Here is a 57,671-nt window from a genome sequence, read left to right as displayed (position 1 = left end):
GGGCATGCAGAGATCTAGGGTTCAATTTATTCGGAATAAATTAAAAATTCAAGAAAAGATCGGGGGATTGTGTGATGGAGCGGAAATCCTTTCAATTAGGCGATATTGTACAAATGAAGAAAAACCATCCTTGCGGGAGCAACGAAATGGAAATTATCCGGATGGGCATGGATATCCGCATTAAATGTATCGGCTGCAAACACAGCGTGTTGGTGCCTCGGGCGAAGTTCGAGAAGAATATGCGCAAAGTGCTCCGGTCGGCGGCTCTAGCACCAGAAAATACGGCGTCGGACGGGCAATCACCACCTGGAGAATAAGTAATTTATGGGATGAAGGGTACTCTCTATTGCAATCGGAATGAATTCATGGTACAATCATTCTTGCTGTGGAGAGGTACCCAAGAGGCCCAAGGGGGTTGACTCGAAATCAACTAGGCGTCGCAAGGCGTGCGTGGGTTCGAATCCCACCCTCTCCGCCATCATCTAAATATTGCCTAGAGACGAACTCTTACGTATGCGTAGGAGTTTTTTTGTTTTATGTATAAACTTATGCAAAAGCAAGAAGGACCCTTTCGGGTCCTTCCTGTGGTTGACGGCGAACTTTATTGGAAATTCTCTTCTCAGCGACAAACAGAAACATTCGATGTTTGCCTTAGCAAGCACGAATTAGGGAAGAGGGGTCTTCACTAACTCGTGATCTGACGCTTCTACAAGTCGTGAACAAGATCTCCTTGCGGTTTGTTTCTCGCGGAACCCTTTAACTGGACCAACGGAACCACACCTCTCTTGCTCGCCGTCGATTGTATTATGTGCAGGATTCGCGGTTTTATACACGCCCAGTAAAACGGAATGAATTGGTTAATGGACGCGGGCTTTCTCTTCTTTTTTCCACTTGCGGTTCTTGTTGGACGTCTCAGGGAATTTATCGCCCTTCTTCAACTTAATCCGCTTTGGATTTTGAATTTGCGTATGAAAGCTCCGCGCCTCACCAACCTCCACATATACCCCTGGGTTTGGAGCGCGCATGCCTTCTTCATATTCTGTTTGTTCACCCATACAGCGTTCCTCCTTTCGAACTTTAGCTTGGAATCCATGCTTATTGTTTGTCGAAGGGATGGAATCATGTACGGCAGGGGCCCGATAATTATTGACAAGCATAAATGAAATGAAGCCGATTTTGGGGCTTAGAGGAAACCGTACGAACGGATGAAAAGGGAAAGGCATATCAAACCCGCAGTTACAGAAAAGATTGGCTGCTTGCACACCCACGTCCAATTTGATATACTACTATGGTGCGAGTTTACTCTCGCTCCTTGCTCCTGAACGGAATACGTATTGGGGGCCATAGTCCAAGAGGAGGTGAATCAGAATGCGCAAATACGAAGTGATGTACATTATTCGTCCTGACGTTGAACAAGAAGCTGTTCAAGCTACAGTCGAAAAATTCCAAGGCATCATCCAAAACGGTGGTGAAATTACCAAACATGAAGTTTTGGGCAAACGCCGGCTTGCGTATGAGATTAACAAGGTTCGTGATGGAATTTACGTTCTCGTGAATTTCACCGCTGCTCCAGAAGTTGTTGCTGAGCTGGAACGCATCTTGAAGATTTCCGACGAGGTTATCCGTTATCTCATTACGAAAGACGTAGCCTAATTCAAGTTTGAGTAACCATTGCCCGAAGGAGGGGATTTGATTGTTGAACCGTGTCATTCTCATCGGACGTCTTACCCGGGATCCGGAGCTACGATATACGCCAGCTGGCGTAGCGGTAACTCAGTTTACGCTTGCTGTGGACAGACCGTTCACCTCGCAAGGGGGCGAACGTGAGGCGGATTTCATCCCGGTTGTCACCTGGAGACAGCTTGCCGAGACTTGCGCTAACTATTTGCGTAAAGGGCGGTTAACGGCTGTTGAAGGACGTATTCAAGTACGGAACTACGAAAATAACGAAGGCAAGCGTGTATACGTAACCGAAGTTATTGCCGATAATGTCCGTTTCTTGGAATCGAACCGCGAGGGCGGTGCAGGTGGCGGCGGTACGCGGGAAGAGTCACCGTTCGGAGGCGGCAGCAGCCGTGGCGGCGGATTCTCGCGCAGCAATCAGAACGATCCTTTCTCCGACGACGGGAAACCGATCGATATATCGGATGACGATTTGCCATTTTAACAACGGAAAGGACTGAAAAGCATGAGCTTCAAGCAAAGAGAAGGCGGAGACGACAAAAGACCGGCTCGCCGCGGCGGCCGCAACAAACGTCGTAAAGTGTGCTACTTCACTGTGAATAAAATTACTCACATTGACTATAAAGATACGGAGCTGTTGAAGAAATTCATCAGCGAACGCGGCAAAATTTTGCCTCGCCGTGTAACTGGCACCAGCGCGAAATACCAACGCCTTTTGACGATTGCAATCAAACGCTCCCGTCAAATCGCATTGCTTCCATACACAACGGAATAAGCGTAATCTGTTAGAGCGACAACCGAACCCATTAGGTTCGGTTGTTTTTTTGTTTCTATACGAAAAGGACTTAAGTCATGGAGATTAGTGCGCTTACGACAAATTCCAAGTAAACCGATAAAGAATAAAGTCGACATATGGCGAGAAAGAGAGAATAAACTCGAAAATTGTTAACACTAACAGTAAAGTGTGAGTAAGAAAAATTAACATTCAACTTTTTGCAAACGCTTCATATTAATAAATTCTATAAAATATTAGTAATTGAAGGGTGAAAAAGGGCCGATAAACAATTAAAAAATTATTGACGTAAGATATTTTCACATGTATTATGATCAATAATTGAACTGGTGCATATCCCCTGATAGGGACCGGCTTAAGACACTTATTAACCGATGGTTTATATCAAACCTATGTCACACTTTGTTACAAACGGCTGACGTTGTGTCTCTGTTTTTAGGGTATGTAGTCATGGGGAGATAGAACCATAGGGAGCGTAAGTAAGTTGTTTTATCCAGGATTAAGCACTGTGAGAAGCAACTAGAGAGTGATGAAGGGGGAGGTCGGAAGGAACATCCTGGCAAGAGGAAAGCAAGACGAACTGCACGTTCTCAACAATTAACAAGGAGGAGTCAACTCACATGGTGGCAAAGAAGAGAAGATTATGGTCCATCTTACTTATTTTATCCCTCGTAGGTATTTTGTTTGCAGGCTGCAGTACCAATAACACAGCTTCCAACACGCCGACTCCGACAGAGAACAACACAACTCCAGAGAATACAACGGAACCGGAAACAGAACCAACGGCAGATGAGCCGGTGGATGGTGGTACGATTGTGCTTTCAACATTTTCGGATATTGTTACTTTAAATCCTATTTTTATTGGTGATACTTCTTCCGGAGATGTGGAGCAGTTCCTTTTCGCCAAGCTGTACGATATTGACCGTGAAGGGAATGTGGTTGTTGAGCCTTGGTCTTTGGCCGCCGAGCCACCGCAAATTTCTGAGGACGGTTTAACGTATACCGTGAAACTGAAGGATACCGCAAAATGGAATGACGGGCAGCCGGTAACGGCCGACGACATCGTATTTACATTTGATACGATTCGTAACCCAGAAACGGGTTCCCCAGCGATCAGCTCCTTCGATAAGGTAGAGAGCGTTACAAAAGTGGATGATTTGACCGTCAACATTAAGTTGCAATCCGTTTACGCTCCGTTCTTATATACGCTGGTTACCGATTTGGTCCCTTACCATGTGTTGAAGGATGTTCCTGTGAAGGAGCTTCAACAACATCCATATGGTACAGATCCATCGAAAACCGTAACGAACGGGCCATGGAAGTGGACAGAATGGAAACAAGGCGAAAGCCACACGTTGGATCTCGATCCAAACTACTGGGGTACGCAGAAGCCGCATATTCATCAAGTCATCTATAAAATTTATGCCGACCAAAACACCCAAGTTCAAGCCTTGTTGAAAGGTGATGCAGACCATATCAGCGCCATTCCGGTGACACAGGTTGAAGCTGTTAAATCGAATAAGGATATTAACGTCATCCAAAAACCGGGTCCGACTTACGAATACGTCGGGTTTAACTTCGATCCGAAGAACTTCCCGGACAACTACGGTTTGTTCCAAAGTCAAAAGACAAGACAGGCGATTGCCTACGCGATTAACCGTCAAGGGATGGTTGACAATGTCTTGAAAGGCGTCGGTGCGCTGATGAACGCTCCGTTCCTGCCGGACACTTGGGCAGATCCGAAGGATGCCGCTGTCAATTATAACTATGACACTGAGAAAGCAAAACAATTACTGGCAGAAGACGGTTGGGTTCCAGGCAAAGACGGGATCCTCGAGAAAGATGGTCACCGCTTCTCCTTCGAACTGCAATATAACGCCGGCAACAGCCGCCGTGAACAAGTGGCTGCGATTATCCAACAAAACTTGAGTGATGTTGGTATCGAAGTCACGCCAAAAGGCATCGACTTTGCTGCATGGATCGATCAGAACGTAAACCCAGGTAAATATCAAGCCATTTTGTTGGCATGGTCCCTGAACAATCCGGATCCGGATGCAGAAAGCATTTATTCCTCGAAGTACTTCCCGCCGGCAGGGCAAAACACCGGCTGGTACAAGAACGAAAAGCTCGACCAATTGTGGGTAGACGGCTACTCCACGGTCGATCAAACGGAACGTCAAGCGATCTATAAGGAACTGGCGAAGGAAATTTCTACAGACTTGCCATATGTATTCCTTTATCAATATGGTAACGCCATCGGTACCGGTCCGAGAGTTCATTGGAAAGAAGAAGACCGTCCGGAGCCATCGTTGGGATACGGATACTACTTCCATCTGATCAACTGGTGGGTAACGGAATAAGGAGAAGAGCGGATACAGGAAATAGAACCGCAGGAGGGGAAAGGGAGTATTCTCTTTCTCCTTCTCCCTTTCAAGATAAATTTTTGATCCTGCGGATCTATACCTATCTAATCTTAGGAGGATAAAAGATGACAGAATATCTGATCCGTCGCTTGTTGCAATCGGTCTTGGTAATTTTCTTGATTACCGTCGTGACGTTTTTGCTGATCCATGCCGCTCCGGGGGGACCGACCCAAATGATGCTTGCACCGGGGTTATCTCCGGAGGCATTCGAGCAGCAAAGACAGAATCTCGGTCTGGATAAACCCTTGCCGGTTCAATATCTCCGGTGGGTTGGGGACTTGCTGCAGGGTGACTTAGGGTACACATTCAAAAACCATTTGCCAGTTGGGGATTTGCTGTGGCCCCGCATCGGAAATACGTTCATTTTAATGGGCTCTGCTTGGTTGTTAACCTTGATTATCGCGCTCCCTTGGGGCATTTATAACAGTACGAAAGAATATGGATTATCTGATCAGACGGCATCCTTTATTTCTTATTTAGGTTTTGCTATGCCAACCTTCTGGTTCGGTATTCTTTTGCAACAATGGTTCTCGTTGGGCCTCGATTGGCTGCCTCTATCGGACATGCACTCTAGGGGGAAAGAAGACAGTCTTGTCGACCTATTCATGCATCTGGTGCTTCCGGTCACCGTATTGTCGTTAGGTTTCCTTGCTTCTTATATTAAATATGCCCGCGCAAGTATGTTGGAGGTCCTCGAAATGGATTACATCCGCACGGCTCGGGCGAAGGGTGTTAAGGAAAGAAAGGTCGTGTTCCGACACGCTTTACGTAATGCGCTTATTCCGATCATCACCATTTTAGGACTGGATTTACCGCTGCTCGTCGGCGGCGCTGCTCTTACGGAGAACGTATTTAACTGGCCGGGGATGGGGCGCCTCTATGTCGAGATGGCTACGGCGCGGGAATACTCCGTTCTAATGGCGATTACGATCGTTACTTCGGTTATGGTTATCCTCGGAAGCTTACTCGCGGATATTCTGTATGCGATCGTAGACCCGCGGGTTAAATTGGGTGGAAAGGGGACGAAAGCAGCATGAGTGATCTAAAGGTGACGATATCGCCAGGAGCGTCTCCCAACGTGCCAACTCCTGAGCCAAATCATGCGCTGGACCCCCGAAACGCGGTAGATGCACTTTCTGCCAAGAAGCCGCTTGGTCCTTGGGGGTTATTATGGAGAAAGTTTTCGCATAATCCCTACGCAATGACGGGATTAGTGTTGTTACTGATCTTTATTTTGGCTGCGATTTTTGCGCCTTGGCTTACCAAGTATGATCCGGCAAAGATCGATTTGATGTACCCGAATCTGCCGGCAGGGACCGATGGGCATCTGTTGGGCACGGATGAATTAGGTCGTGACGTTTTCACAAGGCTGCTGTACAGTGCAAGAATTTCCTTAATCATTGGTTTTTCCGTCGCTTTGGCTTCGGTTGTGATCGGGTCGATTATCGGCGCGCTATCCGGCTATTTCGGCGGATGGGTCGATACGGTCTTCATGCGGATCGTCGACGTGATGAACTCGGTACCTACGTTGTTCCTGAACATCTTGGTACTCGCGATTTTCGGATCAGACATGAAATATATGATTATGATATTGGCCTTCACCAGCTGGATGAGTATCGCACGGTTGGTGCGCGGGAACTTCCTTCAATTACGGGAAATGCAGTATGTTGAAGCCGCGCGTGCTATCGGGGTATCCAATACAGGCATTATTTTCCGTCATTTATTGCGAAACTCTACGTTTCCGATTATCGTGAACGCTACCTTGATGGTCGGTTCGGCGATTTTGAGCGAATCGGCGCTGTCTTACCTTGGCTTAGGCATCCAGCCGCCGGCGACAAGCTGGGGATTGATGTTAAGCAATGCGCAAGAATTTATGCTCGTTGATAAAATGCAGGCAGTTTATCCCGGCTTATGCATCTTGATCGTCGTTCTTGCGGTGAATTTCATCGGGGACGGCATCCGCGATGCGCTGGATCCAAGACAGAATCTGAATAAATCCCGGAGGAGGCTGGCAAAATGGCGGAGAAACTTCTCGAAATCCGGAAACTGACGGCGGGCTTCTTAACGGAAAATGGGGTCGTCAAAGCGACGGACCGGATCTCGTTATCCATAGACAAGGGACAGACGGTTTGCTTGGTTGGTGAATCGGGAAGCGGAAAGAGCGTCACCTCGCTCGCCATCATGCGGCTGATCGATTACGCCGGCGGAACGATCATGGAGGGCAGCATTAAGTTTCGCGGCCAGGACTTAGCCGCTAAGAAACAGGAAGAGATGCGGCAGATTCGCGGCAACCAAATTGCGATGATCTTTCAGGACCCTATGTCAGCGTTAAACCCGGTATTTACGGTAGGGGACCAGATTGCCGAAAGCTTGCGGCTGCATCAGAACAAGAACGCCGATGAGGCTTGGAGCATGGCCGTTAACCTGCTGAAGCTCGTGGGGATTCCTGCCCCGGAAATTCGCGCTAAGCAATACCCGCACGAATTGTCGGGCGGGATGTGCCAACGGGTCGTCATTGCCATCGCCTTAGCCTGCAATCCGGAGCTGCTGATTGCCGACGAACCAACCACTGCGCTGGATGTGACGGTACAGGCGCAAATTCTTGATTTGTTGCGGAAGCTGCAGGCCGAACTTGGCATGTCCATTCTGCTAATTACCCATGACATGGGCGTAGCTGCAGAAATGGCAGATCGGGTCGCTGTCATGTATGCGGGGGCGATCGTCGAGGAGGGGCCGGTGGAGGATATCTTTAATCAGCCTAGCCACCCGTACACTTCGGGGCTGCTTCAATCGATCCCGGGATTTGAAGGGGAACGGGGAGGCGAGCTGTACACGATCCAAGGGACGATACCGCCGATCGGTCAACTGCCTTCCGGCTGCCGGTTTCACCCCCGCTGCCCGCATGCGACGGAAGTTTGCCGGCAGAAGGAACCGCCAGAGTTTATGGTCGGAGCAGATCATCGCGCGTCCTGCTGGCTTTATGAGGATAAGCCAGTAAGCAAGAGCGATGACCACAGCAGCAGAGATGAGGTGAAACTCGCATGACGACGGAAACGGTAAATGTTGAGGTCAAGCAACCGGGCGGTTTGAAGTCCGAAGAGGTTTTAGTAGATATCCGCGGGATTAAGAAGTATTTTCCGATTCATAAAGGCCTGCTCAGCCGGGTCGTTGGTCAAGTGAAAGCGGTGGATGATGTATCCTTAGCGATTCGCCAAGGAGAAACCTTCGGGCTCGTCGGCGAATCCGGCTGCGGCAAATCGACGTTGGGGCGCGTTATTCTTCGCTTGCAAGGCGCCACGGAAGGGGAAGTCATCTACCAGGGGCGGGATATTCATTCTTTGCGGGGGCAAGAGCTCCGGAAGCTTCGGGAAGAGATGCAGATTATTTTCCAGGATCCGTTTGGTTCCTTAAACCCTCGTTTTCTAGTGAAGGATATCATCGGCGAGCCTTTACGTGTCCACCGCAACCTCACTGCCAAGCAAGTGGATGCTAGAGTTGTTGAACTGATGGAGCTGGTAGGGCTGGACGCCAGCCGGCGCAATCGCTATCCGCATGAATTTTCCGGCGGTCAGCGGCAACGGATCGGTATTGCCCGGGCAATAGCGCTGAACCCGAAGTTTATCGTAGCGGATGAGGCGGTATCGGCGTTGGACGTGTCCGTGCAATCACAGGTAATTAACCTGTTGATGAAGCTGCAGCGTGAGCTAGGATTGACGTTCCTCTTTATCGCCCACGGCCTGAACGTCGTTCGGCACATCTCCGATCGGGTCGGAGTCATGTATTTGGGTAAGCTGGTAGAGGTCGGAGAGACGGAGACGTTATTCGCTTCGCCGCTGCATCCGTATACAGCCGCTTTATTGTCGGCCATTCCAAAGCCGACGCCAGGTCGGAAGCGGGAACGGATCGTGCTGCAGGGGGATGTTCCTTCTCCCGCAAATCCGCCTTCCGGATGCCGCTTCCACACCCGCTGTCCGTTTGCCCAGGAGCAATGCGCCAAGGTGGAACCGCCATTGATTGAGGCAGCTCCCGGACGCCAAGTGGCTTGCCACTTCCCGTTGCAACCGGAGACCGTGTTGGCTTAAACAGACGCCTTCTCGCAAAAAACAGGCTGGTTCATGACGGTAGAGGTCCGATCTCCGGTAGGAGCGGGCCTCCCTTCTTTTTTCGCCCAAGCTTCATTGGTTAGTTGACCAGCATCTACATATCTCGCATTGTTGTACCCGATTTCCTCGATGTGTTATAGTACAAAGCGGTAGAGTTGTTTTGAAAAATGATAGATAAGTTAAGTCAAGGATGAGCAAAAACGTAGTGATATGGCAGATAGAGAAGGAAATCAACCAGAATGGCGATGGAGGCGTAAAAAACCATGATCGAACGTCGTAACAGAAAGAAGATGAAATCGAAGAATAAACGCAAGAAAATCGCGTGGATTGTACTCATAGTTCTGTTGGTGGCGGGGGCCGGGGGATATTTGTTCCGCAAGCCGCTTGCTGTGATGGCCTTTGACTTGTTCTTGTCAGGCAAAGTCGAGGAGACGTTGGAACGCTCGTATGCCCCGCTGGAAGGGGAAGAGACCCGTCCGGTGGAGCCGGCGGAAGAGAAGATGAAGCCGTTCAGCACCCTGCTGCTGGGCGTGGATCAACGGAATAACGAGCCTGCCCGTTCCGATACGATGATCTATGCGGTGGTGCGCCCGGAGGATGCCAAGGTGTTGTTGATTTCTATTCCGCGCGATACCTACACCGAGATCGTTGGCAAGGGTGATGAAGACAAGATTAATCATGCGTATGCTTTTGGCGGGGAGAAGATGGCCAAGGATACGGTGGAGAATTTCATCGGCTATCCGGTTGATTACTATGCGGCTGTTAACTTCCAAGGGGTGCGTGACATTGTGGACGCGCTGGGCGGCGTAGAGCTGCCGATTACAAAGGATATTGTCAATAAACAAGCGGATCATGAGAAGTTTACGATTAAAGCAAATAAACCGTTGTACGACGGTACGGAGGCGCTCAACTTCGTCCGTTATCGGGAAGACAGTGATTTTAACCGGACAAAACGACATCAGGTGTTCCTGAACGCCATGGTGAACCGGATGTTAAAGCTGAACCAAGTGACAAAAATCCCTGAATTAATCAACCTGATGGGGGATAATTTTAAAACCGACTTGCCGCCAAGCCAAATCATCGAATTGTCCAAGAAGGTCTTGTTGGGAGATACTTCTCCGCAAATTAGCGGCTTTACGATTTTAGGCAAAGGCATTCGGATCAACGGGGTTTATTATGATAAAGCGAATGAAGAGGATGTTGATTTCGCCAAAGAGATGATCGACAATTGGCTGAACCCGGATACGGAGGCGTCCGATTTGATTCTGCCGGAATCCCGTGATGCAGAGAAGACAGATGCGGGGCAAAACGGCGCGCAAGGAACGGCGGCAAATACGAGCAAGAATGAGTAATCGTGGGGCATCATACCTTAGATTATAATGTGAATATACCCTGATTTCAGACAACGGCAGTCCGGAGTTCCGGCTGCCGCTTTCATGCCGCCGGTTCTGGAACAACTTCGGTTTCGAAACGTATCAAATAGGGGAGTCTGAATGAAAGGATGAGGAGGATTTCGTTCTCATGAACATAGCGTTTTTTCTGCTTCCGAAAAATGACGTGGTCACCATGACATTGGAGTCCACGTTACGGCAGACGCTGGAGCGTATGGAGTATCACCGTTATACGGCCGTGCCGATCATCGATCACGATGGGGTGTATGTCGGTACAGTCACGGAAGGCGATTTATTATGGCACATGAAAAATTCGAGCGGCAAGATTACTTTTGAGACCGCTTCAAAATTTCTCCTGAAGGACGTGCCGCTGAAGATGGACATCAAGCCGGTACGAATCGATGCCGATATGGAGGATTTGATTAATCTGGCGAAGGTGCAGAACTTCGTGCCGGTTGTCGATGACCGGTGCCGGTTTATTGGGATCGTGCGGCGCAGTCAGATCATCGAATATTGCGAGAAGTTCGTGACCCGCAATACGGCACAAACCCAATAAATCCTAAAGGTTTGCGTCTTTTGTGGCGTTTGCTATATGCTATAATGAAGAATAAAGCTTTTTTCGGGGAGGGTCGAAGCTGTCCGCGATGCAAAGGGAAATGGATGTAGCCAAACGTGCCAAAGTGATTGAATGGCTCAAAACGGAAGTAGTCGATCACGTATCCCGTTTGTTTAAAGCATTATGGGAAGGCAGCACGACACGGGTAACGGACAGTCTTGCCAGCCTGATCGTCAGCAGTTATATTTTGGGGCGGAGACTAGGTGTTTCCTATCGGGATATGGATGACAGCATCTTGGAGAAACTGAGAAAACATAAGCAGGAGGGTCACCAGCTCGAGGATTGGTATCAAGATATTTCTACCCTGGAAGAACATATGTCTAAGAGGTGAACCCATTTGAAGTTACGCTGGACATCGGTGGCCTGGAGCGCCGCATATTTGCTGCTTCTGTTGTCACTTGCAACTCCGCTGACCGTGATCACGATGTTTTTTCTGATCGTGCCGGGCATTTTGCTGTATACGACCTTGTCAACAAGAGTGTTTCTTGTGCACGTGGCGGCGGTCTGGCTGGCGTTTGCGTTGATCTTCGGCCCGCTGAGCTTGCTGCAGGCCGTCTATTTTATTATTCCTTCGATCGTGATGGGCTATTTATATAAGAAAAGAAGCCCGGCGTTCCGCACGGTCATGGCGGGAGCCGGCACCATTTTGCTGGAATTTTTGCTGGTTCTGCTGATCAGCACAGTCTTCTTCGACTTTAATCTGGCTAACGCGATTGAGGACCTGGTGAATGCGGCCATGGCTCCGTTCACGAATGTCGCCGATAGCTCGCTGACCGGCACCATTGTCTGGTCGCCGGAGATGAGCCAGCAATTCTCCAGCCTGACGGTGCGGATGATTCCCTTTACGATGATCGTCTGCTCGTTGCTTATGGCTGCGGTAGCCCATGCGATCTCCCGGCCTACGTTGTCCAGCTTGGGTCATGCGGTGCCGAAGCTGCCGCCGATCCGCGATTGGCGGCTGCCGCGTTCGCTGATTTGGTACTATTTGATCGGCGTGTTGCTGCAGTGGTTTGGCGGAGACGCGGTAAGCCAAGGATTCCTGGGCACGATTGTGCTGAATCTGATGCCGCTGCTGCAATTTCTCTTTATGGTGCAAACGGCAAGCTTCTTCTTCTTTGCCGCCTATCATCGCAAGTGGAATCCGGTGATTCCGATTCTGCTCATTGTAGCGCTGTTGTTTATTCCGCCGCTTCGAATCGTGGGGATTTTGGACATTGCATTCCCGCTGCGGGATATGATTACGAGACCAAGACGATAGGGTGAGAAGGCATGCCAAATGTTTTGCAAAAACGTTGGTACGGTTACCAGACCGTATGGATGTTCATGCTTCAGTTGCTGCTCGTCATCTTCGTCTCCTACTTCAACTGGATCTTGGGGCTGGTGAGCTTATGCCTCGTGGGTGTGCTGACCTACAGCATGCTGCGGGCGGAGCGGCAGTTCCGCCAAGAGCTGATTCGATACGTGACCGATTTAAACTACCGGATCAAGCGGGTGGAAGGTGAGGCGATCAGTAAGCTTCCGTTTGGTTTGATCCTGTACAGCGAAGAACGGACGGTCGAATGGCATAATCATTTCGTGGCTGGCATGTACGGCAAAGATTCCGTCGTGGGCCAGCCGCTGTCCGAGCTGCTGCCGCAGCTCCCCTTACCAAGCCGCGATAAGAAGGATGGGGCGGGGGCTCGGACGACGGTCGAAGTGATGGTTGGGGATCGTTACTATGAGCTTACCATCGATGCGAACGAGCGGATTATTTATCTCCATGACATGACGGAGCTGGCGGTGCTGCGCAGACGGTATGAAGACGAACGGGCCGCGCTGGGCATCGTGCTGCTGGACAATCTGGATGAAGCCACCCAGGGCATGGACGACCAGCAGCGGACCGCCTTGATCGCCCGCGTGGCGACGGCGATTACGGAATGGGCCAAACAGTACCGCGTGTACCTGCGGCGACTGTCCTCCGAGCGATATCTGATGATTCTGAATCAGAAATCGCTGGACGAACTCGAGCAGAGCCGGTTCGTCATTCTGGACGAGGTCCGCGAAATGACCGCGGACCTGAAGGTGCCGATTACGCTCAGCATCGGCCTCGCTTTTGGCGCCGAGCGCTTCAGTGAGCTGGGCGAACTCGCCCAGTCCAGCTTGGATATGGCGCTCGGCCGTGGGGGCGACCAGGCCGCTGTCAAGGCCGGTCAGCGGCTCTCTTTCTATGGCGGCAAATCCGGCGCCATAGAGAAGCGGACGCGCGTCCGCGCCCGCGTCATCGCGCATGCTTTGCGCGATTTGATGCAGGAGAGCGACCGCGTCATCATCATGGGCCATCGCGTACCGGACCTCGACGTGATTGGCGCCTCCATCGGCGTGCTGAAGGCCGCCGATATGTACAAGGTCGAGGCCCACATCGTGCTGGATGGCCCGAACCCGGCGATTGAGCGCCTGATGGAGCGCATCAACAAAGAAGAAGCCTTGCTCCGGCGGTTTATCTCGCCGGAGCAGGCCATGCATTTGATGACCGAGCACACGCTGCTCGTGCTCGTTGATACGCATAAGGCTTCCATGACGATGGAGCCTCGGCTCGTTGAAGAAGCGAGCCGCGTCGTCATCGTGGACCACCACCGCCGCGGCGAGGAATTTGTGACCGATGCGGTGCTCGTCTATCTGGAGCCTTATGCTTCCTCGGCCTGCGAGCTCGTCACCGAGCTGCTGCAGTACATTCACGAGAAGGTGGAGCTCAGTCCGCTTGAAGCAACGACGCTGCTTGCGGGCATCACCGTCGATACGAAGCATTTCGCGCTCCATACCGGCTCGCGGACGTTTGAAGCCGCAGCCTTCCTCCGCCGAAACGGGGCGGACACGGTGATGGTACAGCGATTGCTGAAGGAAGATCTGCAGGAGTACATCGCCAAGGCCGATATCATCAAGCATGCCCGGATGATCAAAGGGCACATCGCTTTGGCGGTGACGGAGCCCAATCGCAAAATTCCACAGATGTTAATTGCACAAGTTGCGGATACGCTGCTCAATATGACCGGCGTCCTGGCGTCCTTTGTCATCAGCGAGCGGCCGGACGGTTTAATTGGCATCAGCGCCCGGTCGCTGGGGAGCATGAACGTGCAGGTGGTCATGGAGCGGCTGGGCGGCGGCGGACATTTAACGAATGCGGCGGTTCAATTGGAAGGCACCCAGGCGGAAGCAGAGAAGAAACTGCTCGCCGTCCTGGATGAAATAGAGAAGGAAGAGGGGTTGTTCGAATGAAAGTGATCTTCTTGCAAGATGTCAAAGGTCAAGGGAAAAAGGGAGAAATCAAAAACGTCTCCGAAGGGTATGCGCAAAACTTCCTGATTCCGCGCGGGCTGGTGCGTCCGGCCACCGAAGGGAATGTGAAGACGCTGGAGCAGCAAACAGCAGCGGAGCAGAAGCGGAAGCAGAAGGAGAAGGAAGAGGCCATCGAACTCGGCAAGAAGCTGGAGGAGATGACCGTGCAATTGAAAGCGAAAGCCGGAGAAGGCGGCCGTTTGTTTGGTGCAATTACGAGCAAGCAGGTTGCCGAGGCGCTGGAGAAAGCCGGCGTGAAGCTGGATAAACGCAAAATCGAAATGCATGAGCCGATCCGTACGCTGGGCGTAACGCAAGTGCCGGTGAAGCTGCATCCCGAAGTGAAGTCGACGTTGAAGGTTCAAGTGACGGAGGAATAAGATGAGCGGCGATCTGTTTTTTGACCGGATCCCCCCGCAAAATCTAGAAGCAGAGCAGGCGGTACTTGGGGCAGTGCTGCTGCAATCGGAAGCACTTATTACCGCGATGGAGCGGGTGCGGACCGAGGATTTTTACGATAAGCCTCATCAATTAATCTTTGAAGCGATGGTTCAACTCGGCGAGGAAGGCAAGCCGATTGACCTTGTGACGTTAACTGCCAAGCTGAAGGACCGCGGTGAGCTGGAGGAGATCGGCGGCGTCAGTTATTTGGCCAAGCTGGCCCATGCCGTACCGACGGCAGCCAACGTGGATTATTACGCACGGATCATCGAAGAGAAATCGATGCTGCGGCGCTTAATTCGCACGGCTACGCAAATCGTCAGCGACGGTTATGCCGGCGGTGAAGACGTAGCGGACATGTTGAGCGATGCCGAGCGGCGCATTCTGGAGATCTCCAACCGCCGTTCGGGCAGCGGGTTTATCCCGATTCGCGATGTGCTGATGGAAGTGTTCGAGCGCGTTGAGACGCTGCATCAGAACCGCGGAACAACCACCGGGATTCCTTCCGGGTTCGTTGATTTAGACCGCATGACGGCGGGCTTCCAGCGCAGTGACTTGATTATCGTTGCGGCGCGCCCTTCCGTAGGTAAAACGGCGTTTGCCTTGAACATTGCCCAGAATGTCGCCGTACGAGCGAAAGAAACCGTGGCCATCTTCAGTCTGGAGATGTCCGCAGCTCAGTTGGTGCAGCGGATGATCTGCGCCGAAGCGAACCTCGATGCCAGCGTAATGCGGACCGGGGATTTCAAGAGCGATGACGATTGGGCGAAGCTGACGATGGGGATTGCGGCCTTGTCGGAAGCGGAGATTTATATTGACGATACCCCTGGCGTAACCGTGGCGGATATCCGGGCGAAATGCCGCCGGCTCAAGAAGGAACGCGGTCTGGGCATGATCGTGATCGACTACCTGCAGCTGATCCAAGGCCGGGGCAAACCCGGCGAGAATCGGCAGCAGGAGGTCTCGGAAATCTCCCGGACCCTCAAGCAAATTGGCCGGGAGCTCGAAGTGCCCGTGATCGCCTTGTCTCAGTTAAGCCGGGGCGTTGAGCAGCGGCAGGACAAGCGTCCGATGATGTCTGACCTTCGGGAATCGGGTTCCATCGAGCAGGACGCCGATATCGTAGCGTTCCTGTACCGGGACGATTATTACAACCAAGAAACCGAGAAAAAGAACATTATCGAAATCATCATAGCGAAACAACGGAACGGCCCAGTAGGGACCGTTGAGTTGGTGTTCTTGAAGAACTTTAACAAGTTCGCCAATTATGAGCGGGCGCATGCGGATGCGTTCGCAGGTTAGGCTGAACTGAGAACAGGAATCATCTTGATCCAAGGACTGACGATCTTCGTCAGTCCTTTTTTTTCGTGTTTGGGATAGGTTTCGAGTTAAACAATCGAACCTTCCATTCTCATCTATGGGACAATTATGGGACAATCTAGGGGATTAAACCAGAAATATAAACAATTTTCGACACATTCCATATCATGGAATATATGCCTGCGACTTGTCTGTACGCAGGAAGAAATGACTGTATAATTTAGATTTGTAAGGAAATGAAAGTTGCGGAAAGAGGGTGTAAATTATAAGTTCTCATTCAAGATATCGGACGAGCTTCTTCAACTTCGTGATCCAGTAGAGAAAGAACTCAAATGGAGGTATGGGAGAGGATGAAGATGGAAATGAACGGCAAGCCAGATGTACGGGATTGGTTCCCAAGTGAAGACGGAAATTCGGCACAGCAGAAGCGAATGTTAGATCTAATCGAACAACTGGTTCGCGGCGTAGATGAGTTGAAGGACCCCGAAGGCGTTAACTTGAAAGGGGAGAAGCGGCGGGATGCGAATTTCTATGGCGAGCTGGCGGCGGAAAGCGAGATCCCCCAAGTAGGTGCCCCGATGGAAAATGTCAACGAAGAGTTACTCAAGTTACTGCACGGCCATCCCTATCATACGAAATACTTTTTTACGAATATTTTGCCGATGGCTTCGATTCCCGGCATGCTGGGGATGCTGACGGCCATGTTGGTCAATGGGAACAACCTTTGGGATGTCTATGGGCCAGCCGGTGCTGAAGCAGAGGTTCGGGTCATCGCCATGATGTCCAAGCTGGTCGGCTACGATGCCGCAACCAGCGGAGGATATACGACATGGGGCGGTCAGGGAGCCGTCTTTTCCGGCCTGCGCATTGCGATTGCCAAAGCGGTGCCGGACGCGCTGAAGCGGGGGGTTCCCAACAACCTGTTCGCGTTCTGTTCCGAGGCAGCTCATTACAGCTTGCTTAAGTCGGTGGAAGCGACCGGGCTCGGCAGCGATCGACTGGTTAAGGTCAAAACTTTACCTGACAGCTCGATGGACATTGCCGATTTGAAACGGAAACTGGAATCCGTTGCCCGAATGGGAGGCGTGCCAGTTTATATTGTGGCTACAACAGGAACGACGGATGCCATCGGGATTGACGATATCGGCCAGATTCGCGCCGTCGCGGAGGAAAACGCAAAGCGGTTTGGTTTGCCATGCCCGCATATCCATGCGGATTCTGCCCTTGGCGGTTTCTTTGCCTTCTTTAATGACTACGACATGGAACAAAATCCGCTGGGGTTCAGCGATGGCGTCCTCGCGATGCTGGAGCCGATCCGGCGTAAAATGCAGATGCTCTCACTCGCGGATTCCCTGTGCTTTGATTTTCAGAAGCTGGGCCAAGCTCCGTACGTATCCAGTTTGTTTCTCCTGAAAAATGCGGCCGATCTCAAGCTCATGGATCTGGAAGCGGAGGATACGCCGTACGTAGGTCACCGGGGATATGGCGAATACCATACCGGCTATACGTTGGAATGCTCCCGGATGGCAAGTTCGATCAGCATGTACAGCTTGTTGCTGTCCTTTGGTACAGAAGGGTATCAGCGCTTGTTGGGGCAGTTCCTGGAAGTGAACCGGGTGTTCCGCGAGCAGCTGATAGCAGAAATTCCGCAGGCGGACATTGCGAATCCAGACAACCCGGGTATTTCTACGCTGATCCGCATCTATTTGCAGGGAAGCCCGAGGTTTGCCGACGAAATCTCAGGGGCCTGCTCCGCACGGGAAATCGAACGCAGCAACCAGCTGAACGAGCGGTTGTTCGAGAAGCTGGGGGAACGCCGCGACCGGATATTCTTTGGCGATACGAAGAAGCATCTGTTGGTCGGCTCGTCCGAAGGGCGGGAGATTCCGCTGTACGTGAGCAAATTTTTTGTCATTTCACCGCATACTCAGCCGGAGCATGTGCATGAAATCGTGCAATATTTGAAAGAATGCGTCACTGAGGTATGTGAAGCCTTTGGCGTACCGGCAGTGAACTAAGGAATTGATCTATGCATTGACCCAGCAACGACCGCAACATATCAACCAACCCAGGAGATGAACTCGCAGTGAAAGATAAAATAAAGCGTTTACTGTTCGGACATATCTCTTCAAAGATCATGGTAGGCATGGCAGGTTTGCTCCTGAGCACAGTGGTTTGCTTCATCGGGCTGATCACCATCGTGAATTCAACGCTGAGCAGTGAACTGAAGAACGAACTGGATCACCGGCTGGAGAACAATATCCGCATCGTACAAAGGGAACTGGATCGAATTGAAGGCAACAAGCTGGAAATCGACGGCACCGACAGTCCGCTGTATCAGGAAACCCGCCAATCGATGGATCGGCTCAAGGAACTTTACAATTTGGAAAACGTGTATATCTTGTCGAACGATGGGGGCACGGAACGTATCATCGCTTTATCTGACACAGAAGGCGATTATAATATGGAGTATCCGTTTTCCGAAGAAATGAGACAGGCCATTGCGAACAACCAAGAAACGGTTAGCAGCATCTATAAAGATGAGTACGGCATACATAAATCGATATTTGTTCCTTTGAATAATGAAAATGGCACCACCGCAGGGCTGCTGGGGATCGATCTCGATGCCTCTGTCATCCCGGAAGCCGCTTCAGCAGTGCTATGGTACAGCACCGCGATCACCATTTTCGTTCTCGTCATCGGCTTGCTGTTCGCTTACCTGCTGGGCCGAACGATTGCGAAGCCGATCAAAACGCTGGTGCATATGACAGAACGTTTGGCGACCGGCGATTTGACCCAGGAGATCGAAATTCGGAGCCGCGATGAGGTCGGACGGCTCGCTGAGGCGTTTGGGAGGATGAGCGGCAATATGAAACAGTTGATCGGTCATATTTCCGCTTCGTCCCTCGAGGTATCGGGGACCAGTACCCAGCTGATGCATGTTACCAAAGAGTCCAGCGAAAGCGCGCAGCAGGTAGCGATTTCGATGAACAATATGAGTGAAGGCATTAATGAGGTTGTGGAATCGATCGCCCACAGCTCGGTGTCGGTGCAGGAAATTCAACAGCAGCTGAACGGCGTTGTCACCGATGTCAACACCATGCAGTCGATCGCTGAGAAGGTCAGCAAGCAATCGTCTGAGGGACAAAACATGGTGGATGAGACGCTGCGTCACATGAACAAGATCGAACAGGTGATGCAACATTCGGAAACGATGGCAGGACAACTGGAGGAGCACTCCCGGGAGATTGGCGAAGTGATCAACATGATCACGGATGTCGCACAACAGACGAATCTGTTGGCGTTGAATGCCTCCATCGAAGCGGCACGGGTCGGCGAATTGGGCCGTGGCTTTGCTGTGGTCGCCGGTGAAGTGCGCAAGCTGGCTGAACAATCGGCTGTAGCCGCCTCGTCGATTACCGAACTGGTCGCCGGGACGCAGGAAAATAGCCGACTCGTCATCGAAAGCATCGGCGAAGGCAGCCGGGCGATCGAAGAGGGCCAGGAATGGATGAGCAAGACGCATCAAAATTTCCGGGAGATCTTCCAAGGCATCAGCGATTTCTCGGCCCGGACCGATCAACTGCTGCAGTCGCTGCTGCTGGTGGAAAACTCCTATCAAAGCATTTCCGCCTCGGTGCAGCAAATTTCCGGCGTGACGCAGGAGCAGGCTGCTTCTTCTGAGGAAGTCGCTGCAGCGTCCGAACAACAAAGCGCAGCCATGCAGGAAATCGCGGGGGCGATTCGTCAGCTCTCGGCATTGTCTGAGAATTTGCAGCAGGCCGTGGCGATCTTTAAATTATAAGCAAGATTCGTGTTTCGTTTAGCTATTGAGGTGCCATTGCCAATCCGGGCTTCGCTTGGATTCGGCGAGGCATCCTCTTTTTTTGGAAACAGTAATTCCGAACATTTGTAAAATTAAACAGAAACATCGTTCGCTTTTCAATTTGACTTTAAAAATGGAGCCTGTTAAACTGGTATTGCTGCGTTAAAGCGATAGATGGTCGGGTTGACGTTAGCGGCGCGTTTGTTAGCGCGTACAATTTGGAGGAAGTGTCGGATCAGCCTAAGGTTGGCGGAAAGCCATCCGCAAGACGAAGGCTGTCTTTTGCAATGTTCAAATACAGGTGCTTGACGCACCAAGCGGGGGAATGTACATGTCAACGGTAGTCGTTGTAGGAACGCAATGGGGAGACGAAGGTAAAGGTAAAATCACGGATTTCTTGGCGGAAAGCGCCGATGTGGTGGCCCGTTATCAAGGCGGTAACAACGCCGGTCACACCATTCTTATCGACGGCAAGAAGTACAAACTCACCTTGATTCCGTCAGGCATCTTTAATCAAAATAAACGTTGTGTCATCGGCAATGGGGTTGTTATCAACCCGGCTGCCCTGATTGATGAAATCAACTACGTGGAAGAGAACGGTTTTAGTACGAAGAATCTCGTGATCAGCGATCGGGCTCATGTGATTTTGCCGTATCATTTGGTCTTGGATAAGTTGGAGGAAGAGCGTAAGGGAGAGAACAAGATCGGAACGACCGGGAAAGGGATCGGGCCGGCATATATGGATAAAGCCTCCCGCAGCGGGATTCGGATCGCTGATTTGATGGATGCCGAGGAGTTTGAAACGAAGCTGCGTCACATCATGAAGGAGAAGAATCATCTGATCGAGACCATTTACGGCGGGCAGCCGCTGGACGTAGAGGAAGTGCTGCAGCAGTATCTGGAATATGCGGAAATCCTGCGTCCGTACGTCGCGGATACGTCGGTGGTTTTGAACGATGCGATCGATGCCGGACAGAAGGTGTTGTTCGAGGGCGCGCAAGGCGTCATGCTCGACATCGACCAAGGGACCTATCCGTTCGTGACATCGTCCAATCCGTCGGCCGGCGGGGTTTGCAACGGCAGCGGCGTAGGACCTACGAAAATTCATCAGATCATCGGGGTGGCGAAAGCGTACACCACCCGCGTCGGCGACGGTCCGTTCCCGACCGAGCTGTTCGACGAAGTGGGCGACATGATTCGTGAGACGGGCCATGAATACGGAACGGTTACCGGGCGTCCGCGCCGGGTAGGCTGGTTCGACAGCGTGGTGGTCCGCCATACGCGCCGCGTCAGCGGCTTGACCGGGCTGTCGCTGAACTCCTTGGACGTGTTGACCGGTCTCAAGACCGTCAAAATCTGCACTGGCTATAAATACCGCGGTGAGATTATCACTCACTATCCGGCTAGTCTCAAGGTGCTTGCTGAATGCGAAGCGGTGTATGAGGAAATGCCAGGTTGGTCGGAGGATATCTCGGGTGCGAAAACGCTGGAGGATCTCCCGGAAACAACCCGGAATTACGTCCGCCGGATCTCGGAATTGACCGGTGTGCCTATCGCGATTTTCTCGGTTGGCCGTAACCGCAGTCAAACCAATCAGGTGTTGCCGATTTACGAATAATCCAATAGGGTAGACGATTCAGACGATCTCTAAGCCGCCGAACGAGCGATGTGTTCATCCTTGGGTAGGCGGTTTCTTTTTCTAGTTTAGCCTCCTAGCTTAGGTTGAAATCTGGTTTTGCCGTCCATACTGAAGGTTGAGAGACTAGATTCTTAGGCAGTAGGAGGAAACAAACGATGAAATGGCTCGGATGGATCTTGAAATTATGCGTAACGATCGTAGCGGTTAGTTTATTAACCGTGGCCACAACGGGATACATCGTCAATTCGTACATCCAATCTTTACTCAGCAGTTATAACCTGCCGATCACCGCACAGACCCCTAGCTTCAGCGGGATCATGAAGGGCATGCTGGGACTAGGCGGTGCCTCAGACCGTACGGATCAGGCGAAAGGTGAAGACGATGTGGTAGACAGCACTGGGGACAAAACGAAGGACGAATTGGCAGATTCATCTGGCGGTAGCGGGGAGAGCGGCTCCTCCGGGGGGACGGCAACGGAGACGAACGGAACCCCGGCTAGCGGGACAGGTACGGAGGGGAAGGACACCAACGCAACGGATGAAGATGCACCGGAGGATGCTTTGCCGGTGATGGGCGGGATGAGTGCCGGAGAGGCGTTAGGCGAGGATCAGCAGGTGGTGGTGACGCCGGATGATCTCGTGGCCAAGAAGAAGGAGTTGCCTGATCAGCAGAAGGAGGAAATCTTTGCGATTCTCATGAAGAAGCTGCCGCAAGAGGAGATGCAAATGTTGACCGTCGCCCTGGAAGGTGGTTTGACGGAAACGGAAATGATTAACATCGAGCAGGTCCTGTCGAAGCATTTGGATAAAACGGAATACGCCAAGGTCATGGAATTGTTAAAAAAATAATTTGCTTCAATTGCCTGATCCAAAGGGAATGTCAGCGTTAACATTCACAGGATTGTAAATTCAATGAACCGGCCTTTCAGCTGCCAAAACCGTGAGAACCCGCTTGTTAAGCGGGTTGTTTGCTTTTTGACCCAAAGTTGAAAATCTTCGCCCCGCTGTGTTAAAGTTAACAATAGCGACAAAAGGTTAAAATTTTGAAACCATTTCAAGTCGAATCGAGTCGATGGATAAAAGGAGATCGGTATGAAAGGTTTTACGGGAAAACGCTGGCAGCTGTGGCGCGTGAACGCTTCTCGGACGCAAGAGCAACACAGCCGCCCGGAAAACGATTCAGAGATATCCGAACCAGAGAGCGGGCGAAAATGGCGTGATCTTCTTATGCCCCGCAAGCTTGTCTTAGCCGGAGCCGCCGTGGTAGTCATTGCCGGAGTGGTCTATTGGGGAGGGCAGCAATACGTCAAGGCGAATACGGTATCCTATTACCGGGTTTACGTCAGCGGGAAGGAAATTGGCACGATCGCAAGCGAAGCGCAATTACAAGCTCTGATTGAACGCAAGGAGCAGGAATATAAGCAAAAATATCCGGATGTGGAGATGGCGGTGAATACCGAGGGCATCACCATTAAGCCGGAGCAGGCCTACAAAGCCGAAGTGGATGCTGAGTCCACGCTCGACGAGCTGTACGGGATGCTAACCGGCTACGCCAAAGGTGTGGAGCTGAAGGTGGACGGCAAAGTGATCGCCGTGGTGAAGGACCAGGCGGCCGCCCGAGAGGTTCTGGACCGGGTGAAATCGACATATGCACCGGATGTGGCTGCCAGCACGCTGGCCGCCAAAGTGAAACGAACCGGCGGCAGCAAGTCAGCTCAAGTGAAGACGAAGGCTTCCAACGCGACGTTGGAAACGGTGGAAATCGCCGAAGAGGTGAATCAAGGAGAGGTCAAGGCCGATCCGAACAAGGTGCTGAGCCCGGAGGAAGCGGTACGAAAGATCCTTCAAGGGGACGAAGAAGCAATTCAATATGAGGTACAGGAAGGGGATACGATCTCGTCGATCGCGGCCCGTTTTGGTGTGTCTCAGAAGGAGTTGTTTGCGAACAATCCCGGGGTTGAAGAGCTGACGCTGCAAATTGGAACGTTGCTCAACGTGAAGGCGGTGCAGCCGGCCCTAACGGTTCGCACGGTGGAGCATGTGACGGAGGAAATTGTTACTGAACCGCAGGTCATCGTTAAGACGAACGCAAGTATGCGGGCAGGAGAGACTAAAGTGATTTCTCCCGGCTCCAGCGGCCTCAAGACGATGGAGTACCGAATCACGAAGGAAAACGGCATCGTTGTGAATGAAGAGTGGCTGGGACAGGAAGTCACGAAGAAATCTTCGCCAAAGATCGTCGTACGCGGTACGAAGGTCGTGCTGGGCGAGGGCACTGGGCAGTTTGCTTGGCCGGTATCCAGCGCGAAAATGACAAGCAGCTACGGCGAACGTTGGGGACGGACCCACAAAGGCGTCGATTTGGTCTCCTCCAACCGCAGCATTCTGGCTGCCGATGACGGGGTCGTCTCCTTCGTTGGGACGAAATCGGGATACGGCAACTGCATCATCATCGACCACAAGAATGGCTATGAAACGTTGTACGGCCACTTAAGCAAGATCAGCGTGAAGAAAGGTCAAATCGTCGAGAAGGGCGAAAAGATCGGCGTCATGGGCAGCACCGGGCGCTCGACCGGCACGCATTTGCATTTTGAGATCCATAAGAACGGCAGCATTCAGAATCCGTTAAAATATTTATAAGATGCGAGTCCGCCACCCGTAAGGGAGGCGGGCTTTTTTTTGGGACATTGGTCGCCGGCTCCCTTTTTGAGGATTATCCCGTTGCATCAGGAGGTGGAAAAAGTGGAACAGCCCCTTCTCGATCAACCTCGTCTCTGAACAAAAGGGATAATCATGCAAAGCGATGTGAGAAAGGGGCATAAGGGTAGGAGATGAACGCGCGCTGCCAATCGTTACCGTCTCTGAAGATAGCTGATGCGGTGCCAGATATGGTAAGATAGAGGGAGCAAAAGCCCATGGCTGAAAGTTGGGGTGAACTTGATTCATGCAAGGAAAAATTCTGGTCGTGGATGACGAGAAACCCATTGCGGATATTTTAAAATTTAACTTGGAGAAAGAAGGCTACGAGGTCGTGCTTGCCTTCGACGGGATTGAAGCGACCCAGCTGGCCTTCTCCGAACAACCGGACTTGATTCTGCTCGATTTGATGCTGCCCGGCAAGGATGGAATGGACGTGTGCCGGGAGGTGCGGGCGAAGCTTGAGACGCCGATCATCATGCTGACGGCGAAGGACGGAGAGATCGATAAGGTGCTGGGCTTAGAGCTGGGCGCTGACGATTATGTGACCAAGCCTTTTAGTACCCGCGAGCTGTTAGCCCGGGTGAAGGCGCAAATGCGGCGTCAACAGAAGGCAGCTGCGGCGGCTGAAGGTGCGGAGGAAACGAAGCAGGGCATCAGTCTGTTCGAGCTGTTTATCGACACAGATATGTATACGGTCTATAAGAACGGCGAGCCGCTGGACCTGACGCACCGGGAGTTCGAGTTGATGCATTACCTGGTGAAGAACTCTGGCAAAGTGATGACCCGCGAACACCTGCTGCAAGCGGTGTGGGGCTTTGAGTATTTTGGCGATGTTCGCACGGTGGACGTGACGATTCGCCGGCTGCGTGAGAAGATCGAGAAGGATCCGAGCAAGCCGGAATACATTTTGACGCGGCGGGGATTGGGGTATATGATGCGGAGCTCCAAGGCGGGTGGACTCTAGAATGAATCTGCCCTCTTTTTTTCGCACGATCCAGGCTAAACTGATTATTATTTACGTGCTGCTCATCCTGATTGCCATGCAGCTGATCGGGGTGTATTTCGTGAGCGCGATGAAGACCTCGCTGACCAGCAACTTCACCAAGGAGCTGCAGGAGCGGGCGGAGCTGCTCTCCGTGTTGGCGGCACAAAACCTGGGCGTGACTGGAGAGTCGGCGGAGGAATCGTTAGAGAATTTGCGTGTATTGGTTAACAACCTGTTTAATATCGGCGGGGCCGAGATTCAGGTGCTCGATGCGAGCGGCAAGGTGCTGACGACGTCCAAGCCATCCCACGCCGATTACGTGGGCACGAAGAACACGCAGACGGTCGTGAGCCGGGCCCTGCAGGGCATCCGCGATAACGAGGAGTACATCATCGACGAGGACAACGTCCGGAAGAAAGTCGTCGCCAAGCCGGTCGTCAGCGGCGGGAAAATCGTCGGCGCCATTTACATTGCGGCGTCGATGAGCGAGCTGTACAGTACGATGGAGCGGATCAACAATATTTTTATATCCGGGATCTTGCTGGCGTTGGGGTTGACGGCGGTATTAGGCGTGATTTTGGCGCATACGATCACCTCGCCGATTAAGGAGCTGACCCGGCGCGCCACGGCGGTGGCTGAAGGGCAGTTCCATCAGAAAATGCCGGTGCTTGGCAATGACGAAATCGGCCAGCTTAGCAAGGCGTTTAACTACATGACCAGCCGGCTGCGCGATGCGCTGGCGCAGAACGAGGAAGAGAAGGAGAAGCTCGCTTCGATCCTCACGAACATGAGCGACGGGGTGATCGCCACCGACGAGACAGGCCGAGTCATCCTGATGAACCGGCGTGCGAGCGAGATGCTGGGGACGTCGGATACGGATCTCGATCAGGCCGATATCATGTCGCTGATGAACCTGCCGGATGAGGAATGGGACGTGCTGGAGCAAGGAACGATGCACTCGACGATCCTTGAGAATACCGGGCCGGACGGCGACGTCTTCTTGATCCGGGTGACGTTTACGCCGATTCATCGGCGGGAAATCGGGATCATTGGAACGATCGCCGTCCTCCAGGACGTCACCGAACAGGAGAAGCTGGAGGCGTCGCGACGGGAGTTTGTGGCGAACGTGTCGCACGAACTGCGGACGCCGCTGACGACGATCAAGAGCTACACCGAAGCGCTGGAAGATGGCGCGATGGAGGATCCGGAGCTTGGGCCGCGGTTCGTGTCCGTGATCCAGAGCCAAACCGAGCGGATGATCCGCCTGGTCACCGACCTGCTGCATCTGTCGCGGTTCGACTCGCATGAGGCCGAGTTGCGGAAGCAGCCGACGAACGTGATGGAGATGCTGGAGGATGTGGTGGACCGGTTTTCTTTTCAAATGCAGGAGAAAGAGATCAAGCCCACGCTGTTTATCGCCAATGACGTGGATACGGCCTGGATTGACCGCGACCAGATTGACCAGGTGCTGGACAATCTGATCTCCAATGCGATGAAATATACACCGGAGGGCGGCGCCATCGCGCTGGAAGCTCGCTTGACCGAAGACCGTCAGCTAGCCATTTCGGTGCAGGATACCGGAATCGGGATTCCGAAGAAGGATCTGGACCGGATTTTTGAACGTTTCTATCGCGTCGATAAGGCGCGTTCACGGAATATGGGCGGGACGGGCCTAGGCCTATCCATTGCCCGGGAAATTGTACGGGCGCACGGCGGGACCATATCTCTGCAGTCCGAATTGGGCAAAGGCACGAAGGTGACCTTTACGCTGCCGGCGGAGAAGCAAGGAGGCGAAGCGCGGTGAAGGAGAAGGTCAAATCGCTGACGCTGGCCTTGCTGGTCGCGTGCAGTTTGGTACAGAGTTATTTTCTTATCTATCAGTTGCCGGGCAGCAATCCGGTGGTCAAGTCGGAGAGCGACTATATCCGTACGGAGAACATGGGGACAACCCTGGAAGCGGATGTGATGCTCTTTCCGGCGCAAATCGCCGTGCATTTGGGCGAGGAACGGCACACCGTGTTTTATCCGGATTCGACGTTCTACAAGTTGATCTACAACCGGCTGAAGGGCCGCCAGTTCGACGGGTTCCAGCGATACGACATCGATAATATGAATTGGACGGACATTCGCAGCAAGGATATCGGTGTGGAACTGGACTTTGGCGGAGGCGTACCTGTGGAGCTGCTGCAGAAGGTGATGCAGATCGCGCCGGACCCGCTGTTTGACGCGGAGAGCGTTAACCGGCTGATGATCTTTAACTCGGGAAGCGACGATCAGGTGCGCGTGTTCTTCTTTAGCTCGCGAGGCGACGTGGTGTACGAGGCAACCAAGGCCGATTTGACGGTGCAGGACGTGCAGCAACAGGTTGATTTTGGCAAGGATTGGGTGCCGTATACGTTAACGGATGGCTATTATGTCCCCGAGAAGTCAATTGATTTGGTCGAAACCGGCTTGAACATCGGGTTGTATACGACGGAGCAGATGCAGCGAAGCTTGTTCTTTGATCCGAGCATCACCCGGTACATCCGGGAAAAAGACGGCTCCGAAATCTACACGGACAGTAAACGCAGCCTTCAGGTTAAGCAGAACCGGAACTGGATCAACTACACCGATCCGGCGGCTCCTTCAGCGGGCGAGAACAGCCCAAGCAAGAACGTGCTGTCGGCGATTGACTTCGTGAACCAGCACGGCGGCTGGAACGGCAATTACCGGTTGGAGCAAACGACCGAAGGCGTTGAGGAAGACCAGCATCGGGTGGTGTTCCGGCAGTATTACGGAACCGGGCAATTTGGCTCCTTCCCGATCATCGACCTGTCGACGTTCCATTACGGAGCGATCACGCTGGAAATGCGTCAAGGCACAATCACCGGCTATGAACGGTCGTTGATTTACGGCTCCGGCGGCAGCTGGGAGAAGAAAGTCGTCTCTCTGCCCGGCGGCAAGGCGTTGCGGGAGAGCATTGCGGCGCTTAAGGCGGAGGCGCGGATTGCCAACTTATATCCGGCGTACTTGCCTTCTCTCACCGAGCAGGGGCTGCTGCTGAAGCCGACTTGGGTAGTCGAGCTAAGCAACGGCGCGACCCGGGTGCTGAGCTTGGGAGCGGTGGAGAAGACCGGAGCGGATGTGGACACGGGTGCAGGTTCAGGAACGGCTACGAAGTAGTGTGCGTGGTACTCGCGTAAGGTTGGCGCGGATGGGCTTAGAGCCGAGGCAGTGGCGTTGAATGTGCTTCTTAATCAGAGACTTAATCTGAACGAAAGGGGGGTGAACCATGGATTGGGGACGGGCGAAAAACGTGTTGATCTACGCCTTTTTGCTGCTGAATCTGGTGCTGGGCTATCAACTGTGGAACGATCTGCGGGAGCAGGCCGACTCCAACCTGGATATCACCGCCCTGGAAAATAACACGCAGCAGGCGATGGATGAGAAGAACATTCGCGTGCTCGCCAAAATTCCGACGGAGACGCCGGAGCTGCCCAAGATCGCTTACCGGTTCTTGGACGATGCGCAAAGCGGCAAGCTGATCGAACTGCCGGTGCCGGTGGACAGCAGGCTGATTTTTGCACCGCGGGAGTTAACGGCTGCGTTGAAGGACAGCATTCCGGACATCGGGGATTACCGCTATGATGAAGTGGCGAGCAGCGCAGACGTGTTCGTTCTACACCCGCTGGTGGACGGGAAATGGCCGCTCTTCAAAATCGAGCTCAAGCTGTTGGGCAGCAATCAGAAGATCATTTCGTACCAGCGCCGTGCGATTGAGATCAGCTATCCGGAGGAAGAGAAGCCACAGCGTGTGCTTTCGGCCTCCAAGGCGCTTGGCAACTTGATCGAGAACTTCCTGCCGGAAGGCTCGGTTGTGACCGAGGTCGAGTTAGGATATTACGGCGAGGTGTTCGATTCGGACGCGCATCTGCCGGCTGCTCCGGCTTGGCGATTTATGCTGGAGAGCGGCAAGGAGTATTACGTGCAGGGCATCAGCGGTGATGTCATTAGTCCGAATACAGAGAAAACGAAGGAGTAATGGGAGATTATGGGGATCCGATTTTCGGTGCTGTCGAGTGGTTCGACGGGAAATGCAACACTGGTGGCCAATGGGGAAGTCACACTGATGATCGATGCCGGCTTTAGCGCCAAACGCATCGAAGAACTGATGATGGAGCGCGGGGTGAGCGGGCAGGATTTGACAGGCATTCTGGTTACGCATGAGCATTCGGACCATATCAAGGGCTTAGGCGCGGTGGCGCGAAAATACAATCTGCCGGTATACGCTAACGAAAAGACGTGGGCAGCCATGGAAAAGGCGATTGGGAACCTCGCAGACGACCAACGCTGTATTCTGGGGACCGGAGAAACCCGCGATTTCGGCTCGCTCCGCGTGGAGTCGTTCGCCATCTCGCATGACGCCGCTGAGCCGGTGGGCTACAACTTCTACGACGGCAAGGAGAAGCTGAGCGTATGCACCGACCTGGGCTATGCCAGTGACAAGGTGAAGGAAGCGATATATGATGCCGATGTGCTGGTGCTTGAGGCGAATCACGATATCGAGATGCTGCGGATGGGACGTTACCCGTGGAACATCAAGCGGCGTATCCTCGGCGACTTGGGGCACTTGTCCAACGACGCGACCGGGGAGCTGATGAGCGAGATTCTGAACGGCCGTCTGAAGCGGACGTATCTGGCCCACCTCAGCCGCGAACACAATATGCTCGATCTGGCTAAGATGGCGGTTCGCAGCGCCATGGAGGATCGCGGCTGCTTCTTCAAGGACAGCGAGTTCAAGCTATGCGATACGTACTATGACCGGCCGACGCCGTGGGATGTGGTGAGCGAGCGGTAGCATATATTGTATATGATTTTTCGAATATAATGTGTTGCGGATAGAGGAAAACGGTGAATTGTATTCGATTTTTCATATAGAATCGGGCCGATTGAGCTTTCGAGGCAAGAATGTGTATGAAAAATCGAATAGATTGGGTTGAAATCGCCGAAACTGGCGAAATGTATTCGATTTTTCGCATCCATTTATCGCGTAGACAAGAAGACCGCCTGGTTGGGATGGGATCCCCAGGCGGTCGTTTTTATTATAGCTCCCACCCCGGCAAATACGCCTTGGTGTTGTTCAGCATCGTTGTGAACAGCTCCTCCGCTTGCGAAGGAGTCAAGGTGGAGAGCAGCGGGTCGTTCAGGAAGGCGCGGAAGGCTAAGTCGCGATCCTTGGTTAAGGCTGCTTTCAGAATCGTCTCCTGGTTGTAGACGTGCCGGGTAACCAGATTGTTGATGTCCTCCGGCAAGCTGCCCGCCATCACCGGCTGGACGCTGTTCGCACCGAATACGGCGTTCGTCTCCACGACGGCGTTCAGCGGCAGTGAAGCCACTTGACCGCGGTTCGGCAGGTTGACGTTGGTGATCATCGGGGCGCTGGCACCGGTCAAGCTAAGCAGCATGGCGATCCCTTCCTCGCCGCTGGAATTGAGCGAGAACGTCTCCTCGCCGGCAACAAGACGGCGGCTGCGCTCCCGCAGCTTCTGCAGATTGTTGATCCGCCAGTCGACGGTCGTCAGGCCGAATTTCCACTGCTTTACGTGCTCGGGGCTTCGCAGATACCAGGTGTTTGGCATAAATTCGGCCAAATGTCGGTCACCGGCAGCGGCGATCAGGCCGAAGCGGCGGAACAGGTCGAAATGAATGCGGTTCGCGGATGCAAAGCTGTTGTTCATCCAGTGGTCTTTTTGCCCATGGGTACTAAAGCCTTCTTCGGCATATTTCTCGGCAAAAGCCTGATATAGCGGGAATAGGTCCGTACCGCGATAGGAAGCACGGTCCAGCCAGGTGAAATGGTTAATCCCCAGCACATTTACCTCGATCTCTTGGCGCCGGACACCGGTTACCCCCGTCATGTCCTCCAGCATCTCGGCAAGCAGCTCCTGCGTGCCGAAGACCTCATGGCAGCAGCCGAAGGCTTTGATGCCCGGGAACACCTCGTACAGCGTGCGGGTCAGGACGCTCATCGGGTTCGTGTAATTGATGACCCAGGCGTTGGGGGCATGGTCGCGAATTGCTTCGGCGATTTCTACGTACATCGGGATACTGCGCAGCGCGCGAATCGCTCCGCCCGGGCCGACGGTATCGCCCACAGACTGGTAGATGCCGTAAGCCTCCGGTGCGTGCACGTCGGAGCGCATCTCCTCGAACGTTCCGGGAAGGATGGAGATGATGACAAAGTCGGAACCCTTGAGCGCTTCTGGCAATGTCTGCACCGCTTCGTAACGCCAGCGTCCCACCGCATCAGGATGATCTTGTAAACGGTTACCAATGATCTCATTTGCTTGGGCTGCCTCAAAGTCGATATCGTATAAGGCCACGTGTCCCGAAAGCGCCGGTTCCAGAGCCAAATCGCTCATTAATCCCCAGGCCCAGCCGCGGGAACCGCCGCCGATATAAGCGATCTTCAAATGTTTAACCATTGTGGCTTCTTGCATATCGTTCACTCCCTTGATTGATGTTACAATAAACATAGAGCAAAAATAGAAAAGTTACTGCACGGATTTTGTTAATTTGAGCTGGCATTCTACATTTTTTGCTGTCGAGAGACGAGCGTGTTGGGAGGGGAGCAGAATGACGTTGGAAGGGCAGTTAGCGCCGATTCGCCGGATGCTGTTCATCGAGGCAGCGAAGCAGCCCGGGCGGTTCTCGATGGATGGGGAGCATTTTCACGATGCGTGGGAGATTTATTATCTGGTGTCCGGGGAACGGTGTTATTTCATCAAGGATCAAATCTATCGCATCGGTGCAGGCGATCTGGTGTTGATCCCGGTGAATGTGCTGCACAAGACATCGCCATCGGGGAAGCTGTCGCAGCCCCATGAGCGGATCCTGGTGAATTTCCGTACGGAGGTGGTGAGCGCGCTGCTGCCCGGGAGGGAGGAAGAGCTGGAGCAACTTTTTGCCAAGTATCCGGTTCTGCGTTTAAGCGCCGAGGAGCAGCAGCTTGTGCAACAGCTGTTAGCTCGTATGCTGGCAGAGCAGAAGCAGCAGGCAGGCGGATATGAGGAATATTGCCAACTGCTGCTGGCTGAGTTGCTGCTTAACCTGCTTCGCATGGCGAACGCTCGGCCAAACCATGATGGGGAAGAAGGGGGCGGGAAACGCCCCTACCGGGAAGTCGCTGAAGTCGCCCGCTACATCAATGCGCATTACGATGAGAATCTCAGCTTAAGCGATCTCGCCAATCGATTTCATCTCAGCCCGTATTACCTCAGCCATCTCTTCCCCAGAGTTACCGGGCTGACGCTGGTCGCTTACATTAACCGCGTCCGCATCGAGGAAGCCTGCGCGCTGCTGCGCGAAACGGAGCTGCCTGTGACCGAGATCGCGTACCGCGTTGGCTATCAAAGCGGCACCCACTTTGGCCGCGTGTTCAAGAAGGCCAAGGCGGTGTCGCCGCAAAGCTACCGGCGCGAGCAGCGGATGCTCAGCGGCGGGGCGGGGGTGCGGTAAAAGGGGAGTGGTACAGGTTAACGTAACGACCTTAACCCGCATCATCGCCGCTCTTCACTCGCGCTCGGTCAACGGCCGCTCTTCTACCGCGGGCACGGTTAACTCCACCATCGTGCCCAATCCCGGCTTGCTGCGCATCCGGAAGGTAAATTCGTGCTCATAGGTTAATCTCAAACGCTTGCACGTATTATACAGTCCGACATGCTCCGTCCGCTCCTCGTCGGAATGCAGCCGCTCCACGAGCTGGCGCAGCTCCTCTGGCGGGATGCCGCAGCCATTATCGATTACGGTAATGAGCAGCCGATCCTCCTTCCGCCGGAATTTCACCTTGATCAGGCCATGTCCGTCTTTTTCCTTAATGCCGTGGTAGATGCTGTTCTCAACCAAAGGCTGCAGCACCAGCTTGATCGTGTACAGGCGGGTGATCTCCTCCTCGTAGTCGAACTGGACGTCGAACTTGTTTTTGTACCTTTTTCGCTGGATATTGACGTAGCTGACGGTGTTAGCGATTTCTTCGCCCCAGGTGACGATTTTGGTCGGGTCGCTGAACGAGTAGGAGAGGATATCGGACAAGTCCTCGATCATCTCGCTGGCTTTGTTCGGCTTGCCGGTCAAGGCCACGGACTCCCAATACACCGAATGCAGCGTGTTGTACAAGAAATGCGGATTGATCTGCGATTGCAGCGCGAGCAGCTCCATGACCTGGAGGCGGTATTTTTTCTCCAGCAGCTGGGTTTTGATGTACCGGTGTTCGATAAAATGGGTGATCATGTTCTGGATGATATAGGAGTATTCGTCCCGAACCTTCAAAGGCGGCTTCAACGGCACGCAGCTGTCGTCGGCCGATTTGATCAAGGTGCGAATCATCTTGAGCTGCTTATAGTTGCGGCGGATCAGGTAAAACGTCAACGCAAACCCGCAGGCGACCGCGATCACGGCGAACACCAGCGTGTAGTTGAAAATACGCGTTGGCGTTTTGTATAACTCGCTGTGCGGGATCACCGAGACGTACTTCCACTTGTACCGCTCGGATTCAACTTTGGTCACGTTCACCTTGCCTTGGGGCGTGTCCATATCGAAGAAGGACGCCGGATTTTCGGCAATGGACCGGAGTTCGCTCTCCTGCAGCCGACCGCCGTGATGATTAGAGAAAATAACGTGGTTCTCCTCATCCAACACAAACAGCTGCTGGTCCGGGTACTTGGTGATGTCGTCCAAAATGCTCTCGATATACTTCGGCTTAATGTTCAGAATGATTGCGATCTTTTGCGGCACCAGCACGTTATAGAAGGTGACGATCGGCGTCGCGTCCGATTCGAAATCGTAAAACTTGATGTTCCGCCGCGACGTCCATTTGGCCGGCGGTCCGGTATAGTCCATAAAAGCATCATACCAAGCGGTATCATAAAAATGATCCAGCGTCACCAGTCCCCCCACCGACGACAGGAAACGCTGATACGGGTTGTCGACGTACAGGTAAAAGGATTGGATATACGGTTTCGCGCTCGTAAATCCGTTGAGGAAGCTGGAGATAATCCGGTATGAAGTGGAGCTTTCGTAGGTGTAATGCGGATTTTTCAATACGGCCGAGAGTTCGTTGAAGATCGCGGTATTATCGTAAAGCGCCAGATACAGCGTATCGATTTCGTTTAGGATCATCTCCAGTTGGGTCTGCGATTGATGAAGCAGGAAGCTGCTGTTCTGGTTGATGTCTCGCTTGACGTCGTGTTGTGTCGTCAGGAAGGAAAGCGAGCCAAGCAGGACGATGGGCACGAGCAGCGGAACAAGAAACGCGGTCAGCTGTTTGGCGAAATATTTATCTCTCATGGGCTCGAGGGACCGTTTCGGAATTCGCTGGGCGTTTGACCGTAATAGCTTTTAAACGTCCGCGTGAAGTTTTTGGCGTTGCTGTAGCCGACTTTTTCGCTGATTTCGTAGGTTTTGTAGCTCACGTCCCGAAGCAGAGCGGCTGCCATTTCCATTTTTGTCTGCAGCACGTAGTCGGAGAAGTTTTGTCCGGTTTTTTGCTTGAAAAAGAAGCTAAGATAGTTGGCATTCATATGCACAAGCCGCGCGACCTCCTCAAGGGAGGCATTTTTATAGTTGGCTTTGACGTATTCCTTGATCTTCTGGATAATGAGGCTTTCGCCGCCTTGTCCGGGTGCGGAGGGGTTCGGCCCCAGATCTTGGTTTTCCGCAGCAGCCTCTGCTTCCAGTTCCTCTTTGATCTTGCCGAAAACATCCAATAGCACATGATATTTGGCCGGCTTCAGAATGTAGTTGATGACGCGAAAATGCAGGGCCTGCTGGGCATATTCAAAATCCCGGTATCCGCTGAGAAAGACGACCTTAATCTGCCGCCGGTGGTTGTACAGCTGCTCGGCCAGCTCGATCCCGGACATCACGGGCATCTTAATATCGGTCAGCACGATGTCAACGCGCTCGCCTTCGGCGATCAAACGGAGCGCTTCTTGGCCGTTGTTGGCCTGGCCGACGACCTGAAAGCCTACTTCGTTCCACGGAAAATAACTCGACAACGCTTCGCGCGTCTCCGCTTCGTCATCTACGATTAACAGGTTATACATTCGCTCACCCCGGCTTCTATGAAGTCAAATGTAATGGCATACATCGATTATAGCAGATCGCCCGAAATTGGTTGTAAGCGTTTAAACAACGGACCGCAAACATGTGAAAAAACGATTCTTTTTATAACAAGAAGATACCTTGGAGTAAAATTTCCGCGAAATGTGATACCTTTTTCTAAGGACAGCTACCTTATCGAAGGGCCGAAGCCGATTTTATAATAAAAGCGCTTACAAATTTAGTGAGTCCTAAGGGGGAAATGAATGATGGGAAGAAAAAAAGTTTGGGCGCTGGGCTTGGCCATGGCACTCCTTCTCGCACTTCTGAACGGCTGCTCATCCGGAGGGAACGAGGCGGCAAACAACACCTCCACTTCAGTCAATAACGGATCAAGCGAGAATGCCGGGGATACGGGGAATCCGGTGACCTTGCGTTTCAGCTGGTGGGGCGGCGAGGATCGTCATGCGGCTACGCTGGAGGCGATCGAGGCGTATAAGAAAATCGCGCCCAATGTCACCATCGAGGCGGAATATCAGGGCTTTGACGGATACGAGCAAAAGATCAAAACCCAGCTGACCAGCGGCACTTCGGCTGACATCATGCAGCTCGACCTGCCGTGGGTCCAGGAACTGGTGACGAAAGGCGACTTCTTCGTCGATCTGAAGACGGTGGGAGATTTCGATGCCACGGGGTTCGATCCGACGTTCCTGGACAACTTCGGCGTTTATGACGGCAAGCTGGTGGCAGTGCCAACCGGCGTTAACGCCTACTGCTTGATCATCAACAAGACGCTGGCCGATCAGTTAGGCATCCCGACGGACATTCAATGGGATTGGGATACGCTTTACGAGCAAGGCAAAAAGCTGCATGAAGCCGACAGCGGTAAATACCTGTTGCTGGCCGACCACGCGGCGTTAACCCAGGATTTCCGGACGATGCTGAAGCAGCGTACGGGCGAGCAATGGATCAAAGAGGACTATACCGTAGGCTTTACGAAGGAAGATGCGGTAGCCAGCTTCGAGTGGCTGCAGAAGGCGATGGAAGCGGGGGTGTACCAGCCGCTGGGTGAAGCCGACCTGTTCTTCGGGAAGCTCGATCAGAACCCGAAATGGATCAATCAAGAAATGCCGATGACCACGTCGATGAGCAGCACGCTGCCCACGTTGAAGACGGTACTGCCGGAAGGAACTGAAATTGTAACGGCGCTCCCGGCGATCGCCAAGGATGCCAAAAACACCGGCGTCGTCGTCCGTCCGTCGCAGCTGTTCGCGGTCAGCCAAAAAAGCCAACATCAAGAAGAAGCCGTGAAGTTCCTCAACTGGTTGATGAACGATCCAGAAGCGGCGGTGATCCTGGGCAGTGTCCGTTCGATTCCGCCTGTGAAGTCGTCGCAGCAAGCTGCCGTGGAAGCCGGCAAAATCGATCCGGCGATTACGAATGCGGTGGAGCTGGGGCTCGAGAACGCGGGTCTCGTGGACAACAGCATCTCTAACAACTCGGAGGTTGCAAAAATCCTTGAGGACGTCATTCAGAAGGTCAGCTATAACAAAGCCACGCCGGAGCAGGCCGCCGACGAGCTGATCGCCAGCTTAACGTCCAAATTGGCCGAAATTAAAGACCGTACTCAATAAACAGGTCGTAAGCGGTAGGAGGGAGAGGGTCCGTCATGATTAAACGCAAGCGGAACTATCAGTATGTCGGACTGCTGTATATTTCGCCATGGATCATCGGGTTATTGCTGTTCCAGTTGTATCCGTTCTTGTCTTCGTTTTATTACTCGTTTACGAATTACAACATGGTTAGCGCCCCGACATGGACGGGTTGGGACAATTACGTCAAAATTTTTACGGGGGACCCGGAGTTTTACCAGTCCCTGAAGGTCACTGGCATATACGTGGTGCTGGCCGTTCCGGTCAAACTCGCCTTCGCCTTGTTTATCGCCATGCTGCTAAGCGCGAAGCTGAAGGGCATCAACTTCTTCCGCACGGTGTATTATCTCCCCTCCATCCTGGGGGGGAGCGTGGCGATCTCCGTCCTCTGGCGTTTCCTGTTCATGAAGGAAGGGGTCGTGAACGCCATGTTGGCCCGGCTCCATCTCGGTCCGGTCGATTGGCTGGGCAGCCCGGATGTGGCCCTGTATACGCTGGGCTTGCTGACCGTGTGGCAGTTCGGCTCTTCGATGGTGTTATTTTTGGCCGGTCTTCAGCAAATTCCGAGCGAACTGTATGAGGCCGGATCGATTGACGGCGCCTCCAAAACGCGAATGTTCTTCAAAATCACCATTCCGCTCCTGACGCCTATCGTCTTGTTCAACCTGGTGATGCAGATGGTCAATGCGTTCCAGGAGTTCACCGGTGCCTTTGTCATTACCGGAGGGGGACCGCTGAAATCGACTTATCTGTACGCGTTGAAGCTGTACGAAGAAGCTTTTACTTTCTTCAACATGGGTTATGCGTCGGCGTTGTCCTGGGTGCTGTTCGTGATCATCATGGGCGTGACGGCGGTTATTTTCAAGAGCTCGGGCAGCTGGGTGCATTATGAGGATGGGGGGCGATGACATGAGAGCAGGCGTTAGTTTGAAAAAAACATGGGCGAACTACCTCTTTCTGATCGTGCTCGGTTTCATCATGGTGTATCCGCTGCTGTGGTTGTTCGCTTCTTCGTTCAAGACCAATGCGGACATCTTTGGCTCAACGAAGCTGCTGCCAAGCAGCTACGTGTGGGATGCCTACTCACTGGGCTGGCAGGGCACGGGCCAATACGGGTTCCAGGACTTCTTCGTGAACACGTTTATCTTGGTCGTGCCAACTGTGTTGTTTACGATCCTCTCCAGCGTGTTGGTGGCGTACGGGTTCGCTCGGTTTCATTTCCCATTGAAGACATTGCTGTTCTCCATCATGATCGCCACCTTGATGCTGCCCAACGCTTCGATCATGATTCCCCGGTACATTTTGTTTAATAAGCTAGGGTGGCTGGATTCGTACCTGCCGTTTATCATCCCGGCGGCCTTCGCCACCGGCGCGTTCTTCGTCTACCTGATGATCCAGTTCATCCGCGGCTTGCCTCGGGATCTGGACGAAGCGGCGACGATCGACGGGTGCAACTCGTTTACGGTGTTGACCCGGGTGCTGCTGCCGCTGTGCAAACCGGCGATCTTCTCGGTGGGGATTTTCCAGTTCATGTGGACGTGGAACGACTTCTTCAACTCGATTATCTACATCAGCAGCGTGCGGAAGTTCACCGTGTCGCTGGGGCTGCGCTTGTCGCTGGACGCCTCGTCCGCGGTCTCCTGGAACCAGGTCATCGCGATGTCGGTCGTCAGCATCGTACCGTGCATTCTGCTGTTCTTCCTAGCTCAGAAATACTTCGTTGAGGGGATTTCGACAACGGGGTTGAAGGGGTAAAAAATAAAATCCCCTCCGTCCAAAACCGGAGGGGATAATGACTTATTTAAAGAAGTTCGGCAAATACTCTTTGTTCGCTTCCAGCATTTCATCGAGCAACTTGATGGCGACGCCGACGGATGGAACCAGCGGGGTGACCACGCAGTTAACCTCGATGCTGGCGTCGTCCGGTAGAAAATCGAGGATGCCATTGTTAGCCACGTTCAGCGTCTGAATTTCGTTCTTACCGTTATACAGCGAACACATCAGGTTTACCGCGGCCTCCGAGTAGTAAGCACCGCCGCGTTGCTCCAGCTGCTTCGGCTTCTCCTTCAGCTCGACATCGCTGTAGAGCTTGAACCGCTCTTCTTCAACGCGCTTGACGACCTCGGCGCGGTTTTCCCCTTTCTTCAGAGATTCCAACTGCTCCTCGAGCATTTCGTCCGTCATGTAAAAATACTTCAACCAGTGCAGGTGATTCAGGCCAACGAATTCCGCATACACCCGGTCCGGGGTCACGCCGTACTTACTGGATACTCGCTTGATTAAGCCGATTGGAGCGTTACAAAGGCCGATGCTCTTCACGGGACACGGGTTGCAGCTGGCCGCGTTCGTGCCGGTGCCGCAAATCAGGGTTGTCAGAGGAAGGAGTTGGGGATTTACGGCTGTCCTATGTAATGTAAGATCACATCTAAAAAATGAAAAACCAGCCCGTATCTCGCCGTGCTTGGCGGATCAGGGCCGGCTGGTTATCCATTTTAAACGGTGGGATAGGGGGGCGGGGTCATAAATCCGTCGATTTCGAGCGCTTTTTTCTCGATCTCCTCCCGGGTTAAGATGCCCTTCTCTATAAGTAACTCCATGATGGCGCTTAAGGTCACGAGCTGGTGATAATGCTCTTCCTTCATATCCGCCAGCTTGGCGAGCACATTCACTTCGTTCATCGGCGTGGAATAATAGGAATCCATCTGATTACCTCCTTCAGGCAGCCGTGCAAGGCACACGGTTGAATGATTTTTCTTTTGGTCTGCGATGGGTAAAGCCCACGGGATGTGGGTAAAATTGCCGTTTTTTCCCTGATAGAAATCTGCTTCTAAACCATCAAAATATGGTAAAATAAATCTATCAATCTATCGCATTAATATAGTGTAGTCATGGGCAAGGTCAAACATTCCAGTTTTCAGAAAAAAAAGCGGTAAACTTCTCAAATTTCAGGCAACCTATCTTCGGTTCATGACGTTAATAAAATTAAGGATACGCATGAATATGGCTTTGCTGTAATGGCATAAAGTTGAAGGGGATCTTTGCCTGGGGCAGATGGCATGTCGATGCCAGGCCTTTTGGGAAGGCATGATGGAGGGGGAGAATAGAGATGGGATGGTTTGACGATGACTTTTATTCCACCAAGGTTCCGGGGCGTATGCGCTTGTCCGAAGGCGGCAGCTTGCGGCGTTGGCGCGGTAGGCCGCGTAGGCATCGCCTGGAGCTGTCCACGCTGCAGATCTCTTTAATCTCTTCCGTTCTTAGTGCGGTAGTGGCCGTGCTGTTATTCAGTTTCATTACGGGGCTTCCTTCTTCATCGAACCGCCATGTTGCAACCAGCAGTGCGGTGTTGCTCTCGGATGCCGGCGATCCTTATGACCGGATCAGCGCGGCGGCGGCCAAAGTGGCGCCCGCTGTGGTGAGCATCCTCAATCATGGGGAGCTGTCGGATGGCGATCCGGAGCAGGCGGCGCTGGGTTCGGGTGTGATTTTTAAGAAGGAGAAAGGAAAGGCCTTCATTATAACGAATACGCATGTCATTAGCGGTGCAAGCGATCTGGAAATTGTGACGAGCGACGGAGCCTCGCGTAAGGCAGAGGTTGTCGGACAGGATTCGATCAACGATATTGCGGTGCTGGCCATCGACGGACAAGGCATCGATACGGTGATCGAGCTAGGTGATTCGAAGAAGCTGCGGGCCGGAGAAACGGTCATTGCCGTCGGCAATCCGCTGGGCCTTGGAGGGACGCTGACCTCCGGGATCGTGAGCTATACCAGCCGGATGATTCCGGTGTCGCTGAACCAGGATGGCGTGTACGACTGGGAGCAGGAAGTGATCCAGACGGACGCGGCGATTAATGAGGGGAACAGCGGCGGAGCGCTGGTAGATTTGAACGGCCGGCTGATCGGCATCAATACGATGAAGATTTCCGATACGGGCGTTGAGGGATTGGGTTTTGCCATCCCGGTGAATGAAGTGATGAAGACGGTCGACGATTTGCTCCTGCACGGCAAGGTGGTTCGTCCATATATGGGCGTGTACACGTTGGACCTCAACAACCGCTATTCTCCGATCACTGACGAGCAGCGCGAGGATCTCAACCTGCCGAACCATGTCACCGCAGGGGTGATCGTCTTGGAGGCCCATGGCCCAGCGCTGAAAGCGGGACTGAAATTAAACGATGTCATTACCCAGCTCGACAAGCAACCGATCAAATCGACGTTGGAATTGCGCCGGTACTTGTATGAGCATAAGAAGATCGGGGATGAGTTGGAGGTTACGTACTACCGTGACGGCAAGCTGGAGAAAGTGACCTTGGAGCTGACCGATAAGCCGTCGGAGGCGGAAATCGAACAAGGATTAGACGATAACGAATAAACATATTCCATGGAGAGATTCCGAAGTCATGACAGACGTAGATAGAAGCGACTGGAGTGGGGGAGGAATCTCTTTTTTTGCGGGGAGCTGAAGGAGGATGGAGATGAACGGAACCTATTCGTTTTCGGGTAAGGATCGGCGTCACCTGTTAGAGCAAATGGCCAATCCGGCTGAGCCGCTGGACCTGTTGGTCGTGGGCGGCGGGATTACCGGGGCTGGAATCGCCCTCGATGCGGCGGCGCGGGGGATGCGGGTGGGTCTTGTGGAGATGCAGGACTTTGCCGCGGGAACATCAAGCCGTTCGACGAAGCTAGTCCATGGCGGCTTGCGTTACCTGAAGCAACTGGAGATCGGCGTTGTGGCGGAGGTAGGGCGCGAGCGGGCGATCGTCTACGAGAACGGCCCGCATGTGACAACGCCGGAATGGATGCTGCTGCCGATTTATCGGGGCGGGACGTTTGGCCGGTTCAGCACGTCGCTGGGGTTGCGCGTGTACGACTTCCTCGCGGGGGTGAAGCGCGGGGAGCGGCGCAGCATGCTGTCGGCGGCGGAGACGCTGGCGAAAGAGCCGCTGCTGAAGCAAGACGGTCTGCTGGGCGGCGGGTACTATGTGGAGTACCGTACGGACGACGCCCGTCTAACCCTTGAAGTGCTCAAGGAAGCAGCGGCCCGTGGGGCGATGCCGGTCAACTATACCAAGGTGACCGGGTTTCGGTACGAAGGCGCGCAGCTGGTGGGCGCTGAGGTGACGGATCTGGCCGAGGGGCGGACATATGAGTTGCGCGCCCGGAAGATCGTCAATGCGGCGGGCCCGTGGGTGGATGCGCTGCGCGAGATGGACGGGTCAAAGCAGGGCAAAATGCTGCAGCTGACCAAAGGCGTGCACCTGGTGTTCGACCAGGGGCGGTTTCCGTTGCGGCAGGCGGTTTATTTTGATACGCCGGATGGCCGCATGGTGTTTGCGATTCCGCGCGATGGCAAGACCTACGTGGGCACAACGGACACAGTGTACCACGGCGAGATTCATCATCCGCGGATGACGGAGGCGGATCGCGATTATATCTTGGGTGCGATTGACGGCATGTTTCCCGGGCTGGCGATCACGGCGGCGGACGTGGAATCCAGCTGGGCCGGCGTGCGGCCGCTCATCTACGAGGAGGGCAAATCGCCTTCGGAAATTTCCCGCAAGGATGAAATTTGGGAGTCCGCGTCCGGCCTAATCACGATTGCTGGCGGCAAGCTGACCGGCTACCGCAAGATGGCGGAGCTGGTCGTGGACCGCGTGGCCGCCAAGCTGATGCGGGAATACGGCCGGAGCTTCACGCCCTGCGCAACCCGGCTGCTGCCGATCTCCGGCGGGCAGGTGGGCGGCTCGCAGGGACTGCTCGGCTTCGTGGCACGCAAGGCGCTGGAAGCGGCGGAGCGTGGCATCCCGAAGGATCTTGCCGCTAAATGGGCGGCTAGATATGGATCCAACGTGGACCGGCTGTTGGCTTTGGCCGACGATGCTGCGGCTACGGGCGAGCCAGCCGACTCGGCCGGTGCAGCCCGGCTCCCGCTGGAGGTGGCTGTTCCGCTGAGGTATGCCCTGGAAGCGGAGATGGCGATGACGCCGGTGGATTTTTTTGTGCGGAGAACAGGGGCTTTGTTATTTGATATCGCATGGGTGCGGCGGTGGAAGGAGCCGGTCGTCGATGCGATGGCCCGGTATTTCGACTGGCCGGAGGACGTGAAGCGCCGGCGGGCGGAGGAGCTGGAGCAGGCGTTGACGGAGGCGGTTTTTCCCGTAAGTGAAGAGTAAATCGTTTATTACAGGTGCAAGGATTTTGCCCTCGATCTGTCGAAATACATCCAAGAGAGCAAGCAAAGAGATCGAAGATGGAAAGAGGGCAGGGGTTCATGAAGAATGGATGGAAGCGCGGGATTCGCGGATTGGTGATTCTCGCGGGGTTAGGAGCAGCCTGGTTGGCTGCGGGCTCAGCGGTTCAAGCGGCTGCGGTGGACTTTAAGGATGTACCGGCATCCCATTGGGCTTATGACAAGGTCATGTGGGCGAAGAACAACGGTGTGACCGACGGGTATCCGGACGGCACGTTCCGCCCGGCACAGTCGGTGACGGAAGCGGAGTTTCTGAGCATGCTGGTGCGGGCCTATCCAGAGATCAAGCTGGATAAGGTGAATGAGCAGGAGGCCTGGTATACACCTTATTACAACTTGGCCTTCGAATTGGCGTGGCCGGTGAGCGACAAGCCAAATGAGCCGATTACGCGTGGATCGGTGGCTCGGTTGATGGCGGCTTTTTACGGGCAGAGCTTGAGTGAAGATGAGGCGGTACAGTGGATCCTTGCTCAAGGCTTGGCCCAAGGGAAGAACGGTGTCGGCGTAGAAGGCTTCGCGCCCAAGGACGCGGTGTCGCGGGCGGAAGCGCAGACGTTCCTGTATCGGCTCAAGCTGACGCTGCCCAAGGCGACAAGCCCGGATCTGATCAAGCCGGAGATCCAGCTGCAAGGCGTGAGGATCGGCGATTCGACGGACCGCGTGATCGAGCTGCTCGGCGAGCCGGCTCGTAAGGACGCGACCAACTACGGACTGGAATGGCACATCTATAATAAGGATTACAAGCATTATACGCAGGTTGGCGTAGCGGGCGGCAAGGTCGTTGGCTTGTTTGGCAATCATGACGAGTGGCAGTTTGCTCCCGAGGCCGAGAAAGGGCTGGAGAAGTTGCGGAGCAGCCTCGCGGCAATCTGGGACAAGAGCGAGCACCCGCCGCGAGAGTATGTGGAGACGTATACGCCGAGAGGGTTGTACATCAATCTGTACCTGGACAAGCACGAGAAGTACCGCGTGGACGGGGTGCTGCTGATGGACAAGAAGTTTACGGAGAGCCATGTGTACGCCCCGAATACTCCGGAGTCGCTGAAGGCGACGGAGCGGGAGATTTTTGACCTGACCAATGCGTTTCGTGCGCAACGAGGCTTAGGCGTGCTGAGCTGGAATGAATCGGTGGCTGAGGTGGCTCGCGCGCATAGTCGGGATATGGCGGAACGGAATTATTTTGAGCATGATAATCCTGAAGGGAAGTCGGCCGGCGACCGCATGATGGCTCGCGGGATTCCGCAGTTCCGGGCTTGGGGCGAAAATATCGCCGCCGGTTATCTGGATGCGATCGACGGGCACTATGGCTGGCTGAATTCCTGGGGCCACCGGGAGAATATGCTGGAGCCCGTGTTTACGATGCTGGGTGTTGGTGCGGTAGACGGACTTAGCAGCAGCGATTACAGAACGTACTACACGCAAAACTTCTATACGCCGCTGTAAGCTTGGCTAAGCCTGGCCGGGTCTGCTCGGTTGTCAGAGTAAGATCGTTGGTTTTTTTGGCCAGTAGGGGGAGGAACCGCTTGCCGGAAGTGACCGGGGCGGTTCCTTTTTTGTACGGAGTATGGTAGAAAAGATAAAGGATAACCTGTTAATACGTAAGTCGGCCGCAGGAGTGCGGTACAGAGAAAGGATGCTTTGACTATGTACGTCGTTTGCAAAGATCATGTGGAACTGGCCATCGATATGTTCGTGGATGAGTTTGAGGATGCCCCGGATGTGGTCGATTTGGAGCATACCAAGTTTATTGATTGGGAGCCGCCGGTAAAATGTCAGGAATGTGATCAGGAGGCGCGGTTTTTGGTGGTGTAGTGCGGGTGCAGATGCAGGTGCGGTACACAACTGAATGAGAGACGAAGAACGGGGCGACGGCATGGGATGGCTGGCCCCGCTGTTTTTTTAGATATCAGAAAGTATACACTTCGGACGGACGATAACGGAGGATGTTACGGTGCAGATTCAAATCGTGGCGGTCGGCAAATTGAAGGAAAAATATCTGGTCCAGGGCATTGCGGAGTACGCCAAGCGCCTGGCGCCTTACGTGAAATTTCAAGTCGTGGAGGTGCCCGACGAGAAAGCGCCGGAGACGATGAGCGAGGCGGAGCTCATCGGCGTCAAGGAGCGCGAGGGCGAACGCATCCTCGCGCACATCAAGAGCGACGCGCATGTTATCGCGCTCGCGATTGACGGCCAGCTCTGGAGCTCGGAGGAGCTGGCCGCGTGTTTGGACCGGCTCGGCACCTACGGGACGAGCCATGTCGTGTTCGTCATCGGCGGCAGCCACGGGCTCGCCGATGCGGTGCTCCGCCGCGCGCAGCAGCGGCTGTCGTTTGGGCGCATGACGCTGCCCCACCAGCTCATGCGCCTGGTGCTCACCGAGCAGATATACCGCGTAGTTGCTATAAATAAAGGGATTAAATATCATAAATAATCTTGATTGGGGACGGATTGGGGACGAAATTTTTCGAGCTTGCTCACTGCTTCATCAGCAAGCTTCTTCGTAACGTGGGAATAAACATTAGCGGTTGTTTGGAAGTCAGTCGTATTTAGTCGTGAATTCTTTCCATCGATGCGAGGGGACCACTCGATCATAACATCGAACAATATATTTCCTCAAATAGGAAATCAGAACTACTTCAAACAAGGAATTTCAGCGGGGGATGTCGAATAGGAAAAGTTGCGTGGTTTCGGGCGGAACAAGAGGTGAACTATGGAAATCATCAATAATATCGACAATCTTCTCGGCGAAAATTTGAAACTTGAAGTTCGCAAAGGCAGCAAAGTATCGATTGCTGCATCATGCTTCTCCATTTATGCATATGAAGCCTTAATGAAAGAACTGAATCAGGTGGAAGAAGTCCGGTTCATCTTCACCTCTCCCACCTTTATTGCGGATAGCATAAAAAAGGAGAAGCGGGAATTTTATATCCCGAAACGGAACCGGGAAAAAAGCTTGTACGGCACCGAATTTGAAATCCGGCTCAAAAACGAATTGACACTTAAAGCGATTGCAAAAGAGTGCAGTGACTGGATTCGTAAAAAAGTCACGTTCAAATCGAACCGTACTTCAGGTTCAATGCAAGGCATGCTGAATGTGCAGACTGCAAACGAGCCGATCACCTATATGCCGATCGATGGCTTTACGACCGTTGATCTTGGTTATGAAAAGGGCAATGCTCTCTCCAAGATGGTGAACAAGTTCACAGAAGCTCCGTTTACCAAAATGTATTTCGATCTGTTCGATCAGGTATGGAATGACAAAAGCAAGCTTGAAGATGTCACGAACCAAGTTGTGGAGCATATTTCATCGGTGTATAAAGAGAACTCTCCGGGGTTCATTTACTACGTCATTTTGTACAACATCTTTAACGAGTTCCTGTCGGACATTACGGAAGATATATTGCCCAACGAAGCAACTGGATTCAAAGAGACGGAAATCTGGAAACGTCTCTATCACTTCCAGAAAGACGCGGTTCTTGGTGCGATCAATAAACTGGAAAAGTACAACGGATGCATCCTTGCAGACAGCGTTGGTCTGGGAAAAACATTTACGGCTCTTGGTATCATCAAATACTATGAACTTCGCAACAAGTCCGTATTGTTGTTATGTCCCAAGAAGCTCGGCGACAACTGGCTTACCTTTAAACAGAATGTAACCAACAATATTTTGTATGCTGACCGATTCCGCTATGATGTACTCTACCATACGGACATATCGCGGGAAAGAGGCAAATCAAACAATATCCCGCTTGACCGGTTGAATTGGGGCAATTACGATCTGCTCGTCATTGATGAGTCGCATAATTTCCGTAACAACGAAGCCAAGAAAGATAAAGAGACGCGGTATCAGAAGCTGATGCGGAAAGTGTTAAAAAGCGGCGTGAAAACGAAAGTGCTCATGCTCTCCGCTACTCCGGTGAACAACAAGTTCATGGATCTTCGCAACCAGCTTGCCTTGGCTTATGAAGGAAATCCAGAGGAAATCAACAGCAAGTTGGGCACGGAGCGGGGGATTAACGACATCTTCAAACGAGCCCAGTCCGCGTTTAACCAATGGTCTAAGATGGATGTTGCTGAACGTACAACGGAGACGCTTCTTGGTATGCTCGACTTCGACTTTTTTGAGCTGCTGGACAGCTTGACGATCGCTCGGTCACGCAAGCATATCCAGAAGTATTACAAAGCGGAGGAGATCGGCGAGTTCCCAAGGCGGCTGCCGCCTCTATCCAAGTTTTGCGATTTGACCGACAGAACCGATGTGATCGGGTATAATGAAATTTTTATAGAGTTGTCCAGAATCAATCTCGGCATCTATGCACCATTCAAATACATTCAGCCGAGCCGATTGCGTTTCTATGAAGAGTTGTATGACACCAGCGTAAGGGGCGGGAGCGGGAACTTCAGGCAGATGGATCGCGAAGGCAGCTTGCAACTCTTGATGCGGATCAACCTGCTGAAACGCCTGGAAAGTTCAGTGGAATCTTTCCGATTGACCCTTTCCAAGATTGTCTCCAAAATTGATCAGACGCTTCAGCAAATCGAAGCGTTCGAGCGAAGCGGGAAATCCGACGCTGTAGGTTATACCGATATTGAGGATGCCAATCTTGACGATGACGACTGGTTGGACGATGATTTCAGCATCGGGGATACAATCAAGATCAATTTGTCCGATATGGATGTTCTTCGCTGGAAAGAAGATTTGATGAATGATCACAACATTCTTTCCGCCTTGCTGACCGAAATGCAGAAAGTAACGCCTGAACATGATGCGAAGCTAAACACATTAAAGCAGGTTATTGATCACAAAATCAATCATCCGATCAATCCCGGTAACCGCAAAGTCATCGTTTTCAGTGCGTTCACGGATACCGCGGCGTACTTGTACACGCATTTATCTGCGTACATGAAGGCGAAGTACAATATCGACACGGCCAAAATCGTCGGCAGCGACGAGAACAAAAACACCGCCGGTTTGCGGAATGATATCAGCACATTGCTGACTTGCTTCTCGCCTCGATCCAAGGAGAAGAAACTGACCATGCCGGATGTCAAAGGCGAGATTGATCTGCTTATCGCTTCCGACTGCATATCCGAAGGGCAAAACTTGCAAGATTGTGACTATCTCATCAACTATGACATTCACTGGAATCCAGTGCGGATTATTCAACGATTTGGCCGAATAGACCGGATCGGTTCGCAGAACAAGGAAATTCAATTGGTGAACTTCTGGCCCAACATGACGCTGGATGAATACATTCAGTTAAAAGAACGGGTCGAAAATCGCATGGTCATCATGGATATGACGGCAACCGGCGATGATAACGTTCTGTTCAATCAATCCAGCGATCTGGAATATCGGAAGCAGCAGCTTCATCGTTTGCAAAAGGAAGTCGTCGATCTGGATGATATGAACACAGGCGTCTCTATCACCGATTTGGGCCTGAACGATTTCCGCATGGACTTGGTGAACTATGTCAAGGAGAACGGAGAACTTGATTCCGTTCCGAGCGGACTGCATGCGGTTGTGGCTGCTGACGAAGAGAAGGGAGCAAAGCCCGGCGTCATCTTTGTTCTTCGCAATGTCAATGAGGAACTAAATCCCGACAAGCAGAACCGGCTACATCCCTTTTACCTAGTCTATATGAGCGAAGATGGCGAAGTCATCACCAATCATATGGATGTCAAAAAGACGCTGGATATTTTGCGAGCTCTATGCAGAGGACAATCCGAACCGATGATGGATGCTTGCCGCAGCTTCAATCAAGCGACGAAAGACGGCAAAAAGATGGACACGTATTCCATGCTATTGGAAGAAACCATCCGCTCGATTGTACAGGTGAAAGAAGAAAACGATCTGGATAGCTTGTTTAGTTCGGGAGGTACGACAGCACTCATCGACTCGATTAAAGGGCTTGAGGACTTTGAACTTATCACCTTTGTCGTCATCAGGCAGGTGACTGCGTGATGTTTCAATTGCCTTCAAGCACGCTTGTTAACCGCAAAATTCCGAAGAACAAATTTTATGAGAAGCTACAAGCCAATAATCATCTCAGAGAACTCTTTACCGATCAGGTTGAATCGATCATTTGGAAACACAAGCTATCCAAGGACACGATTCGTCTTGAACCCAAAGAGGACATTGAAGAAATCCAAATATTCGAAGTTCACTTGAAGGAGCAATCGTACTCCTTAGAATTGCTTCGGAGCATAGATAAGGCGATTCCTTATCCAATTTTGCATGTACTGATGCATGATGGGCAGACCAAGTTCGCCATCGCGTATAAAGAGCGAAATCAATCCGACGAAAATCGGTCTGTCGTCCGTTCCTACCACGAGACGGACTGGCAGCCGGTGGAGAGTATCGAGTTGAACATCCTCCAAGGACTCGATCTAAAGGCTGTGTACGAGAACATCATCCGTCAACTGCTTCCCATTAAGATGAAGCCAGAGATGGAGCTTTCAGCCGTTTTGGAGCGGCAAGCCCAAATTGATAAACTTACGCAAGAATGCCAGCGACTTGAGTCCAAAATTCGGGCTGAAAAACAATTCAACAAGAAGGTTGAATTGAACTTGGAATTGCAACGAAAACGCAAAGAACTGAATCAACTACTCGATGAGTGATCGGAGGCGTACATATGAAAAAATTGACGATGAAGTCGGTCGATATGACTCAAGTAAATATTGACAAGATTGCGGAAATATTTCCGAACGTGATCACCGAAGCAAGAGATGAACATGGCAAAGTAATAAGAGCCATTGACTTTGACTTACTTAGGCAGGAATTGTCCAATGTGCTGGTAGAAGGTGAAAAAGAACGGTATCAGCTTACTTGGCCTGGGAAAAAACAAGCGATCCTTAATGCTAACACGCCTATTGACAAAACATTGCGTCCGGTTAAGGAAGACAGCTTTGATTGGGACAATACGCATAATTTGTATATTGAAGGCGATAATCTTGAAGTATTGAAGCTGCTGCAGGAGTCTTATTTGAATAAGATAAAATGCATCTATATTGATCCACCATATAATACGGGTAAGGATTTTGTTTATAAAGATGATTTTAGCATGTCTGGAAACGAGTACCAAGGTGAATCTGGGCAAGTTGATGAAGCTGGAAATCGACTTTTTCAAAATACTGAGACAAATGGCCGGTTTCATAGCGATTGGTTGACAATGATGTATTCACGGATAAAAGTTGCCAAAAATCTATTAAAAGATGATGGCGTTATATTTATTAGTATTGATGACAACGAAGTCTTTAATCTAAGAAAAATATGCGATGAAATATTTGGGTCAACTAATTTTATTGCAAATGTTATTTGGCATAAAAAATATGCCACAGCGAACGATGCCAAGTATTTTGCGGAAATGCATGATCACATCTTAGTTTATCGAAAAAGTGATTCTTTTATGAGAAATCTACTTCCAAGAACTGATAAACAGAATTCGTTATACAAGTATGACAGTAATGATGGTAGAGGTCCATGGAGACCTGATAATTTATCAGTTAAAACCTATTCAGCCGAATATGATTATCCAATTATTAATCCAAATACCGGTAAGATATATAACCCACCGAAAGGAAGATGTTGGGTTACTAATAAAGACACCATGGAAAAATGGATTAATGAGGGTAGGGTGTTTTTTGGACAAAAGGGTGATGGGGCACCACAACTAAAAAGATATTTGAACGAAGTACAAGATGGAGTTGTTCCTCCAACTTATTGGTCTTATGAGGAATGCGGGCATAATGACGAGTCCCGAAAAGAAATAAAAATGTTGTTTGAGCAACCGCCTTTTGACACACCTAAGCCGACAAGACTCATTAGAAGAATACTTCAGCTATCTACTAATGCTAATACAGATGACATTGTATTAGATTTCTTTTCAGGTTCTGCTACAACCGCTCATGCAGTTATGCAGCAAAATTCGGAAGACAGTGGCAATAGGAGATATATCATGGTTCAACTACCAGAACCAACATCCGAAAATTCCGAAGCCTACAAAGCCGGATATAAGAACATCTGCGAAATCGGCAAAGAACGCATCCGCCGTGCCGCGAAGAAGATTAAAGAAGAAACCGGAGCCGACATCGATTACGGCTTCCGCGTATTCCGCGTGGATTCATCGAACATGAAGGACGTTTACTACACACCGGACAAGCTGAAACAGGGCGATATGTTCGATCTCGCATCCAACATCAAAGAAGATCGTACCGGGGAAGATTTGCTCATCCAGGTCATGCTGGAACTCGGCCTTGAGCTTTCGTTGCCTATGGAAATGAAGCAACTTGAAGGGAAGACCGTTCATTACGTCGCCGGGAACTCTTTAATCACATGTTTTGATGACAAAGTGCCGGAATCCGTCATTAAACAAATTGCGGCGGAACATCCGCTTCGGGTTGTATTCCGCGACAGTTCCTTTGAAAATGATTCCGCACGCATCAATGTGGAAGAATTATTCAAGATGCTCTCTCCGGGCACAGAAATCCAAGTGCTGTAAGGTGGTGAGCTCAAATTGAAGATCAAATTCAAACATCAGCAGTTTCAGTTGGACGCCGTAAAAAGTATCATGGATTGCTTTGTGGGGCAACCGAATGAGTTGTCCCGATTTACACTTGACCGAGGCAGAAGACAAAAACCGGAACAAATGGTCATGGATGATCTCGCGAATGCCGAACAAGCAAATATCGGATTTAAGAACAACGCCATTCAATTGATTGATCAGGAAATCTTGAAAAACATTCAAACGGTGCAACGGAAGAACGGCCTGAAAATATCCGAGAAGCTTGAGGGCAAATATAATCTGACGATCGAAATGGAAACCGGGACAGGCAAAACCTATACGTACATCCGTACCATGTTCGAATTGTACCAAAAGTACGGATGGAGCAAGTTTATTGTCGTTGTTCCTTCTATCGCCATTCGTGAAGGTGTGCTCAAGACGTTCCAGATCACGGAAGATCATTTCATGTCCGAATACGGCACGAAGGCACGATACTTTGTGTATAATTCGAAGCAATTGCATCATATTGAGAAATTTGCCAGCGACGCCGGGATCAATGTCATGATTATCAATTCGCAGGCCTTTAATGCGAGAGGGAAAGATGCAAGACGGATTTACATGGAACTGGATGACTTCAACAGTCGCAAACCGATTGACGTTCTGGCGAGCACGAATCCGATCATGATCATTGACGAGCCACAATCCGTGGAAGGCAAGCAGACGAAAGAATCCCTGAAGGCATTCAATCCGTTGTTCACCTTGCGTTATTCGGCGACACATCGTGAAGATTACAACAAAGTTTACCGGCTCGATGCTTTGGATGCGTACAACAAAAAGCTGGTGAAAAAGATCAGCGTGAAGGGGATTACGGCCAAAGGAACAAGCGGCACGGACAGCTATCTGTATCTGGAAGGAATCGATGTGAGCACGAAGCATGCTCCGGTGGCCCGGCTGGAATTCGAAGTGAAGACAAAAACGGGTCTTGCCAGGAAGACGCATAAAATCAAACAAAATGATGATATATACCAATTATCCGGTGAGCTTGAGCAGTACAAGGGATATAAAGTGTCCGAAATTAATGGACAAAATAACAGCATTAGCTTTATAAACAGCGTAACTTTATACGCTGGTGACGTACAGGGGGATGTAGGAGAACTGCATTTCCGCCGTATTCAGATTCGGGAAACGATCAAGTCCCATTTTGAAAAAGAACGTGCGTTGTTTCATCAAGGGATTAAAGTGCTTTCGCTCTTTTTCATCGACGAAGTAGCGAAGTATCGGCAGTATGACAAAGATGGTTCGGAGCTTAATGGTGTTTATGCGGAGATGTTTGAGGAAGAATACACGGCCTTGCTCAATGAGCAATTGTCGCTGTTTGCCGATGATCCATACATTCAGTATTTGAATCGGATACAGGTGAAAGAAACGCATAAGGGTTATTTCTCGATCGATAAGAAAAGTAACCGTTATGTCGATCCGAAGGTATCGGCAAGAGAGACGGACTCCGATGATGCGGACGCTTATGACCTTATAATGCGGGATAAAGAACGATTGCTTAGCTTCTCGGAACCAACCCGGTTTATCTTCTCCCACTCTGCTCTTAAGGAAGGTTGGGATAATCCGAATGTGTTCCAGATTTGCACGCTGAAACATAGCGATTCCACCATCAAGAAACGTCAGGAAGTCGGGCGGGGACTGCGGCTTTGTGTCAATCAGAATGGTGAACGGATGGATTCGAGTGTACCAGGTATCGACGTTCATGAAATCAACGTGTTGACCGTCATTGCCAGTGAGTCGTACGAGCAATTTGCGAAACAGCTGCAAAACGAAATCGCTGAAACGCTGTCCGATCGTCCACGCAAAGCAGATCGCGACTTCTTCTTGGATAAAGTATTGGAGAATGCACGCGGCGAGCAATTGAAATTAGAAGATACCTTAGCAAGCAAGTTACTGTACACGTTCATTAAAAATGATTATGTGGATGATCAGTACAATTTGACGGATGTATATTTTAACGCTGTAGAAAATCAGAGTCTCAAACTCCCTGAGGAATTGACGGATTTTCAGGAACCGTTGGTCGAATTGGTTAAGTCAATTTATGTAGAGGGTAAATCGAATCTGGCTGATAATGAACGGAATCGCAATATTGCTTCCGTAACGGTCAATAACAATTTTTACAAAAAGGAATTCCAAGAGCTCTGGAACCAAATCAATCGGAAATCTGTGTATACTGTCAAATTCGACTCCGAGGAACTTGTGAAAAAGTGTGTATGGGCTTTGGACAGTCATTTAAAAGTGCCTGCGATCCGATATGCGATCAGGCATGGCGAAATGAATCGAATTGAGTCCCAGCAACAGCTAATGTCGGGGGAAGCTTTTCAGACGCGAGAAACCAAAACAGAGCTTGTGGAAGTGAAACCGGATTTTCGGGTGAAATACGATTTGGTCGGAAAGCTCATGGACGAAACGCGGCTGACGAGAAAGACGATCGTGGCCATTTTAACGGGGATCAAAGAAGCGACTTTCCTTCAATTCCGCAAAAACCCGGAAGAATTCATGCTTCGTGCCGCCAAGCTGATCAACGAGCAGAAAGCGACGACGATTATTGAATCCATCACTTATGATGTTCTCAATGATAAATTCGAAGCGGACGTATTTACGAAAAACACATTATCCGGGAAACTGGGGGAAAATGCGATTCCGGTTGAGAAGCACGTTTATGACTATGTAGTTACGGATTCTAAGATCGAGCGTGCTTTTGCTAAAGAGCTTGATGTCAGCAATGAAGTCCGGGTGTACGCCAAGCTGCCGCGGGGATTTTTCATCCCGACGCCAATGGGCAATTACAATCCGGACTGGGCGATTGTTTTCAAGGAAGGTGATGTGAAGCACATTTACTTCATTGCTGAAACGAAAGGCTCCATGGAATCTATGGAACTACGTGAAGTGGAGAAAGCGAAGATTGAATGTGCTCGTAAACACTTCGCCAAGTTGAACTCCGACCGGTTGAAGTACGATGTTGTCAACACTTATGAGAAGTTGTTTGAGATCGTCAAGGGGTAAAAAGAAGTTGCTTCCATGCGTTATCAATGACAGTCAATGCTAGGCTTTACTTGGAATGGCGGGCAATGATGGGCTTAGTTAGTCAAGCGAAGTTGCATTGATACGCCGCTGTTCGCAAGAAATCATGTCTGCAGAGTGTAAAGCCTAGCATCTTTATGATTTCTGCTGAAGAGCCAAGAAAATGAACAAAGTTTGTGTATATTAACAGGTAATACCAATCAATAATGAATGTAACTGGGTATAAGGAGGTGAGCAGAATGGCTAGAGGAGACCTTATTAAAAAACTGTTATTGTCGTACCAACGTGGCGAAGATAAAAAGTTTAGGGAAATCGCGATGGACATTATTAGGGAAGAACGAAAGAAGAATCATCACGCATTGGCTGATCAGCTACAAAAAATTATTGATTCTCAATCATTCTCACCTGATAAATTCAGTCGGTTATCTCATATGGTCACAGTACCTAAGGACGAAAATGAGGTTCCTTTAATTGAAATAAGAAAATCGAAGAAGTATTTATCCGATGTAATTTTATCGGAAGAAAACAAAAATGCAATTGATGAAATAATTCAGGAATTTTGGCGATCGGAGCTATTAAAGTCATATAACCTAAGGCCAAAGTCAAAGATACTTTTTTGTGGGCCTCCAGGTTGCGGGAAAAGTTTATGTGCTGAGGCTATTGCTGGTGAACTAGGCTTGCCGATTATATATAACCGATTTGATTCGATAATATCCTCATATTTGGGGGACACTTCAAGCAATATTCGGAAGGTATTTGACTTCGGATCAAAGGAAACATGGGTTATGCTCTTTGATGAATTTGATGCAATCGGCAAGAGTAGAAATGACCCAAATGAACACGGGGAACTAAAGCGTGTTGTAAATAGTTTTTTACAAATCATGGACAGCTTTGAGGGACAGAGCTTAATAATTGCTTGTACGAACCATGAAAGCCTTTTGGATAAGGCTATATGGCGAAGGTTTGACGAAGTTATCTATTTTGACAAGCCAACGCACGAAGAAATCGTTTTGCTGGTAAAGAAGAAAACCACCAGTTACCCAAAGAAAGAGTTGGACTTTAATAAAGTAGCTGAAAATATGATTGGGCTTAGTCATGCTGAAATTGAGCGTATTTGTCATGAAAGTATTAAGTTCTGCTTGCTTAATGATATAGCCGCACTCACTAATGACATAATGCAATTACAGACAATTAAAGAACGTAATCGTCAAAAAATATACGAGGGAGGTAATTAAGGTTGGATAACTTGCCATTGATAAGAGTTGAGCTTGAGCTTGACCGCAGAAAAAGACCCGGATTTGGTCAGGCTCCACAAAGAGAATATAAACGTCATGGCGAAGACATCCAAGAGAATATTGACCTGTTGATGAGAAGTTATCATCGTCCGAAGGCAAAAGGGATAAAACCAGAGTTAATTTTGAAAGTAAGTTATGAAAATAAAATTCCTGCCGAAGAACTTAAAAGGTGCGGTTTTGAAGTGATTGGTGAAGATCCTAATAACGCACTAATTCTCTTCTCGTCAGATGAGGAACTATCTGAATTTAGAAGTCGATTAAAACAATATCAGGCTGGACCACAGAATAAATCTGAAAATCCAAGCTATAATGGGATTTTTGCAAATATTAATTCTGTCTCAGCGTTAACTCCAGCTGATAGAGTGGGGCCAAAACTAAGAGCGATCAAAATAGAGGTTGAAACTAAATACTGGGTTGATATTGAATTGTGGCATTTAGGGGCAGCCTCAGTTTGCAGGGATAAAATTAAAGAAATACGAGGTTATATAACTGAGAATCAAGGGCGGGTAACAGATGACTACCTAGGAAGTTCTATATGCGTTCTACGAGCTAATGTCACAGGGAAACTCTTGAATGATCTTCTAGAGCTTGAAATTGTGCGTATGATAGATTTGCCTCCACAGCCCACCTTCATTCCGAGAGAATATAACAGTGTCTCGATAGAGTCATTACCTGAAATCCAACAACCGTCTCCTGGCAGTCCGTCTATTTGCATTATAGATAGTGGGATTATGCAAGGCCACCCCTTATTAGGGCCGGCAATAGGGGATTCTGCGTGTTTTCCTGATGAACTTGGTGAGACAAGTGATGTGGAAGGGCATGGAACGAAAGTAGCCGGGTTAGCTTTATATGGCGATATACTAACGTTGATAAGATCAGGTGCGTTCAAACCAGAATACAGAATTTTTAGTGCAAGAGTTACAAACTCAAATAATAGATTCGATGATGAAAAGCTAATAACAACACAAATGAGAGACGCAATACGGTACTTCTATGATGAATACGGATGTAAAATTTACAATATCTCTTTAGGAGATGAAGAGAACGTTTATGTTGATGGAAAACAGACTTTATGGGCTTCTGTTTTGGATGAACTTATCAGAGAGCTCGATATAGTTGTAGTTGTTTCAGCCGGGAATCATTTTTATTATCCTGATGATCCAGAGAGCATCTTGTCTGAATATCCGGGTTTTTTATTCAACCAGAAGTCCAAAATTATTGATCCAGCAAGTGCAGCCTTGGCACTAACAGTTGGTTCTTATTGTGCTAACTTCGTAGCTCCTGCAATAAGTGGAATGACAATAGAACGCGGGGTTAATCTAAGAGTTATTGGGAAGGAAAATCATCCGTCTCCATTCACTAGAACTGGACCTGGTGTTGGAGGAGCTATTAAACCAGAGCTTTGTGAGTATGGGGGAAACCTGTTATATGATGGATTAACAAAGCGTATAAGAGATGATCGTTCTTTATCTGTTGTAAGTACGTCGAAAAACATACCCGATGAACTATTCACTACAGATGTTGGAACAAGTTTTGCAGCTCCTCAGGTTTCGCATAAGGCTGCACAACTATACAAGA

General features: G+C 51.2%; 47 protein-coding genes, 1 tRNA gene and 1 pseudogene (2 of these 49 running past the window's edge). 43 read left to right on the top strand and 6 right to left on the bottom strand.

The window, feature by feature from the left end:
- The 3 genes from NSQ80_RS21380 to NSQ80_RS21370 form a co-directional block, all read left to right on the top strand.
- Positions 1–18, top strand: the 3' end of a protein-coding gene (locus NSQ80_RS21380) for a mechanosensitive ion channel family protein (protein WP_260071561.1). The gene continues 867 nt to the left of window position 1, outside the view; only the last 18 of its 885 coding nucleotides appear in the window; its start codon lies beyond the left edge, outside the window; its stop codon occupies positions 16–18.
- Positions 19–74: 56 nt separating this feature from the next.
- Positions 75–317 carry a DUF951 domain-containing protein gene (locus NSQ80_RS21375; RefSeq protein WP_036644074.1) on the top strand — a complete coding sequence of 81 codons (243 nt, stop codon included), beginning with the start codon at positions 75–77 and terminating at the stop codon, positions 315–317.
- Between the two features lie 70 nt (positions 318–387).
- Positions 388–478 (top strand) — tRNA-Ser (locus tag NSQ80_RS21370).
- Between the two features lie 379 nt (positions 479–857).
- Here the strand turns inward: NSQ80_RS21370 and NSQ80_RS21365 are convergent.
- On the bottom strand, positions 858–1,055 hold the full coding sequence (locus NSQ80_RS21365; protein ID WP_009223357.1) for a YjzC family protein: 198 nt from the start codon (positions 1,053–1,055) through the stop codon (positions 858–860).
- A 313-nt stretch (positions 1,056–1,368) separates the two neighbouring features.
- On the opposite strand from NSQ80_RS21365, the gene rpsF reads away from it, so the two are divergent.
- From rpsF to NSQ80_RS21240, 25 genes are all read left to right on the top strand, one after another.
- A complete protein-coding gene (rpsF, locus tag NSQ80_RS21360; RefSeq protein ID WP_009223358.1) occupies positions 1,369–1,653 on the top strand; it encodes a 30S ribosomal protein S6 in 285 nt (94 codons plus the stop codon).
- 40 nt (positions 1,654–1,693) lie between these two features.
- Positions 1,694–2,167 (top strand): single-stranded DNA-binding protein, encoded by a 474-nt coding sequence (gene ssb, locus NSQ80_RS21355; protein ID WP_009223359.1) that lies wholly within the window; start codon positions 1,694–1,696, stop codon positions 2,165–2,167.
- A gap of 21 nt (positions 2,168–2,188) precedes the next feature.
- Positions 2,189–2,458, top strand: coding sequence for a 30S ribosomal protein S18 (gene rpsR / locus NSQ80_RS21350; protein ID WP_009223360.1), 270 nt, complete (start codon positions 2,189–2,191; stop codon positions 2,456–2,458).
- Between the two features lie 638 nt (positions 2,459–3,096).
- Complete coding sequence (locus NSQ80_RS21345) at positions 3,097–4,836, top strand: peptide-binding protein (protein WP_339300796.1); 1,740 nt, start codon at positions 3,097–3,099, stop codon at positions 4,834–4,836.
- A gap of 128 nt (positions 4,837–4,964) precedes the next feature.
- Positions 4,965–5,936, top strand: a complete 972-nt coding sequence (locus NSQ80_RS21340; protein ID WP_260071869.1) for an ABC transporter permease — start codon at positions 4,965–4,967, stop codon at positions 5,934–5,936.
- The gene (locus NSQ80_RS21335; protein WP_323078312.1) at positions 5,933–6,949 is read left to right on the top strand and encodes an ABC transporter permease; all 1,017 of its coding nucleotides are present in this window, start codon (positions 5,933–5,935) and stop codon (positions 6,947–6,949) included. Before NSQ80_RS21340 ends, NSQ80_RS21335 begins: the two co-directional genes overlap by 4 nt.
- The gene (locus NSQ80_RS21330; RefSeq protein WP_323078311.1) at positions 6,916–7,944 is read left to right on the top strand and encodes an ABC transporter ATP-binding protein; all 1,029 of its coding nucleotides are present in this window, start codon (positions 6,916–6,918) and stop codon (positions 7,942–7,944) included. Before NSQ80_RS21335 ends, NSQ80_RS21330 begins: the two co-directional genes overlap by 34 nt.
- Positions 7,941–8,981, top strand: coding sequence for a dipeptide ABC transporter ATP-binding protein (locus NSQ80_RS21325; protein WP_339300793.1), 1,041 nt, complete (start codon positions 7,941–7,943; stop codon positions 8,979–8,981). The genes NSQ80_RS21330 and NSQ80_RS21325 overlap by 4 nt, the downstream gene beginning before the upstream one ends.
- 284 nt (positions 8,982–9,265) lie before the next feature.
- Positions 9,266–10,354 carry an LCP family protein gene (locus tag NSQ80_RS21320; protein ID WP_339300791.1) on the top strand — a complete coding sequence of 363 codons (1,089 nt, stop codon included), beginning with the start codon at positions 9,266–9,268 and terminating at the stop codon, positions 10,352–10,354.
- Positions 10,355–10,523: 169 nt separating this feature from the next.
- Positions 10,524–10,949, top strand: a complete 426-nt coding sequence (locus NSQ80_RS21315) for a CBS domain-containing protein (protein WP_016314560.1) — start codon at positions 10,524–10,526, stop codon at positions 10,947–10,949.
- A gap of 88 nt (positions 10,950–11,037) precedes the next feature.
- Positions 11,038–11,340, top strand: a complete 303-nt coding sequence (locus NSQ80_RS21310; protein ID WP_028539295.1) for a MazG-like family protein — start codon at positions 11,038–11,040, stop codon at positions 11,338–11,340.
- A gap of 6 nt (positions 11,341–11,346) precedes the next feature.
- On the top strand, positions 11,347–12,267 hold the full coding sequence (locus NSQ80_RS21305; RefSeq protein WP_339300788.1) for a DUF2232 domain-containing protein: 921 nt from the start codon (positions 11,347–11,349) through the stop codon (positions 12,265–12,267).
- 11 nt (positions 12,268–12,278) lie between these two features.
- Positions 12,279–14,261 carry a DHH family phosphoesterase gene (locus tag NSQ80_RS21300; RefSeq protein WP_260071868.1) on the top strand — a complete coding sequence of 661 codons (1,983 nt, stop codon included), beginning with the start codon at positions 12,279–12,281 and terminating at the stop codon, positions 14,259–14,261.
- Positions 14,258–14,701: a 50S ribosomal protein L9 gene (gene rplI / locus NSQ80_RS21295; RefSeq protein WP_260071867.1), complete on the top strand. Its 444-nt coding sequence runs from the start codon at positions 14,258–14,260 to the stop codon at positions 14,699–14,701. Before NSQ80_RS21300 ends, rplI begins: the two co-directional genes overlap by 4 nt.
- Position 14,702: 1 nt before the next feature.
- The gene (gene dnaB, locus NSQ80_RS21290) at positions 14,703–16,064 is read left to right on the top strand and encodes a replicative DNA helicase (RefSeq protein WP_009223372.1); all 1,362 of its coding nucleotides are present in this window, start codon (positions 14,703–14,705) and stop codon (positions 16,062–16,064) included.
- Between the two features lie 374 nt (positions 16,065–16,438).
- Positions 16,439–18,100 carry a pyridoxal-dependent decarboxylase gene (locus NSQ80_RS21285; RefSeq protein WP_339302202.1) on the top strand — a complete coding sequence of 554 codons (1,662 nt, stop codon included), beginning with the start codon at positions 16,439–16,441 and terminating at the stop codon, positions 18,098–18,100.
- Positions 18,101–18,219: 119 nt separating this feature from the next.
- The gene (locus NSQ80_RS21280) at positions 18,220–19,887 is read left to right on the top strand and encodes a methyl-accepting chemotaxis protein (RefSeq protein ID WP_339302201.1); all 1,668 of its coding nucleotides are present in this window, start codon (positions 18,220–18,222) and stop codon (positions 19,885–19,887) included.
- Between the two features lie 352 nt (positions 19,888–20,239).
- Positions 20,240–21,526: an adenylosuccinate synthase gene (locus tag NSQ80_RS21275; RefSeq protein ID WP_009223375.1), complete on the top strand. Its 1,287-nt coding sequence runs from the start codon at positions 20,240–20,242 to the stop codon at positions 21,524–21,526.
- 176 nt (positions 21,527–21,702) lie between these two features.
- A complete protein-coding gene (locus tag NSQ80_RS21270) occupies positions 21,703–22,395 on the top strand; it encodes a hypothetical protein (protein ID WP_260071653.1) in 693 nt (230 codons plus the stop codon).
- A gap of 243 nt (positions 22,396–22,638) precedes the next feature.
- Positions 22,639–24,186, top strand: a complete 1,548-nt coding sequence (locus NSQ80_RS21265; protein WP_009223377.1) for a peptidoglycan DD-metalloendopeptidase family protein — start codon at positions 22,639–22,641, stop codon at positions 24,184–24,186.
- Between the two features lie 304 nt (positions 24,187–24,490).
- Positions 24,491–25,210 (top strand): response regulator YycF, encoded by a 720-nt coding sequence (gene yycF / locus NSQ80_RS21260; RefSeq protein ID WP_009223378.1) that lies wholly within the window; start codon positions 24,491–24,493, stop codon positions 25,208–25,210.
- 1 nt (position 25,211) lies between these two features.
- Positions 25,212–27,035 (top strand): cell wall metabolism sensor histidine kinase WalK, encoded by a 1,824-nt coding sequence (walK, locus tag NSQ80_RS21255; protein ID WP_036644081.1) that lies wholly within the window; start codon positions 25,212–25,214, stop codon positions 27,033–27,035.
- Entirely contained in the window at positions 27,032–28,393 is a 1,362-nt protein-coding gene (gene yycH / locus NSQ80_RS21250) for a two-component system activity regulator YycH (protein ID WP_260071654.1), read from the top strand. Before walK ends, yycH begins: the two co-directional genes overlap by 4 nt.
- A 109-nt stretch (positions 28,394–28,502) precedes the next feature.
- A complete protein-coding gene (yycI, locus tag NSQ80_RS21245; RefSeq protein ID WP_260071655.1) occupies positions 28,503–29,252 on the top strand; it encodes a two-component system regulatory protein YycI in 750 nt (249 codons plus the stop codon).
- Between the two features lie 9 nt (positions 29,253–29,261).
- Complete coding sequence (locus tag NSQ80_RS21240) at positions 29,262–30,068, top strand: MBL fold metallo-hydrolase (protein WP_009223382.1); 807 nt, start codon at positions 29,262–29,264, stop codon at positions 30,066–30,068.
- A 244-nt stretch (positions 30,069–30,312) separates the two neighbouring features.
- Here NSQ80_RS21240 and NSQ80_RS21235 read toward each other — a convergent pair whose 3' ends face one another.
- A complete protein-coding gene (locus NSQ80_RS21235; RefSeq protein WP_339300781.1) occupies positions 30,313–31,710 on the bottom strand; it encodes an alpha-glucosidase/alpha-galactosidase in 1,398 nt (465 codons plus the stop codon).
- Positions 31,711–31,846: 136 nt separating this feature from the next.
- Here NSQ80_RS21235 and NSQ80_RS21230 point away from each other — a divergent pair, with 136 nt between their 5' ends.
- Complete coding sequence (locus NSQ80_RS21230) at positions 31,847–32,728, top strand: AraC family transcriptional regulator (protein WP_260071656.1); 882 nt, start codon at positions 31,847–31,849, stop codon at positions 32,726–32,728.
- 54 nt (positions 32,729–32,782) lie between these two features.
- Here NSQ80_RS21230 and NSQ80_RS21225 read toward each other — a convergent pair whose 3' ends face one another.
- Positions 32,783–34,555, bottom strand: a complete 1,773-nt coding sequence (locus NSQ80_RS21225; RefSeq protein ID WP_260071657.1) for a sensor histidine kinase — start codon at positions 34,553–34,555, stop codon at positions 32,783–32,785.
- Complete coding sequence (locus NSQ80_RS21220; RefSeq protein WP_009223386.1) at positions 34,552–35,313, bottom strand: response regulator; 762 nt, start codon at positions 35,311–35,313, stop codon at positions 34,552–34,554. Before NSQ80_RS21220 ends, NSQ80_RS21225 begins: the two co-directional genes overlap by 4 nt.
- A gap of 261 nt (positions 35,314–35,574) precedes the next feature.
- Between NSQ80_RS21220 and NSQ80_RS21215 the strand changes: the two genes are divergently transcribed.
- From NSQ80_RS21215 to NSQ80_RS21205, 3 genes are read left to right on the top strand one after another with little or no spacing between them, the layout of a single operon-like run.
- A complete protein-coding gene (locus NSQ80_RS21215) occupies positions 35,575–36,942 on the top strand; it encodes an ABC transporter substrate-binding protein (protein ID WP_028539283.1) in 1,368 nt (455 codons plus the stop codon).
- A gap of 35 nt (positions 36,943–36,977) precedes the next feature.
- Positions 36,978–37,868 (top strand): sugar ABC transporter permease, encoded by an 891-nt coding sequence (locus NSQ80_RS21210; protein WP_009223388.1) that lies wholly within the window; start codon positions 36,978–36,980, stop codon positions 37,866–37,868.
- Positions 37,869–37,887: 19 nt separating this feature from the next.
- Positions 37,888–38,715 carry an ABC transporter permease subunit gene (locus NSQ80_RS21205; RefSeq protein WP_028539282.1) on the top strand — a complete coding sequence of 276 codons (828 nt, stop codon included), beginning with the start codon at positions 37,888–37,890 and terminating at the stop codon, positions 38,713–38,715.
- 42 nt (positions 38,716–38,757) lie between these two features.
- On the opposite strand, the pseudogene NSQ80_RS21200 reads toward NSQ80_RS21205, so the two are convergent.
- Positions 38,758–39,279, bottom strand: a pseudogene (locus NSQ80_RS21200) (6-phospho-beta-glucosidase); the annotation flags it as partial.
- A 173-nt stretch (positions 39,280–39,452) separates the two neighbouring features.
- Positions 39,453–39,662: a hypothetical protein gene (locus NSQ80_RS21195; protein ID WP_016314543.1), complete on the bottom strand. Its 210-nt coding sequence runs from the start codon at positions 39,660–39,662 to the stop codon at positions 39,453–39,455.
- A 404-nt stretch (positions 39,663–40,066) separates the two neighbouring features.
- On the opposite strand from NSQ80_RS21195, the gene NSQ80_RS21190 reads away from it, so the two are divergent.
- The 11 genes from NSQ80_RS21190 to NSQ80_RS21140 form a co-directional block, all read left to right on the top strand.
- The gene (locus tag NSQ80_RS21190; protein WP_028539280.1) at positions 40,067–41,335 is read left to right on the top strand and encodes a trypsin-like peptidase domain-containing protein; all 1,269 of its coding nucleotides are present in this window, start codon (positions 40,067–40,069) and stop codon (positions 41,333–41,335) included.
- Positions 41,336–41,438: 103 nt separating this feature from the next.
- Positions 41,439–43,136, top strand: a complete 1,698-nt coding sequence (locus NSQ80_RS21185) for an FAD-dependent oxidoreductase (RefSeq protein WP_311202298.1) — start codon at positions 41,439–41,441, stop codon at positions 43,134–43,136.
- Positions 43,137–43,234: 98 nt separating this feature from the next.
- Positions 43,235–44,656 carry a CAP-associated domain-containing protein gene (locus NSQ80_RS21180; protein WP_339300769.1) on the top strand — a complete coding sequence of 474 codons (1,422 nt, stop codon included), beginning with the start codon at positions 43,235–43,237 and terminating at the stop codon, positions 44,654–44,656.
- A 201-nt stretch (positions 44,657–44,857) separates the two neighbouring features.
- Positions 44,858–45,025 carry a CxxH/CxxC protein gene (locus NSQ80_RS21175; RefSeq protein ID WP_009223395.1) on the top strand — a complete coding sequence of 56 codons (168 nt, stop codon included), beginning with the start codon at positions 44,858–44,860 and terminating at the stop codon, positions 45,023–45,025.
- Positions 45,026–45,164: 139 nt separating this feature from the next.
- Entirely contained in the window at positions 45,165–45,644 is a 480-nt protein-coding gene (gene rlmH, locus NSQ80_RS21170) for a 23S rRNA (pseudouridine(1915)-N(3))-methyltransferase RlmH (RefSeq protein ID WP_339300768.1), read from the top strand.
- A 279-nt stretch (positions 45,645–45,923) separates the two neighbouring features.
- Positions 45,924–49,178, top strand: coding sequence for a helicase-related protein (locus NSQ80_RS21165; protein WP_339300767.1), 3,255 nt, complete (start codon positions 45,924–45,926; stop codon positions 49,176–49,178).
- Complete coding sequence (locus NSQ80_RS21160; RefSeq protein WP_339300765.1) at positions 49,178–49,834, top strand: DUF4391 domain-containing protein; 657 nt, start codon at positions 49,178–49,180, stop codon at positions 49,832–49,834. The genes NSQ80_RS21165 and NSQ80_RS21160 overlap by 1 nt, the downstream gene beginning before the upstream one ends.
- 14 nt (positions 49,835–49,848) lie before the next feature.
- Entirely contained in the window at positions 49,849–51,714 is a 1,866-nt protein-coding gene (locus NSQ80_RS21155; RefSeq protein ID WP_339300763.1) for a site-specific DNA-methyltransferase, read from the top strand.
- A 15-nt stretch (positions 51,715–51,729) separates the two neighbouring features.
- Positions 51,730–54,780: a DEAD/DEAH box helicase family protein gene (locus NSQ80_RS21150; protein ID WP_339300761.1), complete on the top strand. Its 3,051-nt coding sequence runs from the start codon at positions 51,730–51,732 to the stop codon at positions 54,778–54,780.
- 257 nt (positions 54,781–55,037) lie between these two features.
- Complete coding sequence (locus tag NSQ80_RS21145) at positions 55,038–56,033, top strand: ATP-binding protein (RefSeq protein WP_124332280.1); 996 nt, start codon at positions 55,038–55,040, stop codon at positions 56,031–56,033.
- 2 nt (positions 56,034–56,035) lie between these two features.
- On the top strand, positions 56,036–57,671 hold the 5' portion of the coding sequence (locus NSQ80_RS21140; protein WP_124332281.1) for a S8 family peptidase. It continues 704 nt past the right edge of the window; 1,636 of the gene's 2,340 nt are visible here — the first part of the coding sequence; its start codon is at positions 56,036–56,038; its stop codon lies off the right edge, out of view.

Origin of the sequence: Paenibacillus sp. FSL K6-2441 (genome assembly GCF_037964765.1) — a bacterium.
GTDB classification, from domain to species: Bacteria; Bacillota; Bacilli; order Paenibacillales; family Paenibacillaceae; genus Fontibacillus; species Fontibacillus phoenicis.
The sequence above is the reverse complement of the archived record's forward strand: the minus strand, read 5'-3'. Positions and strand labels throughout refer to the sequence as shown.

Excerpts from the sequence above, each read along its gene's own strand:
- NSQ80_RS21155 (WP_339300763.1), top strand. The coding sequence starts at position 49,849 with ATGAAAAAATTGACGATGAAGTCGGTCGATATGACTCAAGTAAATATT.
- yycF (WP_009223378.1), top strand. The coding sequence starts at position 24,491 with ATGCAAGGAAAAATTCTGGTCGTGGATGACGAGAAACCCATTGCGGAT.
- walK (WP_036644081.1), top strand. The coding sequence starts at position 25,212 with ATGAATCTGCCCTCTTTTTTTCGCACGATCCAGGCTAAACTGATTATT.
- NSQ80_RS21265 (WP_009223377.1), top strand. The coding sequence starts at position 22,639 with ATGAAAGGTTTTACGGGAAAACGCTGGCAGCTGTGGCGCGTGAACGCT.
- NSQ80_RS21335 (WP_323078312.1), top strand. The coding sequence starts at position 5,933 with ATGAGTGATCTAAAGGTGACGATATCGCCAGGAGCGTCTCCCAACGTG.
- NSQ80_RS21300 (WP_260071868.1), top strand. The coding sequence starts at position 12,279 with ATGCCAAATGTTTTGCAAAAACGTTGGTACGGTTACCAGACCGTATGG.
- NSQ80_RS21285 (WP_339302202.1), top strand. The coding sequence starts at position 16,439 with ATGGAAATGAACGGCAAGCCAGATGTACGGGATTGGTTCCCAAGTGAA.
- NSQ80_RS21240 (WP_009223382.1), top strand. The coding sequence starts at position 29,262 with ATGGGGATCCGATTTTCGGTGCTGTCGAGTGGTTCGACGGGAAATGCA.
- NSQ80_RS21340 (WP_260071869.1), top strand. The coding sequence starts at position 4,965 with ATGACAGAATATCTGATCCGTCGCTTGTTGCAATCGGTCTTGGTAATT.
- NSQ80_RS21375 (WP_036644074.1), top strand. The coding sequence starts at position 75 with ATGGAGCGGAAATCCTTTCAATTAGGCGATATTGTACAAATGAAGAAA.
- NSQ80_RS21235 (WP_339300781.1), bottom strand. The coding sequence starts at position 31,710 with ATGCAAGAAGCCACAATGGTTAAACATTTGAAGATCGCTTATATCGGC.
- NSQ80_RS21320 (WP_339300791.1), top strand. The coding sequence starts at position 9,266 with ATGATCGAACGTCGTAACAGAAAGAAGATGAAATCGAAGAATAAACGC.
- rpsR (WP_009223360.1), top strand. The coding sequence starts at position 2,189 with ATGAGCTTCAAGCAAAGAGAAGGCGGAGACGACAAAAGACCGGCTCGC.
- NSQ80_RS21330 (WP_323078311.1), top strand. The coding sequence starts at position 6,916 with ATGGCGGAGAAACTTCTCGAAATCCGGAAACTGACGGCGGGCTTCTTA.
- NSQ80_RS21365 (WP_009223357.1), bottom strand. The coding sequence starts at position 1,055 with ATGGGTGAACAAACAGAATATGAAGAAGGCATGCGCGCTCCAAACCCA.
- NSQ80_RS21345 (WP_339300796.1), top strand. The coding sequence starts at position 3,097 with ATGGTGGCAAAGAAGAGAAGATTATGGTCCATCTTACTTATTTTATCC.
- NSQ80_RS21195 (WP_016314543.1), bottom strand. The coding sequence starts at position 39,662 with ATGGATTCCTATTATTCCACGCCGATGAACGAAGTGAATGTGCTCGCC.
- NSQ80_RS21180 (WP_339300769.1), top strand. The coding sequence starts at position 43,235 with ATGAAGAATGGATGGAAGCGCGGGATTCGCGGATTGGTGATTCTCGCG.
- NSQ80_RS21160 (WP_339300765.1), top strand. The coding sequence starts at position 49,178 with ATGTTTCAATTGCCTTCAAGCACGCTTGTTAACCGCAAAATTCCGAAG.
- NSQ80_RS21210 (WP_009223388.1), top strand. The coding sequence starts at position 36,978 with ATGATTAAACGCAAGCGGAACTATCAGTATGTCGGACTGCTGTATATT.
- NSQ80_RS21310 (WP_028539295.1), top strand. The coding sequence starts at position 11,038 with ATGCAAAGGGAAATGGATGTAGCCAAACGTGCCAAAGTGATTGAATGG.
- NSQ80_RS21220 (WP_009223386.1), bottom strand. The coding sequence starts at position 35,313 with ATGTATAACCTGTTAATCGTAGATGACGAAGCGGAGACGCGCGAAGCG.
- rplI (WP_260071867.1), top strand. The coding sequence starts at position 14,258 with ATGAAAGTGATCTTCTTGCAAGATGTCAAAGGTCAAGGGAAAAAGGGA.
- NSQ80_RS21225 (WP_260071657.1), bottom strand. The coding sequence starts at position 34,555 with ATGAGAGATAAATATTTCGCCAAACAGCTGACCGCGTTTCTTGTTCCG.
- dnaB (WP_009223372.1), top strand. The coding sequence starts at position 14,703 with ATGAGCGGCGATCTGTTTTTTGACCGGATCCCCCCGCAAAATCTAGAA.
- NSQ80_RS21190 (WP_028539280.1), top strand. The coding sequence starts at position 40,067 with ATGGGATGGTTTGACGATGACTTTTATTCCACCAAGGTTCCGGGGCGT.
- yycI (WP_260071655.1), top strand. The coding sequence starts at position 28,503 with ATGGATTGGGGACGGGCGAAAAACGTGTTGATCTACGCCTTTTTGCTG.
- NSQ80_RS21230 (WP_260071656.1), top strand. The coding sequence starts at position 31,847 with ATGACGTTGGAAGGGCAGTTAGCGCCGATTCGCCGGATGCTGTTCATC.
- rpsF (WP_009223358.1), top strand. The coding sequence starts at position 1,369 with ATGCGCAAATACGAAGTGATGTACATTATTCGTCCTGACGTTGAACAA.
- NSQ80_RS21145 (WP_124332280.1), top strand. The coding sequence starts at position 55,038 with ATGGCTAGAGGAGACCTTATTAAAAAACTGTTATTGTCGTACCAACGT.
- NSQ80_RS21215 (WP_028539283.1), top strand. The coding sequence starts at position 35,575 with ATGATGGGAAGAAAAAAAGTTTGGGCGCTGGGCTTGGCCATGGCACTC.
- NSQ80_RS21185 (WP_311202298.1), top strand. The coding sequence starts at position 41,439 with ATGAACGGAACCTATTCGTTTTCGGGTAAGGATCGGCGTCACCTGTTA.
- NSQ80_RS21280 (WP_339302201.1), top strand. The coding sequence starts at position 18,220 with ATGGTAGGCATGGCAGGTTTGCTCCTGAGCACAGTGGTTTGCTTCATC.
- NSQ80_RS21275 (WP_009223375.1), top strand. The coding sequence starts at position 20,240 with ATGTCAACGGTAGTCGTTGTAGGAACGCAATGGGGAGACGAAGGTAAA.
- NSQ80_RS21270 (WP_260071653.1), top strand. The coding sequence starts at position 21,703 with ATGAAATGGCTCGGATGGATCTTGAAATTATGCGTAACGATCGTAGCG.
- NSQ80_RS21325 (WP_339300793.1), top strand. The coding sequence starts at position 7,941 with ATGACGACGGAAACGGTAAATGTTGAGGTCAAGCAACCGGGCGGTTTG.
- NSQ80_RS21175 (WP_009223395.1), top strand. The coding sequence starts at position 44,858 with ATGTACGTCGTTTGCAAAGATCATGTGGAACTGGCCATCGATATGTTC.
- NSQ80_RS21165 (WP_339300767.1), top strand. The coding sequence starts at position 45,924 with ATGGAAATCATCAATAATATCGACAATCTTCTCGGCGAAAATTTGAAA.
- NSQ80_RS21315 (WP_016314560.1), top strand. The coding sequence starts at position 10,524 with ATGAACATAGCGTTTTTTCTGCTTCCGAAAAATGACGTGGTCACCATG.